Here is a 57671-nt window from a genome sequence, read left to right as displayed (position 1 = left end):
TCCAAAGATTCATCATTTTAATAGGGGTAGGAGGGATTGAGAAGAAACACTGGGGGAGGCAATCCTCAAGCAGGCCAAGGCATTGCATCTCCCAATAACTAATCTCTAATAACTTAAGGAATTATTTCTTGTGTAAGTTCACCTTTAACAAATTTTTCAAAAAGATATGTTGTTTTTTCAGAGAAAAGACCGCTTAAATGCATTCCATCCACAGTATAGCAATATTCATGCGGCCGTACTGCCATGCATACATAGGGTGCACACCAATCTTCTTCAGGTACAATTTGAACAATTTTACGCTCAGTAAGATTCAGAATTCTAGGATAAATCCCTTCAAAAATTGCACTTAAAGGAGGGGTAAAATTAGTTGCTTCCGGAACTACACGTAATGGTCCAGCAATACAAAAGGTTTCAAGAATTTTAGGTGGAAGATCGGAGTGAAATTGCCTCTCTGCTAAAAGCATAGCCCCTTTCGAATGGCCCACACCTCTAAAACCGCCAAAAATACCCTTTTTGTCAGTGATCATTTGTTCAATCATACTCATAATGGCATCAGCTAAAATGCCTTGCTCAGCGAATTCTTCATCCTTATGGATTGTAGGAATATACACAGAATAAACCAAAGCCTTACTTTTCAGAGCGACTTTAATAAGATTTAGGAATGGATCTGGCCTGCTATGGTCTCCATGAAAAAAGAGAAAAGGATTATAAGTAACGTTCTCTTCAATATTTATATGTCCATGCAAGTGTACTTCCGCATGTATCTGTATTTTTCCTAGCGTGATTGGAAAAGGAATGGTTGTTATTTCATCATTAAACTTTCTTATCTGCCACTCTATTGCAGACGGTATAACATGCCTTATAACAGCAAATGCCTCGACAGACAAAATGTAAAGGACACTCATAATTTTATTACCGGCAGATGCTGCGTGTGTAGCTACTGCACCGGGAAAAGCTAGGGTAATTTCAAGAGAACTCATTATTATTCTTCCTGTACTACAACTATGGGTAGATATGTTAAATTGTTATTTTGTGCCATTGCTTGGGCTATTTCATCGGGTAATCTTTCACCAACATTCATGCCGCCCCCCTAATTTATGCCTTAATCATTAATTTATGGGCAGGGTGCGATAAATGTATAATTGTTTTCTAATGCCCAAGATGTTTCTTTTTTCTTTTTTGCTGCTTTAATTCAAACTGATCGTCTTTATAGGCTTGTTTTTCAGTACTAGTTTTAACTTTCTTTTCTTTCTTCTTTTTTTCTAACTCTTCACGCAAGTAATCCTCAGCATAAGAGGAAGGACGCGCAGTCTCTTTCATCCTTTCCATCTCACGGCGCACTTCTCTTTGGACCCTTTTAGGGTTCATGCGCTGAATTTGTAATTTAACTTCTCTCAGCTCACCAAAGTTAAGCGTATGATAGTGTTTAAGGACGAACTCATAAATTTCTGGATCGGTGGGTTCATTGCCGAAGATATGGCGTGCGATGGCATATCCCTCTTTGTCTGTGCGTTCGAATGTGCCTATCCAGAATTGTTTTTCGAAATAGATTGTTGCTTTTATATTAGCCATTATTTTTTACAAAGCTGCCTTAATTTTTCCTATCACATAGTAATGTCTTTAGTAGATTATATACAGCTCAATTATTAAAAATATTAAAATGAATTCTACTCAAAACAACAACTATGAGTTGATTTTATATAAAAGTCTTGCTATAATAACATTATGAAAAAAATATTCTATCTTCTTATTGCTTTAGTTTTTATTTCAGCTCTCTCTGCTAAAATCACCTCATCTTCCATTGAATATGATGTTGAGTTGCAGGCAAATGCAAATACTTCCTTTGACATATTGGTAGACCAATTCAGAATCAAGGGTGGCACTTTCATTGTCATGGAAGAAGGAGTAGAGCCTTTTGCCTTGAATAAAAATGATATCGTATTTCCCTCTTGCTCAGGCGGAAATAACCGCTCTCAGACTGTTTGGGGCATATTAAGGCCATTCGCAGATAAAATCCGTTTAAGGCCTCCGCACGCCACGTCGTATGGTTTTGACCCCTATCAAGGCAAATCCAACTGGCTTGCTATCAAAGAACCGCAATCCAATGATAAGTTTCAAGTTTGGGCAGGAGTTCCTAAGTCCACTAAGTTAGGATGGGACCTTTTTGCTGTTTGGCTGGACAATGAAACGCCTTCCGAAGCAGATCTTAAAAAGATGCTCGACTATTACTCAAATGTTTACTTCAATCCTGCTATTCCTGAAGGTACTAGAAGGGTCTATATCACTTTCACAAAAAATGCTCATATACACTTATTTCGTTTAAATCAGACAAATGACTCTTTAGATAATGTTGTTCTTTTGTTGTTCCCTTTGCAGGATCTAATCAAGCACCCACCTATGACTTGGAATACAGCACCGGGCAGTGTGAAGACCTACAGAGAGTTGAGCAAGCTGATCAGCAAGCATTTAGATTTTTCAAATTTAGAAAAATAAGATTTAGTACTCACCTTAAAGCTTTTACAGCAGCAATCTACACATCATTCCTTTTAAAATATGCTATTGAATACTGCATTCCCCTTTGTCTTCCGAGCTATCTGATTCCACTTCAGAGTCCTCGTATAAATCCAAATTTTCATCTGTATTTGAACCTTCTGACTCATCCATTGAATCCCAGCCTTCATCCTCTTCTGAATCGTCTGATTCCAATCCATATTTCACCTTTAAATTTCCTAAAACATCATACAAATCAAAATCCATATTTTCCAAATCATCCTTATTTAAATTGTTTTGAATAAACTCACTTACCTTAGCCGCTGCAAGCTTGTGATAATCGGGGGAGGTTTTGGCTGCATTACAAAACTCCCGTACAGTTGTGGTCTCTGTTAAGCAATCCATAGGGCGTACATCTGATAAAATTTCTAGCGCATCTTGCAAGTAACGGTTTTCTGTAATCGCATAAGGCAAGTATTTGTGAATTAACTCATGAATATTCTTAGCGCGTCGTATTTTCTTATTTGAGATAGGTAAATCTGTAATAAGCCACAAATGATAGATCTTGTTTACGGTTGCTCTTGTAAACTCGTAAACTTTGCATTCCGGTCTTATATGATTTTGAGATATAAAGAAACTCTCCTGCTCCAAGGGTAATTCTGCACATTCTACTACTAATCCCTTGTCAGGTCTATTTCCAACGTGAAATGTGATTTCTAAGTTATTTATATTTTCTGCTGTAATATTGTTTTGCATGAAGGTGGATATTTTATCTGCAAGATGCTTATGATTTTCAGAGAATGTCGTCAAATCACAAATCTCTCCTAAAGTTGTGATATCAGATAAACAGTCGATCGGCCGAACTTCAGATAGGATTTTAAGAGCTTTTTGTAAATGTAGCCCCTCTATACTGGCATAGGGGATGCATGCTTCAATAACTTCATAAATATTTTTAGAGTGGAGTAAAGTATCGCTTGTAATAGGAAAATCCGTAATAAGCCACAACTGATAAACTTTGAATTTTGTGGCTCTTGTAAACTCGTACACCCTGCAACTTTGTCTAATATCCCCCTCAGATAGAATGAAACTTTCCTGAAGCCTTAAGTTAGTGGACATTTGCTTTGACAGCCGTGATTGATCCTTTGAGTAAACAATATGGGATCTTGAGCATGTCTCAGTCTTCTGTTCTTGAGTTGTTCGGAGAGCTATCTTTTTTGAGGATATGTCCCTTTGCATGGGGTTGTCATGAAAACATGCCTGTTTGTAATGTTGTTTAAGATGGGTTTTCATGAATAAATCTCCAAGCTAATTTGTTATTTTGCTCAAACCGATGAAATCGCGCATAATTTTAGGAAATGGTATTATTTTAAAACAATATACCCCAAATAAAATCAAATAGGCGTTTAAGATGGACGATTCTGCATTGAGGGATGCTGTAGAGAAACTAGGAATAAACAATATTCAAAAGCATATTTTCCTATGCTGTGATCAAACTAAGCCTAAATGTTGTAACTATGAAGAAGGATTGATCTCATGGGACTACCTTAAGGATAGATTGAAGGAATTAGGTTTAAGTGGCTCTGGAAGTATCTTCAGGTCCAAGGTAAACTGTCTTAGAGTATGTACACAGGGTCCTATTGCTGTTGTCTATCCTGAAGGCGTTTGGTATCATTCCTGTACGCCTGCAGTATTAGAACGTATTATACAAGAGCATCTCATTGGCGGCATTCCTGTGCAAGAGTATGTTTTTGCAGCAGTATTTGCAAGATGAGTTGCATGCTAGGCTAGTCTTGTCCTTCGCCCTTGCAGTCCATAGATTCCAATATAATGCTAGAAAAAGATGTTTTCAACCGCAAGGACTAGTCGAAGCACCCTATACTAGGTTCATCAAGTTTTTTTAAGGAGAAACATTTCACGTGTGATGTGCTTCATGCCTTTTTTCAAGGGAATAAACAATGGCTGCATTAATGGCGCATGAGGATCTACAGCATAATGAGAGAAATCTGTTTTACCTACTTTCCGCAAAACTTCCTCGTCGGTAAAGAAATGTCCCGTCCACTCTTGTTTAGTTTTGCGGACAATTTCATAGGCTGCATCGCCCATGATCGAAGGCCATCGACTTGCAGTATAGACTTCCGGAATACAGTGATCTTTTATCGTTTGTGTGGCAATTGTTGTTTGAGGCCATAGGGAATTAACCGCAATCCCATAGGGAAGAAATTCTGCAGACATCCCCAAGGTACACATGCTCATCGAGTATTTTGCTATAGAGAAAGCTAAGTGGTCTTTGAACCACTGAGACTCCATATTTAATGGAGGGGAAATATTAATAATATGCGGATTGTCCGAGTTCTTTAGAGAGGGAATACAGGCCTGGGAGAGAAAGATAGCAGCTCTGACGCTCGTCGAGATGACAGAATCAAACTGCGCAGGAGTTGTGTTGAGGGTGTCTGAGAATATTGTGGCGCTTGTATTGTTTATCAATACATCTAAGCTTCCAAAATGAGAGACGGCCTCACTTGAAATTTCCTGAAACTGCTTAACATCGCTCACATCTACTGCATACGAGAGAGCACGTCCTCCAGTTGTTTTAATCTGATCTACAGCCTTTGCAATTACACTGGATGCATCTTTTGATATAATAACTATATTCCAGCCTTCCTGTGCAAAACGTAAAGCAATAGCAAGCCCTATGCCCTGGCTTGATCCAGTAATCATCACTGTTTTATTTTTCATTTCCAGTCCCTTGAGCGCTGCCTAAAGAATATTATAAAAATAGACTGCTATCAAGGCTAAAAAAGCTGGCAGAGCTTGGATATAGAGAATGGAACTTTTTGCTGTCAATGCGCCATAGATGCCTGCAGCTACTATACTTATTAGTAAATAGGTGCGTAAGGCAGCTTGGAAATGTGGATCCGGAATAAAAAAACTCCAGACAAGTCCTGCAGCAAGTATTCCATTATAAAACCCTTGGTTTTTTGCCCAAACTGCTGTTTGTGCAGCTGCATCTGCTGTCATTCCAAAGGTACGTCTGCCGTAAGGGGTCTGCCAGAGGAACATCTCCAAGATAAGAAATAGAAAGTGTAGTATAGCAACCAGAGCGACAAGGACTTCTGTGAGATAGTGCATAAAATCTTTTCCTAAATTCAAGTGTATGAAGAGGTGCAGGTTAGATTTCTGCACCCCGTATTTTCATTACTTTTTCAAGGTTGCTATATCGATGACAAATCTGTATTTCACATCGCTTTTAAGCATTCTTTCATAGGCTTCATTGATCTTATCAATGGGTATGATCTCAATATCGGAGGTGATCTTATGTTTTGCGCAGAAATCCAGCATTTCTTGCGTTTCTTTGATTCCGCCAATGAGAGAACCTGCAATTTCTCTTCTTCTAAAGATGAGGTTCCCCACGTTAGGTGAAGGGTGAGGGCTTCCCGGTAAACCCACAAGACAAAGGGTCCCATCGCGCTTTAAAAGTTCCACAAAAGCATCTAAATTATGCGGCGCTGCTACAGTATTAAGTATGAAATCAAAACTATTGAGATGTTTTTTCATTTCTTCGGCATTTTTAGAGATGACCACTTCGTCAGCACCTAGACGCTTGGCATCCTCTTGCTTCCCTGGGGAAGTAGTAAAAAGAACGACATACGCACCCATTGCATGGGCTAACTTAAGGCCCATATGTCCTAAGCCCCCCAAGCCGACAATCCCTACTTTCGATCCCTTGCCGACTTTCCAATGCTTCAAAGGGGAATAAGTAGTAATTCCTGCGCAAAGGAGCGGTGCGACACCGGGTAGGTCCGACGCTTTGAATTCTTTAGGTACTTGCAACACAAACTCTTCATTTACAACGACCAGTGTTGAATAACCCCCATAGACTATATTCCCTTCTTTATCTTTACTGTTATATGTTCCTGTAAAGCCTTCATTGCAGTACTGCTCAAACCCTTCTTTACAATTGGAACACTTATGACAGGAATCGACCATGCACCCTACGGCAACGATCTCCCCTTCTTTAAATTTTTTGACATCTTTTCCGACCTTTGTCACACGACCTACAATTTCATGTCCGGGGACTACTGGATACATCGTATTATTCCACTCATTCCGTGCAAAGTGGATGTCTGTGTGACAAACACCGCAAAATAATATCTCGATTTCAACATCCTGTGGTCCGGGATCTTTTCTATCAAAATTAAAATTAGATAATGGAGAAGTAGCAGACTGCGCTGCATATCCAACGATTGTTTTAGGCATAAAGACCTCCGAATTTGACTGATGCTTATGCGCATCATGATAAAATCCGGCAAAGACATCAATAAATTTATTTAATTATTTAAGTGATTATTTCTAACAACCCTACCTATTAATTAAAATTCGATCTTTTTTTTTAAAAAAACATTAACATTAATTCATTATAATAAAGCAAAAAAATATCCAGATAAATCATTGAAATTTATTGTCTTGCGCTAAAACGTTAAAATTTTTATTTTAAAATTTTCCCAACAAGGAGTTCAGAAAATGGATATCATTAATTTGATTATTAGCTTGATCAGCGGTGTTGCAGGCGGTAACCTTGCAGGCGCAGGCCTAAAAGAAAAGAATTTAGGCGCGATCGGAAATACCATCACCGGTCTTTTAGGTGGTGCAGGCGGTAACTATCTATTACAAATTTTAGATATTTTCAATAAAGTAGGCGCAACAGGCGCTGTAGGCGCTGCTCCAGCAACCGGCACAGAATTTGATATCGGACATCTTCTAGCAAACATTGCAACTAGCGGTGTGGGCGGAGCTGCGTTATCTGCTATTGTTGCCTATGTCAAGAGCGCTTTGAATAAAGCATAAGCAAGTTCTAGGCTTAATGGACGAAACTCTCGTCCATTAAGTCTAATTTTCTTCTATTACATTACAGCTGCAGCTAAGGCAGCAAGTTCAGATCTTTCTGTTTTTTCTAAGAAGATGTGCCCAAAAAGCGCATGGTCTTTAAATTTGCCTATCGTATAGGTCAATCCATTAGAGTCTTTATCTAAATAAGGGTTATCAATTTGCGTGGCATCGCCTGTCAAAATGACTTTTGTTCCTTCGCCTGCCCGTGAAATGATCGTCTTCACTTCATGCGGAGTCAAGTTTTGCGCTTCGTCTACAATAATATACATTTTTGGCAATGAACGGCCTCTAATATACGTGACCGCTTCCATTTCAATTTTCTCGCTGCTCGTGACCCAACGTAAGGTCTCACTTGGTTCTTGACTCGTGGAGTCGCACAAGAACTCTAAGTTATCATAGATAGGCTGCATCCAAGGGGTAAGCTTTTCCTCTTTAGTTCCGGGAAGATAACCGATATCCCGTCCTAGTGGCATAATGGGTCTGCTAACCAATATGCGTGTATAGATCCCCTCATCAAAAACTTTATGCAACGCTACCGCTAATGCAATAAGTGTTTTACCGGTACCTGCAGGACCCATCATCGTTACCAATTTGATATCGTCGCGCAGTAATATGTCCATTGCGATCTTCTGCTCTACATTGCGCGGCTTGATTCCCCACAAGGGTCTAGTTTGCAGCAGAGGTTCTATCTTGTTGGACTTTGAATTATACTTGGCAACAGCAGAGGTATTTTCCGGGGAGGTTAAGATGCAGTATTCATTAGGAGAAAAGTCTGATTCCGGCGGTGTTAAAGAGGAGTCTTTGTAAAAAAGGTCAATATCATGTTTAGGGACATTGATCTTTCTTATCCCCTTATAAATTGCTTCATAAGCGAATTTTAGATTCTCATAATCTTGAGCCATCAGGCCGATAGCTTCGGCTTTGATACGTGCAGCGAAATCTTTTGAGACGAAGACGACCCTCTCCCCTTTTTCGTGGAGTTCATAAGCGGCTAAGATGATCTTATTATCATTAATAGCGGGCGACAGCTGCGGGTATTCATGGTGCGCTTCCATTTTTATACGAATCAGGGAGTTATTGGGTAAACGCACTCCCGTATGCAAGTTGCCTGTTCCTAGGGTTTGCAAAGAATCTAAAAATCGGAAAACTGCCCGCGCATTTCGCCCTAATTCATTAGGAGAGCGTTTAAGTTTATCGAGTTCTTCGAGAACCGTGACAGGGATCACGATTTGGTGACGTGGAAACTTGGTAATTGATTCGGGATCATGCAATAGAACGTTGGTATCGAGTACAAATGTTTTCATTGAGCAAATTTCCTTTATGATAAATCCAGCAATCTCGCACTTCAAGTGCTAAATCATTTGACACTAAGCAACATGTTACGTTATAATGCAATATAGTTAATAATAATTTTTCTTTGTATCAAAACGCGGAGGTTTTTGATGTTAATAAACCGCGAAGTATTAAGCATTCCCCCACATATTTCAACCAGCTGGGGACATGTTATCGCTCTTCATATGCAGGATGAAAACTTGATGGTCTATTTAACAGACGGGATCATCGTACAAATACCCAACCTGCCGGACTCATTATTAGAACAAATCTTCAGTGTGCATGCAGCTTATTTGGGGGAACAAACTCCAAAAAGGCAGCTTCGCCCTATAAAAAATGAACTCGATGGAATGACAGCCACGGAATTTCCTTTACGCCTTGGCTTTGGTTCTATGGAAAATATGATGGCATCGAGCATGCAGCATAATCCCGAACAGGCGCATATGCCTGACTTGCCCTCGGAAATTATCGATAAGATTGCAACGATTGCAAAAGTCGTCTCCCCAAGGGAAGTTTCAAGTTTGCCCAAGGGCGAACCTCATTGCAACTGTATGTTCTGCCAAGTTTCGCGCGCCATCCACCGGCACGCTCATGTTGATGAACCTGAGATAGTTACAGAACATAAAGTCGCCGAACTACCGTTGTCTGCTACCGATCCTTGGATCGTCGAGCCCAATGAGAACAACTGTTATAATGTTCATCACAGAGAAAGCCCTATCGAACAATATAAAGTGTTTATCAAAGACGGAGAGATCGGTTGTAATTGCGGCAATCATGGATGCGAACATATCATCGCCGTTTTAAGAAGTTAACTTCTGTTCAGAAAATGCTTCTAAATCAACGACTTAGGCTGGATTTTGAAAAAACTTCAAAATCCAGCCTCCTCTTCTTAAAAATTTGTCTCTAGGTAGTTTAAAAATCTAAATCTCTCTCTTGTCAATAATAGCCATAACAAATACAATCCACCCTTCTGAGCTGCAGGAGACTAAATAATGCGCAAAATCATTCCCTTTCTTATTACCTTATTTTCCTTTGGAATGCCTCTCATTGCAGAGGTAAAAATTGTAGATGAAGAAGCTATCCCTTCTTCCAACACAAACACCGAAACTCCTGTTAAAAAAGAAGCACCTCCGCTTCCTGTCAAACCCCCTCAACCTCCTTTTAAAGCCTTTACCGGCAAAGTTAGCCGTAATAAAGTCAGATTACGTGTACAGCCTACCCTAGATGGGGCCATCGTACGCGAACTCAACAAAGGCGATATGATCGTCGTCGTGGGTGAAACAGAAGATTATTACGCAGTCCAACCCCCCACAGACCTAAAAGGCTATATTTACCGCACACTCGTGTTGGATAATGTGGTGGAAGGCAGCAATGTCAACGTCCGATTGGAACCCAGCCTAGACTCCCCGATTATTGCACAGCTAAATGGAGGCGACCGTGTAGATGGACGCATTAGCGGGCAAAATAATAAATGGATGGAAATCGTTCCTCCCACAAGTACACGCTTCTTTGTCAGCAAAGATTTCATCGAAAAAGCGGGCGATGCAAATCTCCTAGCCACGATCAATCGTCGTAAAAATGATGTCAACATTTTGTTGCAACAGACCTCTAATAATGCAGAAGAACAGCTCAACAAGCCTTTCGAACAAATACAGATTGAGCCTGTTATCGCCGGATTCAGAAAAATCATCGATAGCTACAGTGAGTTTCCTGAGCAAGTCAGCCAAGCTAAAGAACGGCTTACACAAACTCAAGAAGACTACTTGAAAAAGAAAGTCGCTTATCTTGAAGATCAGAACAGAATGAAGGCGGATTCCCTCCGTGCAAATGCAAATAGAGTTAAAGAACAGTCTAGACCGCAGCCCGTCTATCCACCTGAACCAGTTGAACAGCCTGTTGCTAAGCCTATAGAAAAACAGATTACAGCTAAAATGGCTGCTTGGGAACCTTCTGAAGATAAACTCTATCAAGCTTGGTGCCGTCAACGCGGATATTGCTCGCGTGATGACTATTATTCTGCACAAGCTGCTGAAGCTATTGCTCTTAAAGGTGTAATCGAGCCCTACAACCGCCCTGTTAAAAACAAACCAGGCGATTATGTACTCGTGAACTCCGGCCATCTGCCTATTGCCTATTTGTATAGCTCGTTTGTCAACCTGCAAGATTACGTAGGGCAGGAAGTGACAGTTCAAGCGACACCACGTCCAAACAACCAGTTCGCCTTCCCGGCTTACTTCGTATTGGATCTGGATTAATCACTGTTTTTAGGGAGCGCGAAATTCGTTTTGCGCTCCCTTTTCCCCTGCATTTTTCTTTCAAAATCAATAAAGTCGCTTTTAATCCCCTCTTTTGCTATGATTTAGGCAAATTTTTCACAGATTAATTATGACTACATTACCTAAAGTTGCTATTGTCGGACGTCCCAACGTGGGAAAATCCGCACTGTTTAATGCCATCTGCAATAAGAGAATTGCCATTGTGGATGAAGCAGAGGGAATCACACGCGACCGCCTCTACTGCGAGACGGAACTGTTTGGGCGCCAATTCGAAGTGATCGACACCGGTGGTATTGATCCCCGCTCCAAAGCTCCCTTCAATGAGCAAGTCAAGCAACAGGCTGAAATCGCCATCGAGGAAGCCGATAGCATTATCATGGTTGTAGATGTGCGGATTGGTGTCACACCTTTGGACTCAGAAGTTGCCAAAATGCTGCTTTCTACCCATAAACCACTTTGCTTAGCGGTCAATAAAATCGACCACCCCTCCCAAGAGTGGCAGCTTCATTCCTTCCATGAACTTGGCATTAAGAATATTATTGCTGTTTCCGCTTCTCAACGTTGGCATATTGCTGAACTCCTAGAAACTGCATTAAATAAAGTCGCTCCCAAAGATTCAGAAGAAGAGAAAAATCCCGGTATTAAAGTCGCCATCGTTGGACGCCCTAACGTAGGTAAATCCTCTCTCCTCAATTACCTTATGGACGAAAACAGATGCATCGTCAGCCCAATTCCAGGTACCACTAGAGATAGTATAGATATTCCTTTTGAGTTGAACGATCAAATATACACCCTGATCGACACTGCAGGTATCCGCAGAAAATTTGCCGAAAAAGAAGTTGTGGATAAATTCGCCTCGATCCGTACTACCAAAGCAATTGAAAGAGCGGATCTTTGTATTTTGATGCTAGATGCCCAGCAAGGCCTTACAGCACAAGAGAAGAAAATCGCTTCGGAAATTGAAGAAGCCGGAAAAGGATGCGTACTTCTGTTTAATAAGTGGGACCTAGTTAAAGGCTTCCGTATGGAGCACTGCTTGAAAAGTATCGAGAATGATGTACCCTTTTTAAAGCACTGCCCAAAATCTTTATTTCTGCAAAAACAGGTAGAAATGTCGATAAAATTTTCACAGAAGTAAATAACGTCTATGAAGCCTCCAAAACACGTATTACTACTCACCAGCTCAATAAGTTCCTCATAGCGGCTATTCAGAAGACCAATCCACCTATGATTACCGGAAAAAGACTGCGTATCTATTACATGGCTCAGGTTGGCATTGAACCTCCTACATTTATCTTCTTCGTCAACTATCCTAACTTGATGACTGATTCTTACAAAAAATACCTCTATAATCAATTTAGAGAAGTTTATGCCTTCACCGGTTGCCCACTAAGAATGTTCCTTAAAGGCCGTAAACGCGTTAATAAAGAAGAGCGTAACCCATCTTACCAACCTCAACATTCAGCTTCACCTGAAGAAGAGGAAGAGTATGAAGAAGAAATGGGCGAAGAATTCGATGATGAATTCCTAGACGAGCCTACTTCTTCCTAATTTGACTCTGATTTCATACTGATCCAGCTTGACAGATGCGCTTTATCATCTGTCAAGCAACACGTCTATTAGACATTTCCTTTCTATACTCCATTGAACTTAAGAATCGGTTTTTAGCTCTACAGCATCTTTGGAATTGCAAAAATTTCAAGTATTGAATTCAGTTGAATATAATTACAGCAACTTATTCATTAAGATTTTCTTCTCACATTCAATTACTATTTTCTCATAATTAGAAAACTATTTTTTAATATTAATCAATTAATTATTTACATATAATTAATCATTATAAAATCACTTCAATTAACACTTTCTTAACATAAATATACTATAATAGTAATTACAAATAACTATTTTAAGTACACAAAATAATGACTTACATATCGGTAGATAATACATATTTTAATAAATTTACTGAAAATAACACACAGACAATACTTTTATTTAATCCAGTTTATAATGAAAATATTCAAAATATTGCTAATCAAAACATAAATCTCATTACAGATAAAAATGTACAACGCCTACCTTATGGCATGAGTTTATTTGAACTACTGGATCGATTAGAAAATAACCCAGCAAATACTTCTTTTGAGCAACGTCTCTATCTTTACCTATCCATTTTAGGTCCACACTATAAATTAGATTTCAAATCACTACTTTCAAACGAACATGTCTACTTGATGACAACGTGGTGTAAACTTGTCCTAAATAATGAAATTGCGGATGCAAATGTTGCCGGCGAGCTCATTGGAAAATACAGCTTAAATTCTCTTACAGCAAAAATACTGAAAACCTTTTTCTTTTGTATAAATATTTATCATCAGCGCAGAGGAATTGCATTTTTTGCCCCTTTTGTGATTCCCCACATCCATGAAAGAATCGACAATAACTATGATTTTGTTGGGGAAAACCCTTATCTATTCAACAATTGGCTGAAAATCTATTCATCCCCTGTCCTGTCTAATGACTTTCATACCTATTTTTGCAAATGTAAACAAACTACACGGACTGAATTCCTTAATAACTCGAATCTTGTAGATCTCTCTCTGCGTTTCTATAGAGATTTCTCCCTTCCCCACAATAAATTTTTGGATCTATTTGAGCTACTTGGAAAGAGCATCGAGCCGGCTATAGCCATACTCGAAACTCAACCACATTTAATGAAAAGCATATCCTCAGCAACTTTTCAGAATACCGCAGAGTTCTATCTGTTTTTGGATGTTGTACAAAATACTGAAACAAATCAACCGCTTCAATTAGCATTTCAAGAATTAGTCTGTTTAGGTCCAGCTCACGTCATCACTTGGGTAAGGCTCTTTGAAAAAAATAGTGATCTCGACTTTTTGCATAATATCATTTTCTTCATGAAATCTTACCCCGGTTCAATAAACCAGTTGTGTAAGTTCATACAAGATACTCATCAAGAAATAGATTTTATTACTTTAACAAACAGCCTGCAAGAATGGTTGAAAGAAGCTAATTTATTAATACACTTACCTCTACTTTTTAAAATTCTAAACAACTCTTTTAAACAAGAGAAACCATACCTTTTTCACAATCTAGATGAAATCCGTAGAACTCAACCTCTACTACTTTTTAAGTTATTTCAACATCTAACCTCTAACCCGCAAGATTTAAGGATCCTATGTTCAGTCGGTAGTCTATCCTTCCAGACACCGCACTTTCTAATAAATAGATTAGAAAAAATGTTTACTATTCTTCAAGAAGGTAAAATGGAGCATGCAGCCATATCGAAGTTCTTAGATTGCTGCTCCACTCCCCATTGTGCGGGAAATTTGCTTTGGTCAGGAATTAATAATAATCTTGAAATAGTTAATTCCATATTCCGCTACACCTATCCAATCCATACGGCAATAATTATTTGGCATTTACTAGAACAGTTTAAGCTGTCTTCTTCAACATTTGATCTAAAATGGAATGAAACATTCACAACAATTTATCAATCTAACCTAAGTCTGAACCCTTACTTGCAAGCGCAAGCTCAACTTCCCTATCACATTAGAGAATGTCTGCATCTATTAATTCTACGTGATAATCTCAAACTAGCAGATCAACTCTTAGAGTTATGGATTAATGACCCGTCAAAACATCCGCATATTGAGCTATGTACTATACTTATCCAAAGCTACGGGCTACAAACTTTTGTTACCCGTCTCATTGAAAATGGAGTGCCCGATGATAGGATTTTCCATATTCTCGCCGCCTTTCTGCAGTCCCCTCAAACAGAAATTATCGAGGCCTTTGCAAAAGTCTACGTAAATGCACCCTTTGATCCTTTGAAACAAAGGATCATTGAAAACTGTATTCTTTGGATGACTGTTTTCCAAAAAATCCCTGAAGATTTACAACTCTTGGTTAAATTTGCATCAGGTATTTACCCAGACCACATAGTGCATGTTTTCAATGAAGCTTTCTCAAATCCCCGTCATAAACCTTCCCTTTCACTTAAATATGCGATGATCCATTTAAGAAAGTATAATGACATCTTTGCTGCTTATTATATACTGACTTTGCCACCCCATTTCTGGGCTTGTCTTCCCTATAACTTTGATATAGAGCAAGTACATAATCAAGCACTGATACATTCCCAGCTAGCATTAGACGAAACATCCTATAAGGCTGTTATCGAGATGACCCTTTATCAAACAAGGGCATTATTACAAATGCCAGAAGGAAGCTTCTATCCCGATATTATCACTTCTGATTATGCAATTAACTACTATGTTAATAATATGGTTTCGAATTGCGTCAATATGAACTGCAGTATTGATCTAGACATAATGAGAAAATGGCTTAATGCAAGTCACGAACTAAAACAGTTTGGTTTTTCAAATATTATCGGTTCACATATTTCTAATTTTATCAAAAATCCTCAGTTCAAGCTTACATTAGAAATGATTGATGTGAGCACTATCTTAATGGATGAGAGATTTGCACTTTTATTAAAAGGGATGCTTAATATCCCTTCTGCAGGTCCTATTACTAAAAGGGATATTATCAGAGGAATCCTGTTATTCCTTTTTTCAAAAATATCCCAAGCCGCAAGCCGCCATTCCTGCGCAGCCACTAGTATTCTCATCCATATCCAAACTAATAATGTAGATAAAGCAATTCAACTCATGCTTAAGCTTTTAGAAGGGAAGCTTTCTATTACTAAAGAAAATAAAATCTACGATTCAATTTTAAATTTAACAGTAGATACGATTCAATTAAAAAGTAATTTCAAATATCAAATTGGACATTCTACACATATTTTACTAACGTCGTGCGCACTTCCATTAAAAGATCATCCTTCAGTACTAAAATTATCCAGGTATTTAGGCATTGATCAAGCTGATATTGAAGCTTGGATAAAATCAGCTTTGTATACTATCCCTCCAAGACATTCAACTATTCCTGTTAATGAAATCACACATGAATTATTCCTTAAAAAGCTTCTATTACAGGCCTCTCACTTTATTAAAAGCCCTTTGAAGATCTCTTCGGATCAATTGGAATATGAATGCACTATTGTTTACCTGTCAGTCTTTGAACCATTAATGACAAGGGCTTTGGAAAGCACATTGATGCAGTTCAATATGCTTAAAATAAAAAAAGTTACATCGGATACTTTGAATTTTGTATTGGAATATACGTTTAAGAAGATAATTAGAAATCAAAACTTACCTCAATTGGAGTCCTTTACTGGTGTGCTTATTCAAGAAATAATAAAAAAAATCGATAAGCTTTCCATATTATACGATCATAACTTAAAGAAATCTAAGGGATGCAATTTCTTTGTGGAAGAAGATAAAATAAATGAATTTCCCGTACCCTATATAAATTCGTACGATAAATTTAAAGCTTTCTTGGAACAATCATTAATAGAGTCTGTCAATTGTATATATGCAACGAATAAAGACTATAAGCTACTAAAAGGTCGCCTTGATTTTTTTGTAAAGAATTTTCTTAACTCCTTTAGTCAACCAAGGTTTGAAAAACGTATAATTAGCACTTATAATAAAAATTTACCTTCTCCTAAGCTTACCTCTCCTTGGAAACAAGACCCGGGAGTATATTCACAATATTTATGGCAAAGTTTGGGCTTACTGGAGCCGTTTCACATTCCTTCTAAAATTTCATATCCCGTAAAGAGGTCTGAGGATGTCCTCGACTTTCTCCATTATTATGTCACTAATTTCGATATCACCAAACGACAAAATCAAAAACGTGTCGGCAACATGTATGGTCATAGTATGAATTTTATTTTTTTCCATCCAATGTATATCGAGCTTGCCACGAGAGGTCTAGAGGCAGTAAAAAATAAATATATTTCAGAAGCTCAGAACTTTTCTCGGAATCGAATACTCACTCAAGAAGAATACGACAGTTGGTTTAACTTATTAAAAATGACACTCAAAATAAATATTGAAAAATTGAATAAGTACCACGTTCCATTTGAGAAATTGCACAATAGATCTCTTAAAGCTATTTATGATCATATGAAAGATCTATTACAAAAAGCCAACTTACCTGAAGCAGACTATCATTCAGCACTAAAATCTTTGGATTCCCGTGGAATCACCTTGCTCAACAAAAATTTTACCTTAGTGGAATTAAATTTCATTCCTTTTATCGATACTAATTGGATTAGTCGGAGAACAAATACCCAAAGATTATTTTCATTATTCTATAGCCCGTTATCCTTCCAATGGGAATTTTGGAGCCATAGCAGCTGCGGAAATTTTTTTAACAATGAAACTTATAATGATTTCTTTGGGGAAGGTAAGTGCTTAGAGATCTGTGTACAATCTACCTAAGATAGAAATTTAATTTTGCTTCAACCTCTATTTGCGAACCGAAACGTTCCCTAGTATACAACTGCAAGGACAAGTCGCAGCACAAGGTTAGCCTGACATGACCTCTAAAGTTCATCAGAAGCTTCGATAGCGGCAACACCCTTGCCGGCCTCCACCGTCTTAAGCAGATCCAATAAGTCATGCCTGTTGAAGCTTTTGAGGATTTGGTGATCATCTGTTGTGACGATCTCTTCCATCAGCTTACCTTTCTCCGTGATCATCCTGTCGATTCTTTCTTCAAACGTATCCTTGGTCACAAGTTTGAATACTTGAACACCACGAGCTTGTCCAATACGGTGTACGCGGTCTGTCGCTTGATCTTCTTTGGCTGCGTTCCACCAACGGTCGTAATGGATAACTACAGATGCCGCTGTGAGATCAATACCGGTACCTGCTGCTTGGAGGGAACCTAGAAACACTTCACAGGAAGGATCATTTTGAAAGCGGCGTACTTCTTCTGCACGATTGCGGGTAGAACCGCGCAGTGAAGAATAACCTACGCCATGCTCATCCAGATAGAGCTCCATAATATCCAGCATTGCCAGGTAGTGTGAAAATACGACCACTTTCTGTCCGCTATGGCGGGCTTCATTTAACAGTTCTACAAAAAGATCCCATTTGCCTGAAGAATACTCTTTATAATTTTCGGGCTGTTTCAAATAGGCTGCCGGATGGTTGCAAATCTGTTTAAGGGACGACAAGATGCTGAAGATATGGACATACGGAATGGGGTCGGAGCCTCTTTCCAGAGAGTCTATAACCTTCGGCCGCTGTTGTGTAATGACTTCATTGTAAAGTTTGCGTTGGTTATTCAGCAGTGGGCAGTGGGCTACTTCTTCAATTTTAGGAGGAAGCTCACGAAGAACATCTTCCTTTTTTCTACGCAAGATAAAGGGTTTAATTAGACGCGTTAAAAGTAGTCTGCGTGCTATGTTGTTCTCTTTTTCTATCGGCTTTATGAAGAAATTGCGGAAATCCTGCTCTGAAGGTAGATAAGCAGGCAATGATAGATCGAAAAGCGCTTTTAATTCACGCAGATGGTTTTCTAAAGGGGTACCGGTCATTCCCAATCGCATACGCCCTTGCAAACTGACTAGTGCATTGTGCACGCGGCTTTGGTGGTTCTTTGCCACTTGGATTTCATCCATGACTATAAGGTCAAAAGGGATCATGGAAAGCTGCTCAATTTCATTACGGGCTATCCCGTAAGAGGTGAGGAGAATGCCTCTCGTTTGGTGAAAATGCGTCAGGCTACGAGTATTGCCATAAAAAGTGTGTACTTGAATTTCGGGCAGGAATTTATGCAGTTTTTCCTGCCAGTGGAACAGCACCGACGTGGGGCATACAATCAGGCAAGACGTATTAGGCTCGTGCTGGTGAAGAACGTCAATTAAGCCCATCGCTTGGTGAGTCTTACCTAAACCCATATCATCGCAGAGGAGCCCGGAAAGACCATTTTGAAAAAGGAACCACAGCCAATGTACTCCTAGAAGCTGATATGGCCTTAAGTTGCTTTTTAATGATCTTAAAGTAGGTGTTTCGGTTTGCCTAAAATCGATTAGAGCATCGACGATGCTTTTCCTTCCCTTTTTCTCTTGGGTCGAAAGCGGAACATTGGAAATCTCATCAAAAGCATTAAGCCGTATCAATTCCAAAGAAGAGAGAGAGAGCTGTCCGCTTTCATTGAAACGCCCCTTGCGGATGGAGCGCAGCCAGTTAAAACGATCTTCTGTTAGGTCTATAAGGCCTGCCGGAGAGATCAAGTAGCGCTGACGGCGCTGCATGGCTTCCCAAACTTTCACTACCGAAATACTACCTATCTCGCTAGTAAACTGAAGGTTAGCCTGAAAATGTTGGTTTCCATCCGGCTGCATCTCTATAGATTCTAAGCGGATATTGTGGGGGCGATGCAGTTTCTCATCTATTTCAGTAGCACGCGGAATAATCTCCTCAAGCTGATAAGAGATGAATAGCTCCAACTCTTCGCCGCGAAGTGTGACTTCACTGCGGAAAGCTTCAGGCAGTCTTAGAGAGTAGGGAATTTCGAAGAAGCCATATCCTTCCGAATAGATATAATTATCGTAGAAGATAATTTTTTTATCTTGAAATTCCTTTCGAATAAGGTAAACAGGCTTGATATTGATTGAGGGAAGGTGTTTCTGCTCTTCTGTCTTGATCGAAAGGCCTACAGATTCCAAGGGGTTTTCCATCGCAAAGAAACCTTGGATCAATTGAAGTTCATCTTTTTGCATTTTAATGAACAATGGAACCTGTTCTTTACCAATGACAACACCTTCACGTACTGGACGGTATTGTTCACCCCAGCTTTTGGGATAGAATCCATGACCTTCGATGTAAATAACGCTGCCAAAGTCGTGCTGCAGGCCAAAAGATTTCTTGGGATCTTCACTATTATAGAATGATAGCTTGCCTTCTGCATCTACAGAATAGGATAGCTTTTCCTCAATGGTCGAAAGATGGAACTGAAATCCAGGGAAATGGTTAAGCCAGCTTCTTTGCTGCTGTATGAAATTCGGAACGTTTTCGGGGAGGATCTGCAAGTGTGGTGTATCGAATTTTAGGCCTTCCAGCTTATATAGACCTTCATCATTAAGATATGCCCATTGGCCTAGAATTGCTGATCCCTTCGCACTTAGATCTCCCGGTTCAAACAAATAAGAGTATACATGGAGCGTCCACTGGGGATCGAAATCTAACTTATAGGCGATGCTGACAGGCTCCTCATGCAGTTCCGCTCCTTCGAGAAAACTTTTTACCAAAGAGGTATGATCGCTGAGGAGTTGGCCTACAGCTGATCCGGTCAGTACAGGATTTTCCAGAAGATGATGCGGATCTCCCGCGGTAAACCCTTCTCCTTCAATATATTTCCATCCCTCTCCGGCATCAATAACCTGGCTAGTTTGATCTTGAATAGGCCCGTTGTCGGGAGAATGTTTCTTATCACTTGAGAAAATCTTTAGGGAAGAATTCTGCTTGTTGTAAACAATTTTTGAGATACCTTCAAGACGATTGTCAATTACCTTCAAAGGCGAATTCACTGTACTCAGTGTAGGAATAATTATGGGCAGGTTAGCTTCGGAAAGATAGAAATCTAACTTAAGTTCTTTAAAGCTAATTCCAAAGTGGTGGGGAAGACGGTGCCCCTCTGACTTGATGTTAATTGAATAATTTTTCTTATCTTCTTGCTGGAAAAACATCCATTTAGATAGATCGCTCCAGAAAGAAAGCTCAAAAGCAAGCTGCGGGCTAGGCTGTCCGATCCGCCATTGCTGCAACTCTTCATGCGAAAGGTTAGAGAACTTTATGGAGGTTTCTTCTGTCTCTTGCGGATGTTCAAATAGAATGTCTTGAAGCGTCTTTTCACCTTGCGCACTGAGGGAAGAGATGGAAAAGATCTGCTTTCCGCTAGCTGAATAAAAAGCATATTCTTTTGCATTCACTTTTTTTAACGATTCAGGATCAGAGCCGATCCGCTCGCAGAATAAACGACTGATTGCATACCAGAAGCTACGTCTATATGCAGCATGTAGGGGCTTTCCGGAAGGAGTATGAATTCTAAGCCAAGCAGCAGCAAGATGATCACATCCTTTGAGTTGAGCTTCACCAAACTCTTCAGTGTCTTCGCAGGAACAAAAACAATCTTTCAAAGTGTCATTATCATCGAATTGGAGAAAAGTCCAGCAGTCTTTATTTTTTTCCGGATCTTTTACAAGCACCTGGTACGTATGCTCGGAAAATTCAATATCTTGGACGTAGCCTTGCTTGAGCCAATTCTTAGCAGTTTTCAAATAAGGTCTTAGAATTTCAGGAACCTGGCTTGCATGCATTGGCTATCCTCCCTGTATCTGTAGCTGCAATCCATGGGGAAGGGCTTCACCAAAAGATTCATCTTGCTCTTCTTCCGTCATCGGGACAACTTCTAGCAAGATTCTTCTGCTCTCCTCTTCAAAAAGATCTGCAAGTTTTTGCCTTAGCTGAAGAGGAAGGTCAATTTCTCTATGTCCTGTAAGACGGGCTATGGGGATAAATAGAGCCTTGAATTTCTCTTTAGGAATCTTAGTGGAGAATTTGAGAAGCTTTTCAATCCATATACTGCACTGCGCAGGTGGAATGATGTGCGAGAGTGTGCCCTGCAATTGCTGACGTGCAGCGATTTTGCTTAGTGCCCAGTATTCCACCCGATCCGCCTCGCCTTGTATTATTTTATCTACCAATGCTTGGCCTATCTTAACTTTTGTTGAGATCTCAATCAATTCCATTGAAGCTAAAGTACGTAATCTTTCTTGATAAAGATAGGGTGGCTTTCCTGAAATTAGCCCTTTGGGAGTGAGGATGTTAGGTAATATCCATCCGGCGAGTTGCAGCTGCTGGCCGCGATTCAACCCGGCGGCTATCCTTCTAAAACAAATCAATTGCTGCTGTAGAACTTCGGAAGGATTATTTTTTTTGATTTCACCTAGAATAATTTTCCATAAGTCTTTTATCCTAAAGTCATCTAATGGATATCCTTTACCGGGACGAAGCAAAAACCCTGCGAGGTTCCACCACCTTTCATTCAATTGTTGTGAATGACTACGTTGCGCAGCAACATCCAACAAGGGCGACCACAACCCCCTCAAGACGCTTAGCGGCCATTCTTTACGCGGCATATCCAAGGTTTTTTCTAGTTTCTCCATTAGACTTTTTGCTGCGGAAACGCTCCCCTTTCCGGAATAAACCTCCTGCAAAACAGCGGTTGCCTCTGCCAGAAACTGCGAGTTATAGGTCTCATCCTTACGAGCTTTGCCAACTGAACCGAGAGAGTTGTCTTGACCGCCGACAGTACGTAATTGAAACTCCAATCCCCAGCGGTGATCACTTTTTGTAGATTGCAGCCATACTTCTAATATTCCGATAGAAGTGAGATGTATGCCTAATTGGACCGCAATAGGTTGCGTATTTTCCCCTCCCTTTCCATACCGCAGAATTGTATGAATGGGCGGCAATGGATGGAGCTCTTCCTCGTTGAAAGGGATGATATCTCCGGCCTTATCATTTAATCGAACATGGGATGTGTAGACTTGAAATGCCACCGGTAGATTGGGTGTGGCTTGAAAAATCTTTTCAGAGATGTAGGAAGTGTCTTCTTCAGTACCGCGAGGCAAAAGGGTAAGGGCTTGAAACTGCTTTTGCGTTCCGTCATTCAATTCGATCCCCAAATAATAGGCTCTGGGCGATCCCCCTCCTATACGAATTCCTAACCCATGCTTCACCTTGCCAAAATAGGCGGCTCCCCTTGCTACAGCATGATCAAAATGCTGGGCCGTTAGAAGTGCAACTTTTTGGTGAGGAAACCATTGTTCAAGGGATTTCAGAATGGCATCTTGGAACACTCCGGGAAGCATAGTACCCCCGTTAAACAAAATATGCGTCGGTGAATTGTCACCGGTGCATTGATGCCTATCAAGAAACCGGGCTAGATGCTTCACGATGGAGGGTTCTTGTTCGTAAGGAAGCCCTAAAGTTTTAAAGCCTGTAGTAGAAGTTTTCTTTATGGCTTCGCTCCAAGACGAATTGCCAAAAAAGCCATCTAATACTATTGCATCGGCTTCAGCTTTCGTTAAATTATAAGTTTGTGTCCCGCCCACTACCTTAGAACCCGTTCCTGTCAATACTATGCGGTAAGAGCTCTCATCATTACCATAGATGGCTTCTTTTGCTAAACGTGCTTGATGGCAGAGATGCTGCCACTGGGCCGGACTCAACTCCACAGCTAATTTATCACTGATATATTGGGCAAGGGCGTTATCGATATTCTCTCCGCCTAAAAGCAAATGGTCTCCTACAGCCATACGCATAAATGAGAGCTTATCTTCGGTCTCTTGGACTTTAATATAAGAGAAATCGGTAGTGCCCCCACCTACATCGCATACTAAGATGCGTGCGCCCGGGTCAAGGATATCCGACCATTTTTTCTCGTGCTGGTCAATCCAATTATAAAAAGCAGCCTGAGGTTCCTCTAGCATAGATACAGAGACAAAACCTGCTTTTTTAGCACTTTCGATGGTCAAAGCCCTGGCTACTTCATCGAAAGATGCTGGAACAGTAATAATGATCTGCTGCTGCTCGAATTCGTCATCGGTTTTCTCTTTTGCCATAACGGCATTCCATGCGGCAGCAATATGCCTTAAATACCGTGATGAGGCTTCGACAGGACTGATGCGTAGTGCAGCATCACCACCCGGAGGTAAGATCGGATCTTTCCGCGCTGCAGAATTATGGCAAAGCCAACTTTTTGCGCTTGCAACAAGACGTGTAGGTACGCGTGCCCCATAACTTAATGCGAAAGAACCTACCATGTAGTCGCGCTGAGCAGCCCAGGGCAAGGCGATGGAACCCTTGTCCCACTCTTCCTGTCCTGCAAGATAGCAAAACGAAGGCAAGAGCGGTTTCATTTCAATTTGTCCGGGACCCACAAGCTGAGGAATAGCGAAGGTACGGATAGCTGTTTTGGGATCTTCTCTATCCACGTACGACACACAACAGTTTGTCGTACCTAAATCAATTCCAATAATATAGCGCATGCTATTCTATGGCTTGAAGAGGATTAACATAAGGATAGTTCAAGTCGATGGCAACACTTTCATTTGTCACCATGCCTTTATAGACATTTAGTCCATTTCGTAAATGGGGGTCTTTTCTGAGGGCTTCCAATCCCAGTCTAGCTAGTGCCAGCACAGGCTGCAAAGTTGCATTGGTTAAAGCCATTGTAGAGGTACGCGCTGTGCTACCCGGCATATTTGTCACACAATAGTGGATGACACCATCGACGAGATAAGTAGGATTATCATGTGTTGTCGGACGGGACGTCCCAGCGCAGCCACCTTGATCTATGGCTACGTCTACGATGACAGAACCGGGGTGCATACGTGAAATCATTTTGCGGGTAATCAGTTTTGGCGCTTTTTTGCCGGGAACAAGCACACACCCTACGACTAAATCGGCATGGATAACGGCATCTTCTATCGTCGTTGATGTGGAGTAAAGGGTATGCAAAGCAGGACCGAATAATGCATCTAAATGGCGCAATCGCGAAAGGTCTATATCGATAATAGTCACATTCGCCCCCAGTCCTAATGCCATACGTGCAGCTTCTGCACCGGCGGCACCGCCGCCAATAATGACAACTTTTCCAGGACTTACACCGGGAACGCCCCCCAATAAAATTCCTCTTCCCCCTTTATTTAATTGGAGATAGTTAGCGCCCACTTGAATAGACAGCCTACCGGCAATCTCGCTCATGGGTTCTAAAAGGGGGAGCCTGCCTCTATTATCGGTCACGGTTTCATAAGCTATCGCCGTCACTTTACTAGCAATCAAGGCCTTAGCTTGTTCGGGATCCGGTGCTAAATGCAAATAGCAAAAGAGTATCTGGTCTTCCCTTAATAAAGGAAATTCTGCCTCGAGCGGTTCCTTGACTTTAACCACGATATCGGAAGCGTAGACTTCCTGCGGTGTTGCCACAATCTTCGCACCGGCGTCTTTATACATATCATCGGTAAATCCGATAGGCGTTCCGGCTAAGGTCTCTACCCGGACTTCAAACCCTGCTTCTACAATTTGTCTAACTCCAGCAGGTGTCATACCTACGCGGTATTCGTGATTTTTTATTTCTTTGGGAACGCCGATCACACGTGACATCTTTTTCCTTTAAACAACTCTTTTTAGTAAAAAGGGCATCATACTTTCTTACTGTGTTATCTACAAGAAGTAAAGTTGGAACTTCCTAAAGGATAATCAACTAAATTAACTATATTGGTTTTATTTCGACATATTTTATCGTTTTTGTTACATTAGCATCCTATTAAACTCATTGGAGGAAGTAAAATGCGTTCTTTGCTATATTTTTTTAGCGCATTCATTTGTATATTTAGCGGAATAAACGCTGAAATTCACCACTGTAAGACTATTCAAGAAGTGCTTCCCCACTTTGAACAAACGACAGCCAACACCCTTGTCATCTTCGATCTTGACGACACCTTAATCACAAAAACAGACAAAGTTTTACGTCCTGCGGCAAAAGACTACCATATGGGTTGCTATTTCAAGCTGATCCAAAAAGTAAAATTTGATCACATTGTTTACCTGATCAGTATTGTGGAAAAATTTGCACAGCCCGAACTCGTAGATGCTTCATGGCCTTCCATTATTGCAGACCTTCAAAAAATCACACCTTATGTAATGGCACACACGGCAGCCTTCCCTAAGAAAATGGGGATCTTTGAGAACTTCCCCGAAGCTCGTAAACAAGTATTGAATGCCTTAGGCATCGACTTCACTCCTATTTCCTCCCACTACTCCGACGCGGAATTAAAAGAACTGGGCCACATTCCTAATGTGCATCCGGTATTTTATTCCGGTATGCTCTTTAGCGAAAACTACGCAAAAGGAGAGGCCTTAGGAGCTTTTATTTCCCATTACGGATCTACCCCTGACAGAGTCATTTTTGTGGACGACCATACAAATAACTTACGTAGTGTGGAAAAAGAACTTACAAAAAGAGGCATCCCATTTACAGGGATTCATTTCGAAGAAAGTACATTATTCTCCGACACCTATAACGAAGATATCGCTGCCATTCAATACTACTATTTAGTGGAGAAAAACGAGTGGAAAAACGACGAAGAAGCTGCCCATATCCTAGACACTGACGGCGTTCCCGATGAACCGGTTCAGGATGGCGACGATGACGATGGCGATGATAACGAAGAGATTTGGAGTTTCTAATCTATGAAAAACATCATAAAAAAAGTATTTTTTGGGTTATTCTCTACCCTCCTAGTTACAACAGGGCTAAATGGCTGGGATATTCCCCAGGTTCCCAGTTGGAATAAAGTAGATATAGCTCCGGCTTATGTTCATATGGACATCTTGGAAAACGGAAATACAGTACACCGCTTAGATATGACTGCAGCACGGTTAGACTCCAGCTTCATTTTCTGCGGCGGCTGGACAATCAAACCCATGTTTATGATTGCTAGAGGCGATAAAGGCCATTTTGATACAGTGGGCGCCGGTTTCGGTTACACACTGCCCCTATCGGAAAGCATCGTTATCACGCCTTTGGTCGGACTTTCCTATAGTTACTTAAGCACGCGTTATGACCTGCACCTCCCCATCGGTAGCTTTTTCACAAAGAGAACCTACAGAACTTATAGCCCTTATGTAGGCTTGGATGCTGTCTATTCCTTTGGTGGTGGCTGGCGCATTGGTGGAAGCTTGCAGTACGCTTGGGCAAACTCAAGAACAAGTGTTGGGAACTTCGCCCATAATGAAAAATCTGAGGCTCAAGGTTTTGTATCGGCACTGACAATAGAGAAGGATATTACTGAAAATCTTTCTGTAAACATCGGCGCTGGATACAACAATTCCATGACAAAAGAGAAACATGGCCTTAGAGGATATGGAGCTAAAGTCGGTATTGCTTACTGGTTTTAAAAAATAACTTTTTGTTATTGTGGGAGGGAATAAATAAGCAATTCCTTCCCACATAATAATGGCAAAAGCCTAACGCACAAAAAGTCAAATCCATGACAAAATTTTTGCTAACCTTCATCGTTGTTCTGACCTGTATTACATCGACCTTTCTTTACTCCGAAAATCTCCATACCGTCTCTCAAATGCGGTTGCCTTTAGTGGAAGATTGGTCGGAAGAGTATCCTGACGAATCTGATGCCATTACCTCAGCCCTAAAAGCCTTCCACCAAACAACACCCTTCACTCAAACTTGGGAAGAGTTTAAAATTGACCCTCATGCCTATATCAACAATAGGATCGGGGCTTTAAACCAACTTTTAGATGTTTTGGAGAATGAACCTGCCAAACCACATATAGAGCTGCTCAAAAAACGGGCTATCCTTAAAAAAGAATACCTAACCAAATTACCTGATCCCCTGACGAAATATACTGTCAAAGAAGAACTTTTCGGTATCCGCCGCTCCATTCCCATGCGCAATTTCTTCTGGTTTGAAAAACTTGATCCCCTCCACAGATTTGGGAACGAATCCTTTCACTATCTGGCAGAATGGAATGCCTCGTCAGTCCCTAACTTTTTCATCTTTCTTGAAACACTCGATTATCATCGCCGTAATAGAAGCTTCGCACCTTTTAAAAACTACATTATTTATTACACAGCCGCAGAACGTGCTTTGCATGAAGTCCAGTTTCAGGATCATTCCATTCTCCTTCAAGGCAATCCCGTACATTCTAAAACTCTTCCCAATAATGAAAAGATCCCTCTTTTGTACATACTAGGCAATGATGGCAAACTTTACATCAATGATCACCTCATGTTCCGCCAACATCACTCCAGCGAATTTTGCGGTGAAAACATCCTTGGTGTAGGTGAAATTGTGGCCACAGAAGGAAAAATTGAATTACTCACAAATTCAAGCGGACATTACAAACCCTCTCCTAAAGATATATTTCCGACGTTGGAGCTGCTAAGAGATAATTATGGAGACCTTTCGGAGGTGCGGCTGCAACTCATCTACGGAGACTTTCACGCCTGCGTCAGATATAATGCACAAGAATTCCTGGATACACGGGGAGAGTGCGCAGCTCTGGAAGCCAAAGATACCTGGACTCCGCTCCATCATGCCATCCAACTGCAACAATGGACGATCGCTGAAAGTCTGCTGCCTAAATATAAAGACACACTTACTGACCCAAAGTTTTGTGATCCTTGGAAACTTGTATACGATAGTAAAGACCTTCTGGGCTATAAGTTTCTGCTAGATGCAGGCATTGATCCCTTCCCTGCCAATTCTCACAGTAATCCCTTTATGTGGGCTGCACGTGATGGAGACATTGTTTTATTTGAATTTTTACTCGGCCACCTTTCCGAGGTAAGACAACATGAGGTCCTGACTCATGAATGCCTTTTTAATACTGCCTCCGGTAACTCCTATGAAATGATCGACTATTTGGTGCAAAGGAATCTTGATTTCAGCCGAAGAACACAACTACATCAGAATATCATGCATTTCGCAGCAGTAGGCGGTATTGGCATGGTCCGCTATTTTGAACAGAACGGGTTTGGATACCTGCTCTATGAACAAGATGCATACAACATGACTCCCCTGCTAATGGCAGCGATGCATGGCTCGTTTAGCACTGTGGAGTATCTTATGTCCAAAGGCCATGGCCTGAATGTCGTGGATTATTATGGAAACACTCCCCTCCACTTAGCTATCGAAAACGGAAATATCACCAATGCTCGATGGCTTCTAACCAGACCTGAAGGTATAACATTTGCCAACCATAAAAACTCTTTTGGGCAAACCCCTCTGCATAGCGCAATATCTGTATTGCCCCCCGTAGAATTCAAAAAGCTTTTAACTCTAATGGATAATGTGGATGTTAAAGATGAAAAAGGTTTAACACCTTACGGATATATGGCAGCAAATGCGCAATTTTCAATTAACGCCAGGGCCAATGCAATCTTGCTTTTGGAAAATGGTGCGAATATTCAGGAGCCTGATGCTAACGGAATAAAACCCTGGCAGCATTTAGTATTACAAAAGCAGACAGATTTTCTTGTACACCTCTTAGTCCATTTTAAGGGCGATGTTAGGAAGTTATTAGAAGAAATCAAGCTTTACGCTAAAGAGCAGGACATTAAAATCCGGCTATAACGCTCCCTAGTATAGGACAAGCTTTGCATGTCATAACCATCCATCTTGCAGGTCGTTATTGTACAAAATTCGAGTAGTAGTTCATTATGTTATTCAAAAAAACGTAACCAGAGCAAAAAAATGGCAACTCCAGCCTCGATGTGTGGATCTTCTGCAAGTTCATCCTACATCTATCCGGTGACTACTCCCTCCTTGATTTCTTTAGAATTTGTGAACACTCCCAATGAAGAGAAAGCGATTCTCAAGTTGTTGGCAAACCAGAAAGTAAATTCAGAAATCGAACTAGACTTATTAAACACTTTCATGTCTAAAGTTGTTAAGAAACTTCATCCTCAAAACGCACTAGAAGAAGACCTGCTTGTTCATCTATATAGGTTGGTTATGCAAGGGGTGCAGTGTCAAATTACTTTTGAACGCGAATGTCCGTTTAACTCTTTACTCTGCCATTTTTACAGTGCATTCATGTATACATCGCGTTTCTGTATTGAAACAAATGGCCAATGCAACATTCTGCCTCTAAAATTACACCAAGAAGCATTATTAATAGCACAACACCAGATTCAAACTCACATCATTAAAGACAAAACAACTGAAGCGATTATCTCTTTTGAAACTTTGAAAAATCTCTTTTTGGCGATGGTCCACTGCTTAGACCACAAAGACTTCCCTTGGGATAACCACGCACAAATATTTATATTTTTAAATGAGAATATTGTTAGACCACTCGATCGGATTCCTATCTTAGAACGCATGCTTCAATTAGAACACATAAACTCATTCTTTAAAGAATGCTGCCTCACTACCCTCCTAAACTCTCTGGAAGAGGAAGAGGAAGAACTTTATATTCGAACTGCAGTAGTGAAGGTTTTACCGATTACACGTGAGTATCCTTTTGCGGATCATCAAAACCTTCAATGTGTAAATAGTTTTTTTACAATACTGGATGAGGAAAATGATTACGATCTACATATTCCCATTGCAGAGCGCTTAAATAAGTGGTTTGAAGCAACTCCAGACATAACCTTAAGCCTTTCTCAAATTACCTGCATTGATTACATATGTCAGAGGATTAGCAGAGGAACCCTCTCTGAAAAAGTGCAAGAAAAGTTCCTTGAGCTAATAGAATATCTTTATTCGAATCCAAATGGGCTTAATGCACTATTAAAATTAGATCCTAAATTGGATACGTTTGAAAAATTCAAGAAGCATTACAGCATCCATAGCTAACATATATATGTTAGCTATGTTTATGTACAAAAAGATTGCTCATCATTTGATCCACGTGCCCGGGTGAGTACATCTCTATCCATTTTCGAAGACTATAGGTTTGATGAGTTTTTTTATCCTTTACTAACACATCATCTAAAATATTTTTTTATAACTTCCTTTTGCAGGTCCACAGCTAAATGTGAAATTAAGCTCATGTTAACTGCAATCTTTTGCAGTTCCTGCGGAGCTTGATCTAAACTAATAATTCTCATGCTAATGACTTTATTTAACTTTTATTTGAAATAATCCCGCCGCCTAAACACACTTCACCGGCATAGAAGACGATGGACTGTCCAGGGGTGACGGCGCGCTGGGGTTCTTGAAATGTAACTTGTAGGGTTTCCGTTCCGCTTTCAATTGTGCATAATTGGTCTGCTTGACGGTAGCGCACTTTGGCTGAGCATGAATAGGGAGGATTTATTCCTTTGCTGGAAACCCAGCTTAGCTGAATAGCGCTAAGGCCGGTACTGAATAGGGCGGGATGTTCACTTCCTTGGGCTACAACAATCGTATTGGTTACAACATCTTTATCGACAACAAACCAGGCATCTCCGGGTCCACCAATCCCTAGTCCATGTCGTTGGCCTATCGTATAGTAGGCAGAGCCATCATGTTTGGCGATAACTTTACCTTCTGTCGTCAGCACATCCCCTGGATGATAGGCTATATATTGGCTCACAAAGCTTTTGAAATCGCGTTTACCGATGAAGCAAATACCTGTGCTATCTTTCTTCCGGGCATTCACAAGTCCTTCTTCAATCGCTATACGGCGCACTTCACTTTTAGGAAGGTTGCCTATCGGGAACATCACTTTCTTCAAAACAGAGGAAGTCAATGTATAAAGGAAATAGGATTGATCCTTTAGCGGATCAAGGCCTTTCAATAGGGCAACTTCACCCTCAATCTCTTGTGTACGGCAATAGTGGCCTGTAGCAAGGTAATCTGCTCCTAACTCCAGCGCTTTATCAAGCAATGCCTTAAATTTGATCTCACGGTTGCAAAGGATATCAGGATTAGGTGTTCTACCTGCTTTAAGCTCGCTCAGAAAGTTTTCAAAAACATTATCCCAGTATTTAGCGCTAAAGTTGACCGAATAACAGGGGATGCCTATATGCGTACAAACAGCGAGGGCGTCTTCATAATCCTGCATGGCTGTGCAATTCCCCTCCGAATCAGATTCTTCCCAATTCTTCATGAAAATTCCAACTACATTATAGCCTTGGCGTTTAAGCAGTACTGCACTGACGGAAGAGTCAACGCCGCCGGACATTCCTATAGCGACAGTTTTAGGCACTCTGTCCTCCCAGTGCGATTGCAGTCTGCTCGCCTTCTAGACGAGCTACCAAAACAGCGCAGCAAGAGTTTGCAAAGACATTAATGGCAGTACGGAACATATCTACGAATCTTTCTACTGCCATAATCAATGCGAGATGGTCAGCAGGGATGTTCAGTGTCTGCAAAACCAATACAATAACAATCAGGCTTGCAGAGGGTATTCCAGCCATACCGAATGAAGTGAATAGAGTTACAAAGTACATGAATGCAATGGAGGCAGCGTCTAGTGGGGTCGCTGTGAGCTGCGCAATAAAAGTGACTACTGCAGCAGCGTATAAAGCTGAAGCGGAAAGGTTGACAGCAACACCGAGTGATAGGACAAGACTGCTGACACGGTTGGATACTCCGGATCCTTTCTCGACACATTCCAAAGCTACAGGTAAAGTAGCTGCGCTTGAGCTAGTGGTAAAACCCGTAAGAAGAGCCGGAGCCATTTCACGAAGATGCCTCCACGGATTAACGCGGGCTATAAAAAGAAGGACTAAAGGCCAGAAGACTAAAGCGTAGGTAAGTAATGCCAATGCGGCTGTCAGTGTAAAAGATCCTAGTTTTAAAAATGCTTCCGCTCCGGTAGTGGCAACGGCTTTAGCGAGCAGACCAAAAACGCCGATAGGCAGCAGGTACATGATATATTGTGTCATGCGGATCATGACTTTAAAAGTAGCCTCCCAAAAAGCCTTAAGGGTAGTGGTAACTGCGCCCCCGATCTCGGCAGAGATAATGCCAAAAAGAGAACAGAAAAGGATCACTCCCAGGATTTCTCCTTGGGATGCTGCAGCTAGAACATTGGTCGGTACCATGCGGAAAACGATATGTTCGATTTTGGACCAAGTGGACGTCTCTACCGGTGCTTTGGTGAGAATTTTAGATAATTCTGTTTGTACAACATCGGTGGGAGGAGTCGTGCCTGGATCAAGCAGAAGGACCCAAATCATCCCGATGGCAACCGCTGCAGCCATTGTGCAGCCGAAAGTAATCAAGATTTTAGCACCAAGCTTTCCAAGTGAACCATCTTCCCCTAGACGCATTGTACCCGTAATAATGGATGCGACCACAAGGGGGACGACCATCAGGGTCAATGCGCGGAGGAAAAGTTGTCCAAGGATGGTATAGATACCAAGCGATGTTTCAGTTAGCGGTAGGAAAAGACCGGCTGCTATACCCAGGATAGCTGCGATGATGACTTTGATTAGAAATGAATGTTGCATTTTGACTTTAGGGAATATTTTTTACAAACTACTATATATCAGTTATTTGAGTTTTTTCAAGAAAAAAACGTCGCGCGTTTTCATTTGCCAGCTTTTGTGCAGTTTCTTTTGAGATATACTCCTTATTTATCCAATCTTTTAGAAGATGCGGATAGCAGCTTGAATTGGGCCAGGCAGCAGGAAACCACTCGGTATGCAGTTTTTTCAGGCTTTCAGGCAAGTCGTCGGAACTAAAGAAATCGGCTCCAAAACACACCTTGTCCTCGCCTCCCCATTTTTTAAAATGGGCATAATGGCGGTATATGTCTTCAAAAGTATTTCCACCCACAATATGCATCACAAAATTAAGCCCGATGACACCGCCGCGCTTAAAGATCTCTTGCGCTATTTCATCCGGTAGATTGCGCAAATGATTGCAGACAGAGCGGCTATTAGAATGGCTCGCTAAAACGGGTAGGTTGAGTTTTGCTGCGTCGATATAGTTTAGGATACCTTCGGCTAATTTATCGGAAGTATGGCTTAAATCTACGGGAATATTTAATTCTGCAAGTTTCTCCAGAAGGATTTTTCCATCCGCTTTCAAGCCCACATTGTTGGAGTTATTTCCCCCTCCAAAACGGTTCTCATCATTCCAGGTGAGAGAAAGATAAGCGAATTTACCCTTACGTTGGATAAAAGAGCCGAGCCTTTTAAGGCCAGCTTCTAAAGGCTCATCCTCTTCTGCAATAACAGATCCATTTTCGATAGAGGCCAGGACATTGACACCTTTAATTGCGCTTAGAAGCTGGAATTGCCTTTCACCAACAGTGGTACTGCCTTTTTTTGTATCTGTATAGATAGCAAACACTTGAGAGGAGACCCCCCCCTCCTGCAGTTGAGGTACAGAACAGCGGGAGGCGGGATCAATAGGAGTCCGCCTGCGATCTGCAGCAAGATAGAGCAGTAGATCGCAGTGAAGATCGATGATAGGATACTTCATACCGGACTCCATAATTTGAGTTATTCTATTCTAAGTGATAAGAAGCGTTTTACACTGCCTTGTTTAATGAGGAATAACACCGGGGCATTTTTCTCCGCTTCGTTTAATATACGGTTATAATCATCCACAGTTTGGACATCCTCTCTATTCACAGATAGGATGATTGCACCGGCGCGCAATCCTGCCCAGGATGCTGGGCTGCCCGAATTCACCTTGGAGATTACAACACCCTTCTCTTCAGTGATATTATACTTCTTGGCAATCTCAGAAGTTAAGGTTTCCACAGAGAAACCATACTTGCCTGCAATTTGGGTCAGTTCCGCCTTTTCCACTTTGGTCGGAAAATCCTCTACGACAGGTGAAAATTTTTGCGGGCTGCCATCGCGGAGAACATCCACACTGATCGTTGTGCCCGGAGAGATCAATGCAATCGTATTCCTTAGCCCTGCAATATTCTTAACAGGTTTTTCATTGATCCTTAAGATAATATCGCCTTGCTTTAGACCGATTTTGTTTGCGGGGCTTCCGGGGACAATTTCTACGATCAGGGCGCCGTCGGTTTTATTAACACCAAAGGCTTGTGCAATATCTTTATCCACTGCTTGCATAGTAAACCCTAAGTAGCCGCGGGAGACTGTTCCTTTTGTTAAGATTTCGTCCATGACATGCTTAACTAGATTGCTAGGAATCGCAAAGCTGATTCCCATATAACTGGTAGAGCCTGCTTGAGTAGCTATCGCAGTAGTCATTCCGATGACATTGCCATCCAGGTCCAACAAAGGGCCGCCTGAATTACCTAAATTGACGGGAGCATCTGTCTGGATGAAGTCTTCAATATTCTCAATATCCAGGTTATTACGCCCTTTTGCGCTGACGATACCGGCTGTAACAGTCGCTTGCAATCCTAAAGGGTTGCCCACTGCTGCAACCCATTGTCCTACCTCCAACTCATCAGAATTGACTAAACTAAGCTTAGGTAGATTGTTGGCATCAATTTTGATGAGGGCAACATCCGTATTCGGATCCTGGCCGATCACTTTCGCTATGAATTCCCTGCCGTCTTCTAAGATGACAGTAATTTCTCCTGCATCCTTCACAACATGCTGATTAGTAAGGATATGTCCGTCTTCGGAGATAATGAAACCGGAACCTTGACTACGGACTTGAGGTGTCTCTAATGCACGGCTGCGAGGATTAATGCCAAAAAACTTTTGGAAGAAAGAGTCGTTCATTCTATTGAAAGCGTCATCCTGATCACTTTCTTTAGCTTGAGCACCTTTGATTTTGATGGAAACGACAGCAGGGATGGCTTTTTTTGCAGCGACCGTGAAATCAAGGACTACGTTTTTAGTCGCTGTCGATGCTATGAGGCAACTGTCTTCGCATATGCAGGCGCAAGCGAATAAAGTTGTCAATGCTACAAAAGTATTTAGGCTTTTACGCATGATTATTCTCCTTAAAAAATTAGAATTATCTTTGTCCAAGCAGCTCTATCGAGCGTGCAATAATTAAAAATCCTTTTTCTAAGCGATCCAGTCCAAAATGTTCATTGGGGGCATGAATCCCATCATCTGCCAGACCCATCCCTAAGAGGACGACAGCGCTTTTGCTGGCTTCTGCCAATGCTGTGATAACGGGTATGGAGCCGCCTTCAAAAACATAGCTGCATTTCTTCTCAAATATCTCCGTGTAGGCATCGCTGAATGCTTTAACTACAGGCGAATTTGGATTTGCCTGAACAGCTTTACCGCCGCCTTGATGAATATGGACTTCCACTTTAATGCCAGGAGGAGCTTTGGAAATTAAGTAGTCTGCAACGCTTTTGGCAGAATTCTGTGGATCCATATCAGCAACTAGGCGGCAGGAAATCTTAGCGTGGGCTTTGGCGGGAATAACGGTTTTAAAGCCATCTCCGGTGTATCCCCCCCACATGCCGTTGATCTCCACTGTGGGACGAAGACAGGCCCTATGGACAGGAAGAAATTTCTTTTCCCCGCCTGTGGGCAAAGCACCAAAGGCTTCTAGATAGTGCTTCTCATCAAAATCCATATAGAGATTATCTAAAGTATCCTTTTTTAGTTCCCGTACCGAGTCATAATAACCGGGGACAGCAACACTACCGTCATCGTTATAGAGGCTAGCTAGAATCTCTGCTAACGCTCTGTTAGGATTGTACACAATGCCGCCATGCGATCCGGAATGGAGATCTGTCGAAGACCCCGTCACAGTGACATCCATTGTCATAATTCCCCTAATACCTAGTGTAACTGCCGGAATATCTTTTGCAGGAAGGCCCATATCTACAACGGCCAGGTACTCTGCAACTAATTCCTTTTTCTTTTCAGAAAGAATACCGGTAAGACCCTGGCTTCCGCATTCTTCTTCCCCTTCCACCACTAATTTGATATTGATCGGAAATTTACCATGAATCATGCGGAGAGCTTTTAAAGCCGCCATCGTATAAAAACATTGCCCTTTATTATCCTGGGCACCCCTAGCATAGACTTCATTACCGCGTAGAGCCGGCTCAAATGGAGATGACTTCCACAGATCGAGCGGGTCTACGGGCTGCACATCGTAATGATTATAGATGAGGAGAGTAGGTTTATCTGTTCCTGCCTCCAGGTTTTGTGCAAATACGGTGGGATGTCCCGTTGTCTTCCAGACATCAACATCAAAGCCTATGGATCGCAAGTAATGGGCAACCCAGTCGGCGCCTTGCTTAACATTTTCAGTGTAAGCAGCTTCAGAACTAATGGAAGGGATTTTTAGAAAGTCAAAATATTCATCGATAAGCTGACGCCTATTGTTTTCGAAGAATTCTTTATACTTAGCAAGGGGTGTTAAAGTCGTTTGCATAAGTTCTCCTGCAGATAGGTAAGGAATTCACTATACCTTTAGCGAGGAAAATTTCGCAATCAGGCATTAAGCAAGCTTTATTTGACTATGGGAATAGTGAAGAGATCATTGAAGTTAACCCTTTTTCTATAGACAAACCAAGAGCATTCAAAGTTTTAAAAAGCTGAATTTCAGGATAGTACGGAGCTGTTAAAAACAGAATGCCACTCAGAAGGCATACTCCGTAAATGATAAGCGATCGTCTAGCACGGCGTTTATGCTCTCCAATAAGCAATGGGTTGGCCTCTGCCTTCTGAATAAACCTTATCCTATTCGCAATGCTATCATGATGCCAGCTGGGGGTTTCATGGGAATTCCCCGTAGCTACTGCTATTCCTTCTAATGCGTCAATCATGCTTGATGCAGGCAAACCGATCTCTATTCCGTAGAGATCGGCCTCTTTTTCAAAAAGGCGGGAAAAATACCCAAAAACATAGCGGATATATAAAGCTGCAGTTATGGCAGTTAGGACAAAAAGAAAAACAATTTCCATTTCTCGCCAATAGTGAAAAGGGAATACTTTTGCTAAATGATTAAAAAAAACAACCGTTCCTTCTTCAAAAAAAGAGAGGATAAGTGTTGCTGTCACGCCCATTCCCAAAAGGACAAAGGGGAGCTTGAACAAATGCCTCCTCTTGCTGTGTCCAATTTCATGCGCTAGAACAGCCTTTAGGGGTTCAATAGAGAGGCGATTCAGTAAAGTGCGTGTGAACATCACATAGCGGAATTTAGAGATCAATCCTATGATAGCAGCAGTGGGAATATGGTTTAAAACAGTCCAAACTTTAAAACCTCCGTGCCTGAAATTCGCCTTAGCGCAAACACTTTGAAAGGGCTGAACGAATGCAATGTCGTTGAGAGGCTTACAACGCCAAAATAACAGCAAAACCGGCGGCATCAACATCAGCAGTACAAGGGCAAAAGTGAAGCCAAAGAGGGCTATGACAACGAAGGACTGGGCTTCCAAGTTATATCCTGCCAGTAGAAGTAAGTCATTTATGAACGTATAGACAAGGAGAGGAAGAATAAAAGGAACAAGGATAATAATTTGATTGGCTGCACTGGAGGCTGCGGGAAACTTTTTTGGATAAGTATAGTGGAAAAAGAAGAGTCCGAAAAAATAGAGGAAGAAATTATAAACCACAAGCGAGCTGGAAGGAAAATAGAAAGTTTTGGGAACTCCAATGAAAATGCAGCTAAGGGCGATAAATGCCGTCAGTTCTACGCTAGTCAGGAAATTAAGAGCTTCTTTTCTATGTGAGGAAGATTTTTTATAAGCATAGTTTTGATATGCAATCAGCCCTAAAAGCAATACATAAGCCCCTAATCCTGCTGCCCATTGCAAATAGTCGTCGTTAGTTCTTGTGAATGAGGTGAGCAAGAGCAGGATGATGATAAAGATAAGCTGTGTGAACATTAGACATCTCCTAACCATCAAGGCTTATAGACGCTGCATTGCCCCTTCTACCTTAGCCATGGCTCCGTCTAAGTTTTCCCTAGTGGAAAACGCCATAGCCTCGCCAAAATTCACTTTGATTTTGGAAAAGGGTTTAGGAAAGGCCATTCTATCCCAGCTATTCAATACCCAGCAAGTATCGCAATCCCAAGTTAACGGAATAATCGAAGACTCTGCATGAATAGAAGCCAATACTACCCCCGGTTTCACTTTATGCCGCGGACCACGCGGCCCATCGGGTGTGACGATGAGAACCTTATTCTCATTTTTAAGGATTCCTACCATTTTCCTTAGAGCTACTTCCCGGGCATCATGAGGAACAAAGAGTGTTCCGCATTGTTTATATGAAGTGGCTAATCGCCCTAAGATGCGTCCATCCCTGCTATTGCTTAATACAGCTAAATAATCAAACTCAGGGGCGAATTTATACAAAATTTTAGCAAGAATGCCCAGTCGGTCGTGCCATAAAACGAGAGAACAGCTTCCTTTTGACGCTGCATTCTTAAAATGGTCTACACCCTCTACTTCAATTTTACAAGTGGATAACAAAGCTAAAGCGACTATTTTATATAGCTTTACGATAAACCAAGGAGAGAAATGGCCGATTTTTGATAACAATTGCTTCATTTAAACTCCTCCGCTAAAAGCTTTGCACACTTTTCATTCATTAGTTCATCAGTGGACAAAAGTTGACGGACTTTAAGGCATCCTTCAAGGCATTTTTTCCTTTCACTACTATCATTAATAAGCTGCCACAAGCTATGGCTTAAATTTTCTGGTGTGGGTTTATTTACAATATACTCAGGAAAGACCTGCTCGTCTGATAAGATATTCACAATACAATAATAAGGCAGATTGACCTTCAAAACATATTTAGCAACAAGACGATTTAGTGTTGTCAATTGATAGGCTACGATCGTAGGACATTGCTGCAAAGCCAGCTCTAAGGTGACAGTACCGGATTTTGCAATCGCAGCAGCACTTTCTGCCATGAGTTCTTGATGGGCAACGGCATTAGGTACTATATAGCTTTTAAGGGCTGACTTTTCCAAGCATTGTTTAATTAAAGGCCCGCAAATAGCATTTGCAGAGGACACAGCGATAGAATACGTATTTTGAGGCAGCTGTTCGATCGCTTTTATCATGACGGGTAAATTCCGTAGAATCTCCCCTTGGCGACTTCCCGGGAAAAGCGCGATCAGGTCCTCATGTTTAGGGATGCCCGCTTTCTCTCTCCACTCAGTATCGTAAGAGTGCTTATTGGCTTTGACTAGAACAGGATTGCCTACATATTCGACCTTAAGGCCTGTCTCAGCAAAACATTTTTTTTCAAAGGGATAAATAGTCAGCAGGAGATCGAGTGTATCCGCCATAAGCTGTATGCGATGACTCCCCCAAGCCCAAACCGACGGACTGACGTACTGGACAAGCTTCCCTTTAAATCCGTTTTTACGGAGGGATTTAGCTAAACGAAGATTAAAGCTTGTTGCATCCACCATCAATACGACGTCAGGATTGAGTGTTAAAATGGAATCTCGAACCGTTTTGTAAATACGTACCAAGCGGGGAAACACTTTTATAACATCAGTAAATCCCATGACAGAGAGATCCTCAGCCCTTGCAATCTCTTTTACACCTTGTGCACGCAGTGCAGAACCGACTACGCCATAACAATCTAGGGGGCCGCACTTATCTTTTAACGCTTTGACAAGATCCGCTGCATGAGCATCTCCGCTCTGTTCCCCTGTGACAATAAACAGCTTAGACATCAATCAAGTACTCCTCTTTATAAGGACAAGATTGCGTATATAAGGAACCATTGCAAAAAGCGGACCTATAAAATTGATCGGATCTTTGAGAAAGAAGAAATAGACTAAGGTCATCGAATTACCCACAATACTGATCCACCAAAAAGTGGAAGAAAGCACGCTTTTCTGCAGAAATTCTGCCTGTATCCATTGGACAACAAAACGTGCGCTAAAAAGCAGTAAGCCTAATGTACCGAAAAGATGCCATCCCCAAGTCAGCTCAGCTGTAACAAAGCCTCCAGGTAGTTGTGGTGAGCGGAACCAGACCCCTTCCATCCAAAAATAGAGTGTGACTAAAAAGACAATGCTAGCGAAAATTAGCATTGTAGAAGATGTCTTGAGTTTCTTTTCATCCGGCCCCATGAGATTCAAGTTCCGCCAGGCAATAACACCACTGCAAGCTTGTGTAACGCCCACATGATATTGCAGCTGAATACCTGAATGGAACATCATCAGAAAATGGCCCGCAAAAGAAAGTATCCAGAAAAGTTTAGGAACGACACAACGGTGCTCCCACTCGCTCATCAGCCACTGTACGAGGAATCTTCCTGAAAAAAAGAACAGTGGAAGAACCCCAAGGGGATATAGCAAAGTACGGAGCTCCTCGCTCATACGACTTCTTTCTCGATTTTGTATTTCAAATGCCTATTACGCATCCAACGGACAGCGAGCATATCTGCAATAGTATTGAAAGAACGGTTGAAGAGGTTGTATTTGGTTTTTCCATGCTTGCGGTGGCGATGGTTGACCGGAACTTCGGTGATGCGCAGGCCTTCAATCTTAAATAGAGCCGGGAGAAAGCGGTGCATCCCTTGATACATTTTTATTTTATTTAGGCATAACGTACGGAAGACTTTCAATGAACATCCGGTATCTTTAACTCCATCTTGGCAGAAGCGGCTTCTGACAACATTACCAAGCCAAGAGATGACTTTTTTATTAACAGAATCCTTGCGTTTTACCCGCTGACCGCAGACTAAATCAGCATTCTCAGCAATATGCAATAGTTTAGGAATATCAGCCGGATCATTTTGCAGGTCACCGTCCATTGTAATGGTGAACTCCCCTCTTGAAGCGCGGAAGCCCGCATCAAAAGCGCTGGATTGTCCATAGTTTCTGTCAAAATTGAGGATGCGCAAGTAAGGTTTTTCTTGCATAAGCTTTTTCAGGACTGCCAGAGTACTATCTGTGGAACCGTCATTAATGCAGATGAGTTCCCAAGGCTGTTTCAAGCTTTCCATTATAGGCTCAAGCTCTTTTATAAGCTCGCCGACATTATTTTCTTCGTTCTTCATCGGAATGACAACGCTATATTTAACTTGCTGCATATCCCTCACCTAATTTTTCTAATATTCAAGAAATCCTTTCAGCCAAGTGATCCCTGCCTCAAAAATATGCGGAGGTGTCCCATGTCCTTTCTGCCCAACTGAAGGATAAATAACGAGTTCTGTATCGACTGTTCTCAAACTGGCCGCTTTGCCTTTACGCACAATATTTCTTACAAGAGAATAGCAGGAGTCCGTATCTACGCGCGTATCGTAATTTCCAATATAGTAGCGTATCTTCTTTTGTGCTAGAAGCTCTGCTTTATGTGACAGGGACCACTTTTGTACAATCTTATTGTCCGATAGCTTTTCAAAGCCTTCTAATTTAGGCAAAACTGTGACTGGGGCAAACGCTAAGACATTGTTCAACCATGGAATTTCGGCAGCGGCAAGTGTTGCGAGAAATCCCCCTCGGGAAAGGCCTGCTACAGCAAATTTTGAAGGATTAATCAATCCTTCAGATTTCAATTTGTCCAATAGCTGTCCGACCTGCGTGATGAATCTTCCTATAAAATCATCCTCTGCAACAAGTGAAAGAGCCCAAAGCCCCATTGCTTTCATTTTATCGTATCCTTCGCCATGAAAGGGAAGGTCTACTGTAAGTATGCGAGTTTTTCCGTCTAGGAATAGATCAACGGGTTGGCAGAAAGGCTCCTCATTTAAACTTTCTTTTCCCCCTGCAGCAAAATAAAGCAGGGTAGGGCAAGCCCCATGATCAAAAGGAAGTCCTCGATGAAATAACTCTAGCGGCGTGTCATTGTGGTTTGACATCGGCTTGCCTCTGCCCGTGGTTACGTTGCCGAGGAGAATGCGGAGTTTGATGCCGGTGTTCTGATCCTGGATGCTCTAATAAATGGTGTGCATTACGCCAAGAGCGGTAGTCTTCTTCTAGCTCCTGGTTCACCTGAGACCTTATTTTTAAAAATTGCAGCGCAAGAAGAAATTCCTTGTTCTGCATTAATTTGGAACGGTGATGTTTCTTTCCGGATAACGGTGTCATACGATATTGAGAAGACACAACGAATGAAGCAATCGAGCTGATCCGCTTTGGAAAATGTGAAAAAGAGGATATAACGACACCATCCACCATCGCATCGGTCAGGTGAAGTATCTCGCCAATATGCGGCAAATGGTCACGGTCTAAAAATTGTGTTTCAATTTCCCTTTCAAGGATCGGATAGATCAGGCAGGCAGTCAAAACACCACGATCTAGAGGACGCTTTAGGTCTTTCTTATTATATTCATCCGCCTTCTCTAGAAACTCTAAGACTTCGACGCCATAAGGTCCCTGCAAAAAGTGGTTCAGGCCAGGAAAGATGAGTTCTAAGAGGCCTGTATCGGCCATTAATTTGAAGAATGGTGCAGACGCTCCCGATTCCAGCATACGGAAAAACTCTTCCAATACACGCGCAGGAGCACTTTTTGTAATGTCATGAGAACATTTCCTGAGCGCTTTAATGCAATTATCGTTCGCTTTAAATCCAAATCTTGCTTGGAACTTTAAGAGTCGTATCATTCTGACCGGATCTTGCTTAAAACGTATCATCGGATCGCCGATTGTCCGTAAAGTATGTTCCTGAAGGTCTTCCCACCCTCCCACATAGTCGATAACTTCCATTGAATGCGGGTCAAGAAATAGACCATTGATAGTGAAGTCGCGGCGGATAACGTCTTCTTCCTCTGTCCCCCATTTGTTATCATGGACGATAAGGTCATTTTCATTTTCGCCTGAACGGAATGTCGAAACTTCCATAATTTTATGTCCAAAACGGACATGCGCTAGCCGGAATCTCTTCCCTATCAGCAGGCAGGATCTACCGAAAACTTTTTTTACCTCTTCAGGTCGTGCTGAAGTAGAAATGTCGTAATCTTTGGGGGTTTTCTTTAAAAGCAGGTCGCGGACGCTGCCACCGACTAGGTATGCTGAATACCCAGTTTCACGCAGGCGTTTAACGACGAATAAGGCATCAGGATCAATAAGTCCTTGGTCGATTTGATGCTTAGCAAAATCGTAGATGCGAGGTTTTTTAGAGGCTTGGGATGATTGCATGTCGAGTTGAAACTAAAAATATACAGAAGTTCATAGAGTTTATTCAACCTAAAGCATATTTCCCCAGAGCAATTAATTCAAGTATATTTACTGAATATGAAATTGCTTATATACAGCCTTATTAAATTCCCGGTCCCAAAAAAAATGCAAGAGTCCCTCTTTAAAATTAATACATTAATAATCCGTTTATTGATGGTATTAATAAACTCTTTAATTTGAAAATTAAACAATATTAGTTTTAAACTAAAATAGAACTTATATAAAAAGGTAAATATTATGTCTAGCTATGAACCTTTATTACCTGATGGTATTTCAAGCAGATATAATATTGATATAGTTGACAATAAAAACAAGAAATTAACTGACAACATTCACATTAATGAAGTGGAGAATATAGTTAAATACCTTGAAACACAAAACATCATCCCCAATGATACGAACAAAAAAAGAAATCTAAAAGTTACTCTCGTAGGAGAACATCAGTACCGCTTAAAAATAGGAAATTCTCAGTTTTATGTCGCAAGTGTTGGAAATACACAAGAAGCTGACAGCAAAGAAGTTACAGTCATAAAAGAAAAGATACTCCAGAACAAGTTCTTTAAGTTATTCCACAAAGTTTTTTCCACCATAAAACATCTTTTCTATGATAAAGAGAAATTTCCCCCTAAAGGCCAGCGCTTACCTAGTCAAATCATCAAGCAAGATTTCCGCACACTGCGCAAATCTTTATCCGCAGGGCAATCACTATTATCAAAAGACCGCGCCGGGGATCTAAACCAAAAGCTGACGCAAACTCTCGATAACACAAAAACTATAGAAGTTGCCCTATTATCCAAAGATCCCTCTAAGGAAATACTTCATCTCTCCCATGAATGGGCAGGGAAAATTAAAGGAATGGCTAATGGAGAAGAGTTTATTTTTGCCACAGGCTACATAAACAGTGAGGAGAATTTACAGCCGGTGATGGTCCGCTATTACAAAGTAAATAATGAGTTTTTTGTAGATATTTATTGCGATTCCCCTGAAGCAGGGAAAAAAATCAATCCTTTGCAGACCCGCAAAATCGAAATGAGCAGAAATGTACTTACAGACAATTTCATCCATCCCTTCCTCAACTTGCTTCTTCCCTCAGACCCGCAAAAAGGGTTGCCTGCCTTTGCCAAGAAAGATGAGACTTTTTCTGAGATAGTCGAAGAGAAGAAACGGGAAGATCTAAATAGCCTAGGGGTTGCTCTACCACCAGCAAATAAAGAGAAAACTCCAGCACAAGCTATGACCTTTGATAGGCTGATAAATTTATTAAATATTGAAACAAATGAAGAAGATCAACCGCTATTTTCATTTCCTAAGCAGGCTATACCAGGACCGGCTGCTATGCGGGAGCAGGATATTCAGGACGACGGAGCCGGTGTGGGTTTTGATTTATACGATGAAGTAGAACTTCCTCTTGCTGAAAACGCAAGAGTACAAAACCCTACCGACTCTAAACCAACGATCACAGCCTCTAAAACAGCTGAACAACGCCATATCAAATGGATGGATAGCCTGCTTACAGAGGAAAACCAAAAGCTTACAAGCTTCGAAAAATCCTCTCTCCTCTATGTCATGACAGAAACATCCGTCAAAAGACAAATGGACCAAATTACAGCTAAAACCCCCTTAATAGAACAACTGCGCATCTATAAAGATTGCTTAGCGCAAATTAAGCATGCCAGCACCAAAATAGCCCCCGCCATCATAGGGGATCCCAAAGCAACCATACTTGTTCCTCCTCGTTTATTAGCTTTGCAAGAAAAATGCGAACTGAAGATAGCTGGTCTTGGTGAAGGGATACGCAAAACAAGTCTTGAAGGCAATATGGCAGCATTGAATAGACCTACTGCCACCACAATTCCAATTTCTTTAGCTCCTCTATCAGACATTTCCGTGCAAAAAACCAAGGCTACATATTCTATTGGCACCTTAGACGTCTCACAAGCAGAAGCACATTGGAACGAAGAATATCCTAAACTCCAAAGTTCTATTGCTCACTACGAACAACCTTCCATACAAAAAGAAAAAGCCATTGCGGAAATTAATAGTGTGCTGGCAACCACCAAAAGTGCCTTAGAAAAAGCAGACCCCCTTGGAAAGCTTGCAGAGGTAACAAAACTGGAAGCTGAATTGGACACGCTCATTAATGACAACCAATTCAAAGAGATCAGCGAAAGGTTGCTTGCGTTAGTGGACGATGCTGCCCTAGAGAAATTCTTTAGAGCAATGTCAAATAAACATTTCACACGCACAGCATTCGATACAAGCATCAAAGACATAAGCATCTATATTAAAAATTTTAAAACCACAGCAACGCGGTTAGTTATTTCTCCATTGTTATTGCCTAAAGTATCTCCGGGAGAATATAACGGGCTCATTCATATGATCGACCCGCAGACGGTCTTTCCGGATGAGTACATGCCCTTGGTTAATCTTTTCAGAGCATCCAACCAGCTTTCCAACCTACTTACGGCAGATCAGCGCAAAGAGTACACTGCTGAACAAATGGACAATGATTACAATGATGCTTTAAGAGAGGCTACTCAGGCGGACTTAATCGATAAGCTCTCAGCCCTTGAACAGTCACTCTACGTTATTGCAGATACAGAACTTCATCATGAGATCAAAGACCTTTTAGAAGATTTCCGAAAAAATCACACTCAATACAGCCCTGCTGAATATAGTAATTTTTTAGAAAAATCCAAGCAAATTGGAAAAAAATTAGATTCTTTGCCTCCACTAGAGCTTCAATATGAAAAATTTAGTGATCCTTCTCAACACAATCAATTACTAGACCATTTAAAGGCACTTTCCAAAATGCCTATTATTAGATTTTCCACCATCCATCAAAATCTACAACAATTCCTAGTAGATTTTGAAAGGGTAAAGGATACGGAGGATCCAGCTCAACTTCAGGAACTTGTTGAAAAAGCAAAAGTAATTCACGAGGGACTGATTAACCTTCCAAGAGATGATACTGTTGAAAGATTTAGAAAATTGGAGACTTTTTCTAACCTTGCTGCTTTGAATATGCCGTCTAATGAGTTACTGGAAAATCTTGTCATTGAAAAAGAAGAAGACCTTGACGATCTTCCGCCTCTAGAAGCTGTCGAGAATATAAATCAACTTTCCACTTCTATCGTGAACAGTGTAGCAACTTTGGCTAATGAGTCTGCTGCAATCTTTAAGTCAGCCGCGCAGGTCCAAGATAAAGCTGCTATGAAACGGGGGTATGATCAAGCTATTACCTTGCTTAAGACCATCCCTCCGATGGGTACTGAAAGAGTGACCGGAGTGGCATCTCCTTGGAGCAATCTCAGCAGGGAAGAAGTTGCAATTGCTACGAATGCATTGGATACTCTCGAAAAAATTGTATGGGAATACTACATGCGTTTAGGAGTACCCGGAGCGCCGGGGGATGTTTCGCTGCTTCAAATTAAAACCCAAGCCATTCGTTTAGGATTAATGCGAAGAGAAGTGCAATTTGTTCAAAATTCAGTACAGGAACTTTTACAGAGTGCATCGCATAGCACCGACCCCGGGACCGTAACTAAAGCCAGAAAAATACTTGAAAGCCTCAACATCCTGGCAGGACAAGACCCTATCCCCGCCCAGATAAAAATTGATTTCAGTCAGCTCTCATTAGGTCACTTAGAAGTTCTATTGACCGATATAAAAGATTTAAATGGCAGTGAAGATATTCCCGTGGAAATGCTTATTGTAGACCGGTATACCCTTCCTCTCTACGAATATAACTTCAATTTTACTCAAGACCTGACAAACTTGAATTCATTAGGTGAAAATGCGCAAAGAGACTTAACCGCCACATTTCACTATCTGATACAGGACTTGCATTATGGGGCCGGCGATTTTATTTGGAGGAATCAAAACATTGATGTTTCCTATAGAACCCATCGAAATTTCACACTTTTTCATGTTAATGAAAAACCGGTGAATTCCCAAGTATCTTTGAACGAAAAAGTATTCTCTGGAGTCATCCCCGAGGGAAGTAAAGGTGCGGAATGGTCTAAACGCTTATTAAGCAGCTTCATATACTATAAAACCGTCTCAGACCCTAATTTCACCTTGAAAGACCCTAATCAGAAAAAATCCTTTCTGGAAACACACCCCGATTCGATACTCAGGGAAGGAGAAGTAGAAATCCATCATGGAAAAACTCCGACAATTACCAATACTAGAGGAGACACAATCGCTGAAGTACACGTCCAAGGGAATGGTGTAACCAATCAACGTCAAGTACACCTACCTGTTATGTTCCATTATGAATCTGATCTTGCACCTTTCCTCATCGATCGCAGACACCACGGAACCTTTAGCGGCTGGACAGAATACGCAGAACAGCAAAGCACAAAATCCCCTACAGCTTTACCTTCAGACACCTTAGCAAACTTGCTGTCCATCAGACAAATTGTCGGGGATACCGATAGAATGTACGGTACAAGTTATGGGTCCTCGACACTCCCCAACGCGATCGACTACCTTTGCCATATAGAAAATGTTGCCACCTTAAACAATGACTATGTCCAAAAATTCTTATTAGAGTCCATGTTCGGTCCCTTTGTTGCTCAAGAAGGCTTAGTGGAACACTTGCCCCATATTGTGAATGCAATGGATCCTTTGGAAAAATGCATGTCTTATTGCCTTGAAAATGGGAAAGTAGCCGAGATGGCGTTTCTAATTACCGTGATGGAAAAGTTATTAGAGCAGGTGAATTTTGCTCTGGAAGATGTGGAGAAAAGAGGAATTGCCGGAAGTTCTTATACCATGCTTCCTAATTGGAAAGGACGCGTTCATACAGCACATGGCCTGAACATCGTAATGGCAAGGAAATACGGCGATTTATCAAAAACTGACTTTGATGATATTACGACCGCAAAGATGCTGCCGGAAGAATATTCACACCCCATAGTTGCGCATGCGTTGAAACTCGGCATCTTACGAGATAGATTGCTAGGCAATATAAACGGAATGGGCACGACATTAATCGAAGCTTTCAAAGAGTCCTATTTTGAAAGATCCCAGGATGATAACGTCTGGAAAATAGACCGCTTCGCATTACCCGGACAGGTCTTGGTCTATCTAAACCTAGTGGAAGAATATCAACGCTTTTTATCCGAAGATGGAATGGAAGGCGGATTAAGTAAACTAAAAGATGATGCAACTCCTCATGATCTCTCTATCATGCTCTCCGCTTGGAATACACTGGCCAACCAAAAAAACCCTGCATTCAATACAGTAAGAAACCAAAATGCTGTTACTTGGCTAGAAAAGAACGTAGGAGAATATCTAGAGGCACATCTAAACGATGACGAAGTCCAGGCAGAGCTTACCAACACCTATTTACGATTAACTCCTAATGTATCCTCAGGAGAACTTACAAATTTACAACCCTGGACATTTAAACCTCCTGGCATTTATTCCACTGTAGACCATCTAAACCGTCAATTAACTTTAGATTTAAGCCGAAGCCCCTCCACATTCTTAAAAGGTGAGTTCATAGAAGAAGTTGAAGAAAAACCTAGAAAAATCCCTTATCACCTTCTTAGCCGTAAAGATGTCAAACAAGCTCTGGGAGATGTAAACATCACTACACTATCTTCTTCTGAAGGTAAGCAAACAGTTTTTAAGTGGTCGCATGATGGTCAAGAATTTACCCTTAGGGAACTGGAATCAGGAGACCCAAAATCGCGTATTGAAATAACACGTAAAATAGAGGGAAAAGAATACATATTCCAGACTGTGTCGTTAGATGCAGAAGCAAGTTCCACAATGGCCGGAAAGATCCTATCTGAATACGGTGTTTGGCGCTCTACTAACTCACAAAATACCTTTGTGTTTACGCAAGGAATGGAAAACCCCACGGAAGCAGAATCCTTCCGTCTAGATATGAATGCTGAAAATACAGCAGGAAGACTAGTATCCATGGACACTAAGAACCTTGTAGGGGGTTCTCCTGTCTCTAAGGCCTCCCCCCTCCTCTTTGCTTCAGCGTCTAACACGATTGTTATTTATGACAATAGTTCCGCAAGCGAATTGCGCCTTCTAAATACTCCACTAAAATTCACCAAAAAAGCGGCAGAAAAACAGTGGGAATGCACGTTGAATGGAACGGCAATCGGCAAGTTAGGTCTCCCTGCAAGAGAGAATGAAATCTTTTGCGAGAACAACTTTGGAAGCCACTGGGATCAATATATAGTACCATTGGAAACTGAAAGTGGACTCAGCAAATTTGTGCTTATCCCTTATCGTCAAAGCTATGATGCAGTTAGAAAAGGAGTCTATCCGGATCAAACCTCTCTTTCAGAAGTTGCTAAACCTGAAGTCATCACTATAAATAAAGATGGGACATTGCAATGTTCCCTCACAGCTTCATTATATCTAGCCAATCAAATGCTTCTAGAGGCAAATAACACTAAAGATGCAAGTTTATCTCGCAATTACTGCTTAAAGGCAGAGAAACTTCTTACTAAAATCACTCAAGAGAACCCACCCACAAGTCCCGAAGAACGCGCTCAATTATTTAAAATGCTCTCGGATATAGAAAAACAAATTCCGATAACCCTACCCAAAATGCCGTCTAAATCTGTATTGTCACTCGCATTAAAATTGAGGTTGCAAATCCATAGACTCCAAGAAGGTTTTGGCGCTTCTTCAGTGATGAAATTTACCCCTGCCGAGAAATATGAGAGCTTAGAAACAACATTCAAACTTACCGAAGCCTACCAGCAAATCAAACCCTCCACAAATAAAACGACCCCGTCTCAATTACTCAGAGCAGAATTTGATCTCACACCGGAAGAAAATGCTAAGTTATTAGAAACTGTCGGTGTTTTCATGAAGAACCTGTTGACAGGTGTTGAAGGAAGCGGTAATTACTTCTCCACCGTTTTCGACTCTAAGCCTCCCACTTCCATTCCCGTCCCCACAGATCTTTCTCCAGAGTTTCTATTAGCCCTCATCCGCGCAGCAAAAAAACCTGAAAATATCCCCCCTTTAGCACTGACACACCGTACAAATCCCCTACTGATCCATGAACTTGTAGAAAACTTCTGGTCGTACTTTTTTGTCATAAAAAATAATAAACTCTCTCCTAGTGATCTTCTTATCCTGATGGAACCTTCTACATTGCCCATGGACATTACACCCGAAGAAAAAGATCGCTTAAAAAACATTGACTTACAGACAAGGCAGTTTCTCTTAACCTATGCCGAAATGCAAACCACAGTGCTTTCCAAAGATCCTAAAACAACGATGGAAGAATCTTTAAAAAAAGCTAAAAAAGAATTTGATGACAGTATGTCTTCTCCTGCAACTAAAGAGATGCTAGACAAAATGAAGTCCAATGCACACCCTTTAGCTGGTTTGATCGATCGTTTTACCTCTGAAATGAAGAATTTAAAAGTGGAGACTACTACTCAAAAGGTAGGTGAAAAAGATGTGACGGTTGTTGATATAAATGCTCTAGTCAAGCAAGTCAATTCCCTTAAAACTGCCATCTATAACGTCCGTTCAGAAGTTTATAGAACAAAAGAAGCCGCCAAAAACTTCTTATCCGATCTCACCACAGCCTATAATCATCTTGATAACGAAAAGCAAACTATCTCTAAACAACTAGAAAGACTTCAAAATTCTCTGAATATCTCTACGGATGAGGAAACAAAAAAGGATCTTGAAATACAAATCGAAGAATACAAAGAGAACCTAAAAAAAGTCGAAGGCAAAATAGATGAGCTGAACGCCTCCTCTAATCAAGATCCCATCAGTAATAAGAGCGTATCCAAAAAAGAAATTCTAAAAAATATTCAAAGTTATCAAAAAAATATTCAAACTTTGGAAGACACCTATACTACTATTAAACTTCAGGAAGAGGGGATTGAAAAATTCCTTGATAAAGCTAAAAGCAGCCAAATAGCCCTCCTTAAGCTTGCCCAAATTGAAGTTATTTTTGATCAGATTGAAAATGACAACTTTGTCACTGATCCTCATTTTAAAATGCCTTCAGGAGATAGTGAAAAAGCTCTAGCAAAAGAATTCCTTAGAGAAATGAAGGATAATCCCCAAGTGTTCCAAGAGGATAAAATCGGTGTGATTCGCTGGGCTATCAATGAACTTGGATTGATCAGAGGCGCTAAATTCCTGTGGAATATGTATAAGATAGATCAGTCGGGTGTCACTGAAACCGCAGAAAAATTCACAACGGCTCTTGCCGGTATTTTGGTAACATCCAATGCCTTGATGGATGAAAAACATGTGGAAGCTAACCGTAGCTCTCAAACGCCTTTAAGCTTAAATCCTATTGAAGATTTTGATGAAGCGCTAGCCTCGAGCTATCTCAACGATACTGAAATTGAACAATTTAAAGAAAAGCTTGCTTCAACACCTAAAAATGAAAGAAAAGCCTTTCTTAAAGAACTGTCCAATGTAATGAAAGTTTCCGAGAAAATGGCTAGCGAAATGATGCAAACTTCAAATGCAATCCAATCCATTAACAGCAATTCATCACAAATCCGAAGAAATACTGTACCAAAGCAAATGAATGCTATCCCTTTCCCAAATACAGCTCAAAAGCTGAGAATGACAGAGGCACAACTTAAGGAATTCACTTCCCTCTTTCCCAGTACTGTGAAGCCAAGTAAAATTCTCGAGCTCATTGAAATCTTCAGTCAGGATAAATCCCTCGAAGCAATGATTGCGGAAATCCCCTCTACATATTGGACAGAGGATTTGACACCCTATATCCTTGGCATAAGAGATATGCGCTCATCGTTAGGAAAAGAACAAATTAAAGAGATTGCTGCTATCGGCCGTAGCAACATTGCTGATTTGCTCGAAGGATTCCAAACGATCTATAAGCAATGGCAAGAACAGCAGCATAAGAATCTAATCCAAAATCTTATCAAAGAAACAGTACCAACCTCTTCTGAAAGTTCTGATTCTCAATATAGCAAAGACTTAACAACCGCCCTTAATAATTTGGAAGATAATAATCCTCTGCCTATCAACAATGTCATTACTGCTGCAAGCCTACCCAAGGTCTATGAAAAATTCCAAAATCTAGTCCTAACAAAAGAACAAACACTGACCTCTCTAAGTGCTGATGCCATTCAAACTATCAAATCCTGTCCTTTCCAAAATCTTCCTAAAGAGCTCCAGCAATTACGTGCTCTTAAAGCTACGGATGAAGAAATTCTTCAGCAAGCTCTCTATTTAAATAGCCGGAACAAATTATCTAATCTTCCTGAATTAGAAAACCAACTCATCCACTATTGCGTAGAAAGTGCAGCCTTAAAGACCCTTGTTTCAGGTCAAAACAATGCTAAAGCTTCCTTAACTAGACTGGTGGAGCTTGCTCAATTGAGAAAAGAACTTTCTACATTCCAGCCTCAAAGCAAAGACAGGGTTGCAGCATTAAAAAAATTAGACGCGCTTGAAAAAGAATGGAGAGCCGAATCGGGCAGGCTTATCGACTATTTAGACCGTTGCCAAAGCACATTGGAATTAGAGAATATCCCCGAAAGTTTGAAGCCGCATCTTAAAACTATCGTCTATCTACAGCATCTTGTGGGGATAGTCCTGCGCCAAGATCAATTTGAAAACCTAGATACCGCCTTAAGTCAGAATGCCACCGTTCTAACTTTACTTATGGGTGCAGGCAAAACATCCACTTTAATGCCGTTCCTACTAGGTATACTGCTTCAGATGGGCCATAATGTTGTTGGTGTCCTGCCCAGGGAACAGTTCGGTGCAGATATGAAGCAGCTGGATGAAACGACACGCAGCATTCTTCAATATGCCGGTCAAGAGTTTCTCTTCGCACGCGATCAACTGAAACTCCCCATCAGTGAGGCCACCTTAGCAGTCCTGTCACAACGTTGTGCAAGCTTTTTAGAAAGCTGCGCCACACAGGACAAATACATCCTTACTACGGCAGAGTCTAAAGCTTCCTTAGACGATAAAATAGCCGAACTCGAAATTCAGCAAGCCAAGCTTTTAGATAAAGTTAAAAATCTAAAGCCTAAAGATGAGGATAAGAAATCAGAGTTATTCAATCAGATCAAACGCACTGAAAGCGCTTTAGGGATGCTATACCGCGTGCAAGGGGTTTTTGAAAATCCGATGACACGTGTTCTTACTGATGAGATCGACTATATTTTGCGTTCTAACTACTCCGTCAATGCTGAAATGGGCCAGAAAACCGCTCCTCCTCCCCTATTCACACAACCTGTCCACCAACTTTTCAGTATCATTCGCGACAGCGAAAATCCCGCTATTTCAAACCTCAACACTCTTTTATTATCGAACGAGCAGATATCCCTGAACAATAAGGAATCTATTGATATGGCTCTTCAGGCTATTGCTGACGAATGGCTTCAAAAATATGGGGAACATCTACCCGAATCCTTCAGAACTAAAGGATCCAACGAAAATAATCAGCTGCTTAATTGGTTTTCGGGAGGTCCCTTCCCAGAGTTACTTTTCCGCGATTTAGATTCCGTTTCCGCCGATACGCTTTTTATCGCACGTGCGGCACTGCATCAAGCCTTACGTACATGTCTAGGATTTAAAATTGGCTTAAATACCAATTTCGACCCTAATGCTGAAGCTTTGGGAGTACCTGCTACACAAGGTGCAACGAATGCAACAACCAAGTATTCGGATGTATTAATGCAGCTATGTGTAAGTCAAATGATAGCGACATATAAACCTCAAGGGGAAGAATATGTTACAGCTACGGCTTCCAAAGTGATTATTTCTTTGCGCAATACTAAAGCCCAACTAGAAAAAGATCTCGAAGAAACCCCTACCAAAACCTGGTTAGAGAAAGAGATTAAACTTTATGAAGAGGCTATTACAAATCTAAACAGTGTTTATGAGAAAAAAAATGAACAGCAAGAGCCCATGGCCCATAATTTAGAGGGTAAAGAACCTTGGAAGGTACTTGTCAGACAAACTTTCTCCGAAGCCTTAACTTCTTCCGGATTGGTATATACATCTACAACACAAATTCAACGCCCTGTTCAGGCAGCTTTCTGGGGTAGTAATCTTATTGGATTTACCGGCACTGCCACACGTAATATCAGCCACCTGGTTACAGCCACAGGCTGTGAAACCGCTATGGACAATGTCACCAAAACCGGGAAAAGCAGCACTGCTGAAGTCATTTACCGCATTGCCGCAAGTTTACCCCAAGGATTGGATACTGTACTGGGTACATATCCTTCAGATAGAAATCAGCAATTAGGATTACTCATTGAAAAGGCTAAAGATAAAAATGAACGTTTCATCATTAACCAAGCAGGTATTTGCGACCATATCACTGCGCAAGAGTTAGTAAAAAAACTCCATACGGAATCTTTACGGCCTATCGTACATGTAGATGTGACAACAAAACGCAAATCCGTATGGATCAATGGTAATTTTAAAGAACTGGATAAACTTACTCCCAAAGAAATGAAGCAGGTGGAGGAAGAGGGACTTTTCTATTACCACACTCAACATACAAGAGGAACCCACTTCTCAATTCCCATTGGTTCTGAAGGAACGATTTTTCTCTCCCCTACAGTCAATGCGAACGACAGGGATCAAGCCTTCTACCGTGCTCGTAAACTAGGTGTCGGACATACTGTAAAACCCTACATCTCAGAAAAAGACAACTCGACCTTCCAACAAGAGCACAAACTTGCGGGCAATGCCCAACTCAAACATCTTCTAAAGAAAAACCATGAACAAACCTATCAAGACGAAGCTGATGAAGCTAAAGATGCTTATATCATCCGTATTACTGCACCCCTCGTTAAAGCGGGCGACCGTATACGCAGACGCCTACGCACAGAATATGCGATGGAATCGCCTTCTGAAACTCGGGGCTTAGCTCCAAAACTTATAGATGAAAAATTAAAACCCCAACATATCTGCTCTGAAATCATAGATGTCTTCCAGGCAATCTACTCTAACGATACAAGCACAACGGCTTACATGGGTTCTCTACGTTCCCAAGGTAAAAAAGGCTTATCTGTAGACACTCCCGACTACCTACGTGGTCAGATTACAAATAGGCAGAATAAATTATTGGAAATCCAATCAGGTTTGACTAATGCACTATTTAATTATCCTCCCTTTAAAGAGGACGAGAAACTTCAAAGCGATGTGAAAAACCTCCTATCTAAACTCGAAGACACTGACTTATCCGTTAAAGATAAGTTAGATCAACTCAATACTGTGGCACGAATTCAAAGATATCCATTAGTACTTTTTTTAGATGCTTTTGAAGAGCTATTTACTGCCGGCAGTGAACTTAAAAATGAAATCGAACGCATCAAAACTCAAGCAGCGAAGATTAAAACCGAGCTCAAGCCCACCATTGCTACTGCCGCCCAGTCTGCACAAACCTCTGAATCCGAGGCTGAAGCCGAAGAACAACAAGAACAAGAAATCCAGTCTACTTCTGAAGAAGCAGCAAATAACAATAGAGATCAAAACGGGCGAAAATTTTTTAGCGCTGTAGATGATGATGTCTTTAATTCTATCGATATGGAGCAAAAAAATGATTTCAGAAAGGCAATCCCCATAGCATTCGACGTTCATGTGAGGAACGGGAAGAAAACCTTCGCTAAAATTGGAATAAATCTTTGGTCTGATAGGTGCGTCCTCTCTGAAAGGCTGGCCGCACAATTAAAGCATAATCCTCTTAATTTAAAAAATGTGGCCCTCCTTTTTGCGGAAAATGATACAGGTGACCTAAGGATTGTAATGTGTGATCTCCTTAGTGAAGGAAATTACATTCTAAGCGAACATAATGCATCGCAGTTTACACAAGTTAATCCCCAAAATAGGACTTTTAAACCCATCAACTTCAGTCTATTTCTTCCTGCTGCAAATGCTACAGGTGATTTAGAATTAAACTTTTTGGGTTCAGCACGGGCGATGAAAGGTTTAAAAGACCAAGTTTTAAATGATTACGACGAATCGCAATTTTATTATCAGGCCGAAGCATTCATCGCTCTTCTACATATCGGATTTGCTAATATGACGGCCGATCAATATGAAGTCACAGCTGCATATTTTGCGAAACAATCACCCGAAATTCAAAAAGACATAGAAGACTCTCTTAAAAAACACCTGGGTTCCGTAAATCCAGAACTTTTTATTCGCGCCATGCAAAAAATTAAAGGGGGTGCTCCTCTCTAAAATGTTAAATTTTTCTCTTTGCAGTAGTGAAATTATCCGAAATATCGCGAGTTAAAAGATTCATTTTATAAGAAACTGAAAAGTGACTCTTCCTCACTAAAATCCTTAAGCTTTAATTAACTGGGAGCTATACTGAAAGTATATCTCCTTGAGGTCCCCATGCACCACTCTCCCCAAAAAATTTTCGGCACCGACGGCGTCCGAGGCAGAGCTAACACGCTGCCCATGACCGTCGAAATGGCCCTGGCCCTAGGCCGCGCTGCCGGGAAAGCTCTGCGACAAAAATATAACCGCCCCAAAGTTGTTATAGGAAAAGATACCCGCTTATCATGTTACATGTTCGAAAACGCGCTCATCGCCGGACTATGCTCTATGGGTATAGATACTTTGATGGTTGGACCCCTTCCCACTCCTGGCGTAGCCTTCATCACCCGCGCCTATCGCGCTGCAGCAGGCATCATGATCTCTGCCTCACATAACCCCTACTACGATAACGGCATTAAGTTTTTCACATCAGAAGGCTTCAAACAACCTGACGAATGGGAAGGAATGATTGAAGAATGGGTTTCCGTCAATGATTTCAGCGGATCGCTCCCTCAAGATAGAGATCTCGGACGCAACAGCAAAATCATCGATGCCGACGGACGCTACATTGAATTTGCAAAAGCCACTTTCCCTAAAAACCTCTCCCTAAAAAATCTCTCTATCGCACTCGACTGCTCCAACGGCGCCGGCTACAAGGTTGCTCCCCTTGTTTTTTACGAATTAGATGCTTCTGTCTATGTCATAGGAAATAAACCCGACGGCTTAAACATAAACCTAGGCTGCGGTTCTCTCCATCCTGAAAATGTCCAAAAAGCTGTCATAGAAAAACATGCCGATATTGGTATTGCACTTGACGGTGACGCTGACCGCGTTATCATGGTCGACGAAAATGCCCAAATTGTCGATGGAGACACTATCCTCGCTATTTGTGCTGCCGACATGAAAAAACGGGGCTGCCTCGC

General features: G+C 41.3%; 36 protein-coding genes (1 of these 36 cut by a window edge). 14 read left to right on the top strand and 22 right to left on the bottom strand.

Annotation, left to right across the window (positions count from 1 at the left end):
* Window positions 1-113: 113 nt before the first annotated feature.
* Entirely contained in the window at window positions 114-980 is an 867-nt protein-coding gene (locus WC222_01285; GenBank protein MFA6915005.1) for a hypothetical protein, read from the bottom strand.
* A 169-nt stretch (window positions 981-1149) separates the two neighbouring features.
* Window positions 1150-1572, bottom strand: a complete 423-nt coding sequence (locus WC222_01280; protein ID MFA6915004.1) for a YjdF family protein — start codon at window positions 1570-1572, stop codon at window positions 1150-1152.
* 153 nt (window positions 1573-1725) lie between these two features.
* Here WC222_01280 and WC222_01275 point away from each other — a divergent pair, with 153 nt between their 5' ends.
* A complete protein-coding gene (locus tag WC222_01275; protein ID MFA6915003.1) occupies window positions 1726-2493 on the top strand; it encodes a hypothetical protein in 768 nt (255 codons plus the stop codon).
* A gap of 63 nt (window positions 2494-2556) precedes the next feature.
* On the opposite strand, the gene WC222_01270 is transcribed toward WC222_01275, so the two are convergent.
* Window positions 2557-3606, bottom strand: coding sequence for a hypothetical protein (locus tag WC222_01270; protein MFA6915002.1), 1050 nt, complete (start codon window positions 3604-3606; stop codon window positions 2557-2559).
* Window positions 3607-3898: 292 nt separating this feature from the next.
* On the opposite strand from WC222_01270, the gene WC222_01265 reads away from it, so the two are divergent.
* A complete protein-coding gene (locus tag WC222_01265) occupies window positions 3899-4261 on the top strand; it encodes a (2Fe-2S) ferredoxin domain-containing protein (protein MFA6915001.1) in 363 nt (120 codons plus the stop codon).
* A gap of 116 nt (window positions 4262-4377) precedes the next feature.
* Here WC222_01265 and WC222_01260 read toward each other — a convergent pair whose 3' ends face one another.
* The 3 genes from WC222_01260 to WC222_01250 all read right to left on the bottom strand — a co-directional run bounded on the left by WC222_01260 (window position 4378) and on the right by WC222_01250 (window position 6747).
* Window positions 4378-5226: an SDR family oxidoreductase gene (locus tag WC222_01260; protein MFA6915000.1), complete on the bottom strand. Its 849-nt coding sequence runs from the start codon at window positions 5224-5226 to the stop codon at window positions 4378-4380.
* Window positions 5227-5247: 21 nt separating this feature from the next.
* A complete protein-coding gene (locus WC222_01255; GenBank protein MFA6914999.1) occupies window positions 5248-5619 on the bottom strand; it encodes a DUF1304 domain-containing protein in 372 nt (123 codons plus the stop codon).
* Window positions 5620-5685: 66 nt separating this feature from the next.
* Window positions 5686-6747, bottom strand: coding sequence for an NAD(P)-dependent alcohol dehydrogenase (locus WC222_01250; protein ID MFA6914998.1), 1062 nt, complete (start codon window positions 6745-6747; stop codon window positions 5686-5688).
* A gap of 264 nt (window positions 6748-7011) precedes the next feature.
* On the opposite strand from WC222_01250, the gene WC222_01245 reads away from it, so the two are divergent.
* Window positions 7012-7335, top strand: a complete 324-nt coding sequence (locus tag WC222_01245; GenBank protein ID MFA6914997.1) for a hypothetical protein — start codon at window positions 7012-7014, stop codon at window positions 7333-7335.
* Window positions 7336-7391: 56 nt separating this feature from the next.
* Here the strand turns inward: WC222_01245 and WC222_01240 are convergent, their stop codons facing one another.
* On the bottom strand, window positions 7392-8681 hold the full coding sequence (locus tag WC222_01240) for a PhoH family protein (GenBank protein ID MFA6914996.1): 1290 nt from the start codon (window positions 8679-8681) through the stop codon (window positions 7392-7394).
* A 138-nt stretch (window positions 8682-8819) separates the two neighbouring features.
* On the opposite strand from WC222_01240, the gene WC222_01235 reads away from it, so the two are divergent.
* From WC222_01235 to WC222_01215, 5 genes are all read left to right on the top strand, one after another.
* The gene (locus WC222_01235) at window positions 8820-9521 is read left to right on the top strand and encodes a hypothetical protein (GenBank protein ID MFA6914995.1); all 702 of its coding nucleotides are present in this window, start codon (window positions 8820-8822) and stop codon (window positions 9519-9521) included.
* A gap of 180 nt (window positions 9522-9701) precedes the next feature.
* Window positions 9702-10964 carry a hypothetical protein gene (locus tag WC222_01230; protein MFA6914994.1) on the top strand — a complete coding sequence of 421 codons (1263 nt, stop codon included), beginning with the start codon at window positions 9702-9704 and terminating at the stop codon, window positions 10962-10964.
* Between the two features lie 130 nt (window positions 10965-11094).
* On the top strand, window positions 11095-12123 hold the full coding sequence (der, locus tag WC222_01225) for a ribosome biogenesis GTPase Der (protein ID MFA6914993.1): 1029 nt from the start codon (window positions 11095-11097) through the stop codon (window positions 12121-12123).
* Window positions 12060-12536, top strand: coding sequence for a hypothetical protein (locus WC222_01220; protein ID MFA6914992.1), 477 nt, complete (start codon window positions 12060-12062; stop codon window positions 12534-12536). Before der ends, WC222_01220 begins: the two co-directional genes overlap by 64 nt.
* A 371-nt stretch (window positions 12537-12907) precedes the next feature.
* Window positions 12908-17359, top strand: coding sequence for a hypothetical protein (locus WC222_01215; GenBank protein ID MFA6914991.1), 4452 nt, complete (start codon window positions 12908-12910; stop codon window positions 17357-17359).
* A 104-nt stretch (window positions 17360-17463) separates the two neighbouring features.
* On the opposite strand, the gene WC222_01210 is transcribed toward WC222_01215, so the two are convergent.
* From WC222_01210 to ald, 3 genes are read right to left on the bottom strand one after another with little or no spacing between them, the layout of a single operon-like run.
* The gene (locus tag WC222_01210; GenBank protein MFA6914990.1) at window positions 17464-21246 is read right to left on the bottom strand and encodes a DEAD/DEAH box helicase; all 3783 of its coding nucleotides are present in this window, start codon (window positions 21244-21246) and stop codon (window positions 17464-17466) included.
* Window positions 21247-21249: 3 nt separating this feature from the next.
* Window positions 21250-23982, bottom strand: coding sequence for an Hsp70 family protein (locus WC222_01205; protein ID MFA6914989.1), 2733 nt, complete (start codon window positions 23980-23982; stop codon window positions 21250-21252).
* A 1-nt stretch (window position 23983) separates the two neighbouring features.
* Complete coding sequence (gene ald / locus WC222_01200) at window positions 23984-25099, bottom strand: alanine dehydrogenase (protein MFA6914988.1); 1116 nt, start codon at window positions 25097-25099, stop codon at window positions 23984-23986.
* Window positions 25100-25285: 186 nt separating this feature from the next.
* Between ald and WC222_01195 the strand changes: the two genes are divergently transcribed.
* From WC222_01195 to WC222_01180, 4 genes are all read left to right on the top strand, one after another.
* Window positions 25286-26185, top strand: a complete 900-nt coding sequence (locus WC222_01195) for a DUF2608 domain-containing protein (GenBank protein MFA6914987.1) — start codon at window positions 25286-25288, stop codon at window positions 26183-26185.
* Window positions 26186-26188: 3 nt separating this feature from the next.
* A complete protein-coding gene (locus WC222_01190; GenBank protein MFA6914986.1) occupies window positions 26189-26896 on the top strand; it encodes a hypothetical protein in 708 nt (235 codons plus the stop codon).
* A gap of 92 nt (window positions 26897-26988) precedes the next feature.
* Window positions 26989-29094 (top strand): ankyrin repeat domain-containing protein, encoded by a 2106-nt coding sequence (locus tag WC222_01185; GenBank protein MFA6914985.1) that lies wholly within the window; start codon window positions 26989-26991, stop codon window positions 29092-29094.
* A gap of 120 nt (window positions 29095-29214) precedes the next feature.
* The gene (locus WC222_01180; GenBank protein ID MFA6914984.1) at window positions 29215-30321 is read left to right on the top strand and encodes a hypothetical protein; all 1107 of its coding nucleotides are present in this window, start codon (window positions 29215-29217) and stop codon (window positions 30319-30321) included.
* A gap of 268 nt (window positions 30322-30589) precedes the next feature.
* Here WC222_01180 and mnmA read toward each other — a convergent pair whose 3' ends face one another.
* From mnmA to pcnB, 12 genes are all read right to left on the bottom strand, one after another.
* Complete coding sequence (mnmA, locus tag WC222_01175) at window positions 30590-31657, bottom strand: tRNA 2-thiouridine(34) synthase MnmA (protein MFA6914983.1); 1068 nt, start codon at window positions 31655-31657, stop codon at window positions 30590-30592.
* Entirely contained in the window at window positions 31650-32906 is a 1257-nt protein-coding gene (locus WC222_01170) for a dicarboxylate/amino acid:cation symporter (GenBank protein ID MFA6914982.1), read from the bottom strand. Before WC222_01170 ends, mnmA begins: the two co-directional genes overlap by 8 nt.
* 31 nt (window positions 32907-32937) lie before the next feature.
* Complete coding sequence (locus WC222_01165) at window positions 32938-33885, bottom strand: membrane dipeptidase (protein MFA6914981.1); 948 nt, start codon at window positions 33883-33885, stop codon at window positions 32938-32940.
* 20 nt (window positions 33886-33905) lie between these two features.
* Window positions 33906-35330, bottom strand: coding sequence for a Do family serine endopeptidase (locus WC222_01160; protein ID MFA6914980.1), 1425 nt, complete (start codon window positions 35328-35330; stop codon window positions 33906-33908).
* A gap of 25 nt (window positions 35331-35355) precedes the next feature.
* On the bottom strand, window positions 35356-36744 hold the full coding sequence (locus tag WC222_01155; GenBank protein MFA6914979.1) for a dipeptidase: 1389 nt from the start codon (window positions 36742-36744) through the stop codon (window positions 35356-35358).
* Between the two features lie 85 nt (window positions 36745-36829).
* A complete protein-coding gene (locus tag WC222_01150) occupies window positions 36830-38200 on the bottom strand; it encodes a M48 family metallopeptidase (GenBank protein MFA6914978.1) in 1371 nt (456 codons plus the stop codon).
* 24 nt (window positions 38201-38224) lie between these two features.
* Complete coding sequence (locus WC222_01145) at window positions 38225-38866, bottom strand: DUF374 domain-containing protein (protein MFA6914977.1); 642 nt, start codon at window positions 38864-38866, stop codon at window positions 38225-38227.
* On the bottom strand, window positions 38863-40008 hold the full coding sequence (lpxB, locus tag WC222_01140) for a lipid-A-disaccharide synthase (protein ID MFA6914976.1): 1146 nt from the start codon (window positions 40006-40008) through the stop codon (window positions 38863-38865). The genes WC222_01145 and lpxB overlap by 4 nt, the downstream gene beginning before the upstream one ends.
* A 3-nt stretch (window positions 40009-40011) precedes the next feature.
* On the bottom strand, window positions 40012-40659 hold the full coding sequence (locus WC222_01135) for a lipid-A-disaccharide synthase N-terminal domain-containing protein (protein MFA6914975.1): 648 nt from the start codon (window positions 40657-40659) through the stop codon (window positions 40012-40014).
* Window positions 40656-41375: a glycosyltransferase family 2 protein gene (locus WC222_01130; GenBank protein ID MFA6914974.1), complete on the bottom strand. Its 720-nt coding sequence runs from the start codon at window positions 41373-41375 to the stop codon at window positions 40656-40658. Before WC222_01130 ends, WC222_01135 begins: the two co-directional genes overlap by 4 nt.
* A gap of 18 nt (window positions 41376-41393) precedes the next feature.
* Entirely contained in the window at window positions 41394-42143 is a 750-nt protein-coding gene (locus tag WC222_01125) for a hypothetical protein (protein MFA6914973.1), read from the bottom strand.
* Complete coding sequence (gene pcnB / locus WC222_01120) at window positions 42127-43422, bottom strand: polynucleotide adenylyltransferase PcnB (protein ID MFA6914972.1); 1296 nt, start codon at window positions 43420-43422, stop codon at window positions 42127-42129. The genes WC222_01125 and pcnB overlap by 17 nt, the downstream gene beginning before the upstream one ends.
* Window positions 43423-43698: 276 nt before the next feature.
* Here pcnB and WC222_01115 point away from each other — a divergent pair, with 276 nt between their 5' ends.
* Window positions 43699-56664 (top strand): hypothetical protein, encoded by a 12966-nt coding sequence (locus WC222_01115; GenBank protein MFA6914971.1) that lies wholly within the window; start codon window positions 43699-43701, stop codon window positions 56662-56664.
* Window positions 56665-56823: 159 nt separating this feature from the next.
* Window positions 56824-57671, top strand: the 5' portion of a protein-coding gene (glmM, locus tag WC222_01110; GenBank protein ID MFA6914970.1) for a phosphoglucosamine mutase. The gene runs 523 nt beyond the window's last position; 848 of the gene's 1371 nt are visible here — the first part of the coding sequence; it begins with the start codon at window positions 56824-56826; its stop codon lies off the right edge, out of view.

The sequence above is a fragment of the Parachlamydiales bacterium genome (assembly GCA_041671045.1).
In the GTDB taxonomy this organism is placed as follows: Bacteria; Chlamydiota; Chlamydiia; order Chlamydiales; family JABDDJ01; genus JABDDJ01.
The sequence above is the reverse complement of the archived record's forward strand: the minus strand, read 5'-3'. Positions and strand labels throughout refer to the sequence as shown.

Excerpts from the sequence above, each read along its gene's own strand:
- WC222_01285 (MFA6915005.1), bottom strand. The coding sequence starts at position 980 with ATGAGTTCTCTTGAAATTACCCTAGCTTTTCCCGGTGCAGTAGCTACA.
- WC222_01280 (MFA6915004.1), bottom strand. The coding sequence starts at position 1,572 with ATGGCTAATATAAAAGCAACAATCTATTTCGAAAAACAATTCTGGATA.
- WC222_01275 (MFA6915003.1), top strand. The coding sequence starts at position 1,726 with ATGAAAAAAATATTCTATCTTCTTATTGCTTTAGTTTTTATTTCAGCT.
- WC222_01270 (MFA6915002.1), bottom strand. The coding sequence starts at position 3,606 with ATGTCCACTAACTTAAGGCTTCAGGAAAGTTTCATTCTATCTGAGGGG.
- WC222_01265 (MFA6915001.1), top strand. The coding sequence starts at position 3,899 with ATGGACGATTCTGCATTGAGGGATGCTGTAGAGAAACTAGGAATAAAC.
- WC222_01260 (MFA6915000.1), bottom strand. The coding sequence starts at position 5,226 with ATGAAAAATAAAACAGTGATGATTACTGGATCAAGCCAGGGCATAGGG.
- WC222_01255 (MFA6914999.1), bottom strand. The coding sequence starts at position 5,619 with ATGCACTATCTCACAGAAGTCCTTGTCGCTCTGGTTGCTATACTACAC.
- WC222_01250 (MFA6914998.1), bottom strand. The coding sequence starts at position 6,747 with ATGCCTAAAACAATCGTTGGATATGCAGCGCAGTCTGCTACTTCTCCA.
- WC222_01245 (MFA6914997.1), top strand. The coding sequence starts at position 7,012 with ATGGATATCATTAATTTGATTATTAGCTTGATCAGCGGTGTTGCAGGC.
- WC222_01240 (MFA6914996.1), bottom strand. The coding sequence starts at position 8,681 with ATGAAAACATTTGTACTCGATACCAACGTTCTATTGCATGATCCCGAA.
- WC222_01235 (MFA6914995.1), top strand. The coding sequence starts at position 8,820 with ATGTTAATAAACCGCGAAGTATTAAGCATTCCCCCACATATTTCAACC.
- WC222_01230 (MFA6914994.1), top strand. The coding sequence starts at position 9,702 with ATGCGCAAAATCATTCCCTTTCTTATTACCTTATTTTCCTTTGGAATG.
- der (MFA6914993.1), top strand. The coding sequence starts at position 11,095 with ATGACTACATTACCTAAAGTTGCTATTGTCGGACGTCCCAACGTGGGA.
- WC222_01215 (MFA6914991.1), top strand. The coding sequence starts at position 12,908 with ATGACTTACATATCGGTAGATAATACATATTTTAATAAATTTACTGAA.
- WC222_01210 (MFA6914990.1), bottom strand. The coding sequence starts at position 21,246 with ATGCATGCAAGCCAGGTTCCTGAAATTCTAAGACCTTATTTGAAAACT.
- WC222_01205 (MFA6914989.1), bottom strand. The coding sequence starts at position 23,982 with ATGCGCTATATTATTGGAATTGATTTAGGTACGACAAACTGTTGTGTG.
- ald (MFA6914988.1), bottom strand. The coding sequence starts at position 25,099 with ATGTCACGTGTGATCGGCGTTCCCAAAGAAATAAAAAATCACGAATAC.
- WC222_01195 (MFA6914987.1), top strand. The coding sequence starts at position 25,286 with ATGCGTTCTTTGCTATATTTTTTTAGCGCATTCATTTGTATATTTAGC.
- WC222_01190 (MFA6914986.1), top strand. The coding sequence starts at position 26,189 with ATGAAAAACATCATAAAAAAAGTATTTTTTGGGTTATTCTCTACCCTC.
- WC222_01185 (MFA6914985.1), top strand. The coding sequence starts at position 26,989 with ATGACAAAATTTTTGCTAACCTTCATCGTTGTTCTGACCTGTATTACA.
- WC222_01180 (MFA6914984.1), top strand. The coding sequence starts at position 29,215 with ATGGCAACTCCAGCCTCGATGTGTGGATCTTCTGCAAGTTCATCCTAC.
- WC222_01170 (MFA6914982.1), bottom strand. The coding sequence starts at position 32,906 with ATGCAACATTCATTTCTAATCAAAGTCATCATCGCAGCTATCCTGGGT.
- WC222_01165 (MFA6914981.1), bottom strand. The coding sequence starts at position 33,885 with ATGAAGTATCCTATCATCGATCTTCACTGCGATCTACTGCTCTATCTT.
- WC222_01160 (MFA6914980.1), bottom strand. The coding sequence starts at position 35,330 with ATGCGTAAAAGCCTAAATACTTTTGTAGCATTGACAACTTTATTCGCT.
- WC222_01155 (MFA6914979.1), bottom strand. The coding sequence starts at position 36,744 with ATGCAAACGACTTTAACACCCCTTGCTAAGTATAAAGAATTCTTCGAA.
- WC222_01150 (MFA6914978.1), bottom strand. The coding sequence starts at position 38,200 with ATGTTCACACAGCTTATCTTTATCATCATCCTGCTCTTGCTCACCTCA.
- WC222_01145 (MFA6914977.1), bottom strand. The coding sequence starts at position 38,866 with ATGAAGCAATTGTTATCAAAAATCGGCCATTTCTCTCCTTGGTTTATC.
- lpxB (MFA6914976.1), bottom strand. The coding sequence starts at position 40,008 with ATGTCTAAGCTGTTTATTGTCACAGGGGAACAGAGCGGAGATGCTCAT.
- WC222_01135 (MFA6914975.1), bottom strand. The coding sequence starts at position 40,659 with ATGAGCGAGGAGCTCCGTACTTTGCTATATCCCCTTGGGGTTCTTCCA.
- WC222_01130 (MFA6914974.1), bottom strand. The coding sequence starts at position 41,375 with ATGCAGCAAGTTAAATATAGCGTTGTCATTCCGATGAAGAACGAAGAA.
- WC222_01125 (MFA6914973.1), bottom strand. The coding sequence starts at position 42,143 with ATGTCAAACCACAATGACACGCCGCTAGAGTTATTTCATCGAGGACTT.
- pcnB (MFA6914972.1), bottom strand. The coding sequence starts at position 43,422 with ATGCAATCATCCCAAGCCTCTAAAAAACCTCGCATCTACGATTTTGCT.
- WC222_01115 (MFA6914971.1), top strand. The coding sequence starts at position 43,699 with ATGTCTAGCTATGAACCTTTATTACCTGATGGTATTTCAAGCAGATAT.